We start from the raw sequence: 57671 nt of genomic DNA, 5'->3' as shown, positions 1-57671 counted from the left end.
CAGTTCTCCGCGGTCGGCCAGAGCAGGAACAGGGTGTGCAGCGACCCGGCCCCGGGCGGGGACTGGGCGCAGCCCTCCCAGCGCCCGTACTGCTGGCTGTGGGGCGACCAGGCCATTCCGCCGGCGTCGCCGTTCTCCGAGCCGGTGATGGTGAGCTGCCCGTCGGCGACGCTGATTGCGTCCGGGGTCCGGCGGCCGTTGCCGCCGTGGCCGGGCCCGTCGTAGGCGTTCCAGTCCCCGGAGATCGAGGTGCCCTCGAACTCATCGGCCACCTTCGGCTCGCCCCAGCCGAGCGTCTCCGCTGCGGTGGTCGTGCACATGCTGGTAGCCCCGCCGCCCGATCCGGTCCCGCCGCCGGAGCTGCTCCCCGGGTCGGCGCCGGTGCCGGTGTCACCGGAGCCGTTGCCCGTGCTCGGGGCCGTGCCAGTCCCCCCGGAGTCGTTGCCGGACCCACCCGACCCGCCGGAGCCGGACCCGCTGGAGTTGCCGGTGCCGGGCTCGTAGCACTGGGCCGGGATGAAGCCGGGCTTGTTCGCGCCGACGTCGAGCAAAGCTTGGCGCAGCTTCTCCGCCCGCGCGGAGGTGTCGCCGGTGAGCTCGGCGAGCACGTGCACCGCGGTGATCCGCCACCCGCACTCGACCCTGCCCTCGGGGGCGGCGGCCGGGACGAGACCGGACGCGGTCAAGGTGGTGGTGAGCGCCAGCGCGGCGCCCACGACCAGCTGGGGACTGATCACCGGGGACCACCGGGGTCGGTCGGCGGGGTGCGGAACCCGTGGCTGGCCAGCCCGTGGGTGCGCCGGCCCTGGAAGCCCTCGGCGACAGTCGCGGCGAGCTCGAGCGCCGCGTCACGCGCGGCGGGGGTGAGAGCGTCGAAGTCGATGATCCCGCCGGCCTGCAGGTGCGGGTCCGGAGGAAGCACGATCACCGCGCGGCACCGCTCGGCGAAGAAGTCGCGGATGACGCGGTCGTCGATGTCAGGGCTGTGGCGGTCGTAGGACAGCACCACCACCGCGTCCTCGGTGAGGTGGCGGTAGCCGTTGGCGGCCAGCCAGCGGAACGTGCGCGCCGCGCGGGAGGCCCCGTCGTTGGTCGGGGCACCGACGATGACCAGCGAGTCGGCGTGGCGCAGGCTGCCCTGCATCGCCGAGTGCACGATCCCGGTTCCGGAATCGGTGATGATCGCGTTGTAGTAGCGGGCCAGCAGCCGCAACGCGGCCTCGTAGTCGCCCGCGGAGAACATCTCCGCCAGCTCCGGCTCCTGCTCGGAGGTCAGCACCTGCAGGCGCCCGGCGAGATGGGTGTAGCCGGCCAGGTCGGTGTGGGCGCGGATCTCGTCCAGGGCGTAGAGCAGGTCGCGCACGGTGGTCTTCGCGGCCAGGGTCTCGCCGACGAGGCGGTCGCCCAGGGTGCCGGCGTCGGGGTTGGCGTCCATCGCGATGACCCGGTCCCCGCGGTACTCCGCGAGCGCGAGCCCGAGCAGCGCAGAGACGGTGGTCTTGCCGATCCCGCCCTTGATCGAGCCGACGACGACGCTGTGCGGGCCGGGCAGAGGGGTGCGGATCTTCTGCAGCTGATCGCGCAGCCGGGCCTCGGCCTCGGACAAGCCAGGGTTCCAACGACCGCCGGTCAGCTGGTAGGCGACGTGGCGCCAGCCCTGCTGCGGACGGGCCCGCCGCTCACGGACCACCCCAGACAGCACGCCGGTCTGCTCGTCCCACGCCGGGCGGAACGCCTGCGGATCCTCCGAGGCAACCGGCCCCCGATGAACCGGGGCGGGGGAGGGGCCACTGGGGCCGGAGCCGACGGGGACGGAGCTGACGGGGACGGCGCTGCCGATGACGGCGCCGCCGGATCGCCCGGCTCCGCCGTCGTCAGCGGTGACTCGGTAAGAAAGCGCTCCGGCGCGGGCACAGGGCGAGACGGCGAGCTGCTCGGCCAGTTCGCCGACGCGCTCTCCTGAGCGGCCGGGGGCTCGGGCTCGGTTGTGGGGACCTGGGCCCCGTCGTGCCCGGCGTTCGGGGCGGCCCATCCGGCGCCCGCGTCCAGCCAGGACGGGGCGGCGGGGGTCTTGTTGTGGCCGTTGGACGAGGACATCAGCAGCTACCTCTTGGTGGGGGTCAGGAGGAATCGGTGGGACGCAGGTGCGGATCGACGACCAAATGGCCGTCGTCGTCACGGGTGATCGGGACCGTCATCCGGACCCAGTTCGCCTCGACCGCCGTCCACGCCGGGTCCGCCTCGGGCGGAGCGCACGACGGGCCAAGCAGCCCGGACAGCTCCACCTCGGCGGACCCGGCACGGCGCGGGGCCTCGGGCGGCGGGCAGGCGCGCGCGTACGTGGTGACCCGCACGATCACCTCGACGAACACCACCGTGTCGCTGGGCCGGTAGAGCCGGCCCGGCAGTGGTGAGTCGGCGCGCTGCCTGCCCGCGCCCGACCACCCCCAGGTGCAGGCCTGGGGGTCAGCGAGCAGAGGTCGCAGTACCTCAGCCCGCCGGCTCGGGTCGTCCTCATCGAAGGACTGAAAATCGGCGGCGAACCGCCCCGCGAAGCTCGCCGCCTCCAGATCCGAGATCGGCTCCAGCGACCGCACCGAACGGGAGAAGGAATCCTGGCCAGCGGTGTAGCGGGTCACGGAGGTGTCGGTCGCAGCGGCGCGAGCACGGCGAGGTGGGACACGCTCGCGGGGGAGGTCGGCGTCGAGTCGCACCTGGGGGTGCGCGAGCGCACCGGTGGACTCAGGACCGGCGGCGGCGTCAACGTCGGCGGGCTGCTCTGACGCCGCCGGCGGCGGCTCTGCCTCCTGCTCTCGCGCCGGCGCGACCTCGCGGGCGGCAGGCGGAGTGGGATCGCTGCCGGAGAGCTCGCGCTCGCGAGCGAGGTGATGCGGCGGTCGGAACAAGCTAGGAGCGGGCGTGTCGGCCGCGCCGTGGCTGCGGCGGTCGTCCGACCCGTTCCTGCCGTCGTCGACGACAGCGATGCCTGAGGTCCTGGCGGCTGGTGTAGCGGCTCCGTCGGAGCTCAACCCAGGCGCGGTCCGCCACGGCGCGCTGGCAGCCGGTGCCGGACGGGAACGGATCGGCATCACACCCACCCCCCTGCGCGGCCTCGCTGCGAACTAGGTGCCATGCCGGCTGCCTTTCGTTAAACAGGATCGACGGCCGTTCCGAATCTGGAATACAAGACGACAGCAGGTCACTATCCACGTAGCGCGACAGCCGGTCAACCGATCGTGTGCGAATTCCGGGCGCTAACCCGCGGGTGCGCGCCCCGGTTGGGTCCTGGGACTGGGCGCAGCTAGCGTCACAGCGCCCCGTGCCACGCCCGCGGGAGCGGCGTGGTCGTGCGGAGGTGACTGGTGGCAGACAGGACTCGTGTCGGCGACGCTCCGCGGACTCTGGCCGAGAAGTTGAACGACCTCGCCCGCCCGCCCGGTAGCACCCGCGCGCTCTACCTCGACGAGATCGTCGAGGGGATCGAGGCCTTGGGTGGACAGGTGTCGCGCACCACGCTGAACACGATGATGCGAGGACGCAACACCAACCCCCGCCGGAAGACCATCGAAGCCCTCGCCATGTACTTCCGCGTCTCGGTCTCCTACCTGCTCGACGACCCGCATCCCGTCGTCACCGACCGTGAGCAGGAGCTGCTCGCGAAGCTGCGTGACCCCGACCTCGCCGCACTGGTCATCGGCATCAGCGAGCTGCGTCCCGAGACCCGTCGGTCCCTCGCCCGGATCGTCGACGACCTGCGGCAGATGCAGAACAGCGAGGAGTCTCACCGCTCCTCCTGAGTGGCCGCGGTGCGTGCTTGGAGCGCCTGATGGGTCGTGAGCGCCGACTCGAGTGCCTCCGCGGCGAGACTCAGCCATCGTTTGGTGCCCTCGTCCCTTGGCCCGGCGCCGCTCGTCCCGGTCGCATCGAACGTCTGCCGAATCGAGGTCAGCGCGTGGATGGCCGCGCTGGACAGCGACGTGAGCTCCCGCTCCAGCCTGCAGATCAGGACTGCCGGCCGGGCGTCATGCTGGGACGTCGTCTCCCCCCGAGGGGCGGGGGGACCAGGGCAATCCGGATAGTCACGAACCACAGCACCTGGCTGGTACATAGCCTCTCCGTCCTGCTCCTGTTTCCGTGCCGGTCGGGTTGCGACCGCGGCGTCGGTCCGAGAGGAGACTCGCGTCGTGGGATGAAAGTTCCCGCGCCGCAAGACTCTTCGAGCCGAGGCGACGCTGCGAGGTGCTCTGCCCATCCAGTGCTGCCCTGCGGGCCAGCCGTCGATGACGCTGTCCCGAGCTCGCCGACCTGACGAGGTCTGCCTCAGCTCTTCGGAGCGCGCCTGGAAGGGGCGGTTCGAGAGGAGACCCGCGCGGCGGTGTCAAAGTTCCCGGCAGAGCAAACTCTCTCCGGAGGTGTCCACGGAGGGAGGGGCACGAACCCGCGAAGGCCTCGCTGGGGTGCCCGTGAGCACGCAGCGCCAGCGGTAGCGTGCGTCCAGTCCGCTGCTGTCACCCCGGGGCGAGCACATCCAGGTGCTGCGCGCCCGAGCGAGAAGATGTACCCCGCGACGACGAGAAGGGCGCCCTGTGGACTGGCCGGACGATGACCGCCTCCCCGAGATGCACACATTTGTCTACTCCGGGATCCGCTTCGATCCGGAGACTGGAATCGCGGAGTTCGATTTCGTCCACGAGGGTAGTTCCCGGCGGTTGTGCTTCACCGAGGGTGTCAAGTTCCCGCTACCCGAGGGCCGTGTCGGCGACACTGAGTTGACGGCGTTTCGTCGGGTTTTGGAACTACTCTATATAGCTGTCGGCACTTTCTACTACAAAGTATCGGCACCGCCGCAAGTGTCGATCACTGCGATGCCGCTTGCCCCGGCGGCCGCAGCCTGGGCTCGGCAGCTTTACCGCGAAGGCCTCGCGGAATACGCACACCGTCACGAGTTGGAGCACGTGCTGGATCTACCGGTGCGCTCCCAGTACCGGGACCCGGTCAACCGGTTGCACGATCTCGGGGCCAGCGGTCGCACACCTCTGGTCGGGTTCAGCGGTGGAAAGGACTCGGTCGTGGCGCTCGAGGTCCTCAAGTCCGGCGGTCTCAACCCGGCCGCATTTACGACCGACCGTCGAGTCAAACCACAGCTCGAACCCTTGATGAGAAGAGCGCAGGTCAGGCTGTTGCGGGTCCGGCCGCGCCCGGACCCACAACTGAAACAGCTGATGCGGCACACGGCGCTCCTTCGGGGGCACGCGCCGCTGACCGCGATGACGTCGCTGGTCGGAACCGCAGTTGCAGCACTGCATGGACTCGGGCCCGCGGTGCTGGCCAACGAACGTTCGGCCGACGAGCCGAACCTGGTCTGGCGCGGCCGCGAGGTGAACCACCAGTGGGCGAAATCCGCCGTAGCAGAACAGGCACTCGACCGTGCTCTTCGCGAGCACACGGGAGTCGCCTCGGGCTGCTTCTCGCTCCTGCGTGGGATGGGCGAGCTAGAAATTTGCCGGATGTTCGCGGCGCTCGACGGTTACGACGAGCTGTTCAGCAGCTGCAACGTCGTGGTCCGGTCCACGGATCCGCACAGGACCGAGCGTTGGTGCCTGGATTGTGCGAAATGCCGGTGGGTCTTCTTGGCGTTGGCGGCGGTCATGCCCCGATCGCGGCTCGTTCATATCTTTCAGCGGGATCTCCTGGACGACCGAGCACAGATCGCCGGATATCGAGAACTGCTCGGGCTGGACGGACACAAACCGCTCGAGTGTGTAGGTGAGATCGCGGAGGCCCGCATCGCGCTACGCCAGCTGGCCGAGGACCAGCAGTGGCGGGACACGGCCGTGCTGAACGAGCTCGCGGCTCAGATCCCACCAGTGCCTTCCGACCAGATGGAAAGAGCGTGGCGTGTCGACCGGGTCGGAACAGTGCCGGAGGCCTACCAGGCCGCGCTCGACCGCTGGTCGTCGCCGACCATGTCGGGGTCCGCGCACGGGGGTTCGTAGGACTCGTCCGGAGAGACGTAGGCATCCCAGGCCTGCGAGGTCAAAGTATCGGGGGTGGCGGCGCAGACCCGACGGATCGCCTCATGAACGTCGAGGTTGAACAACAGCACGGTCTGGTCGCGTGCGCCGCTAGCAAGAATCGACGGAGTGGCCGGCGAGAAAGCGGCGGAATAGACGTTGTCGGTGTGCCCACCCAATGGATTTCCGATCGCGGTGGGCCGGACGGGGTCGGCGACGTTCCACAAGGCCACGGTGCTGTCATGGCTGGCCGCCGCCAGGGTGCTGCCATCACGGCTCCACGACACCTCCCCGAGAACGTTGCGCTGCGCGGTCAGCGGCGGGCCCTGCGCTCGTGCTGACGCCGGGTCGGTGGTGTCCCAGAGCCGGACGGTGTGGTCGAAACCGGCGCTGGCCAGCCGCGTGCCGTCAGGACTGAAGACCAGCCCGTAGATGTTGTCGGTATGCCCAACCAGCGGGGCACCGACAGCACGGGCCCGGGCGGGGTCGCTGGTATCCCAGAGCCGGACCTGACCGTCGTGTCCCGCCGTGGCCAGGGTGCGCCCGTCCGGACTGAAATCAAGGGAGGCGACGATCTCGCCGCGAGTGCCGGCCAACGAGACATTCAGCGGCATGGGCCGCGTCGGGTCGGTGAGATCGAACAGCCGGGTGACACCATCCGCCCCGCCTACGGCGAGGGTGCGCCCGTCGGTGCTGGTCGCCTGGCCGCCGACCTCCACGGGTAGAACGAGGTCCGGCCCCAGCTGGGTGGGCTGACGTGGGTTTCGCATGCTCCACGCTCGGATGGTGCGCCCGCCGCTGCTGACAAGCACGTCGTCGTCACGTCCGGCGAACTCGACGTTGAACCCGCGGGCGCGAAGAGCACCACCCTGCGACAGGGGAGGACCCACTTGGGTCGGCGAGCTCGGATCGGTGGTGTCCCACAGATAGATCGAGTTGTTGTCCAGGTTCCCGACCGCCAACATCCCGCCGTCGTCGCGGAACGCCAGATCCACCGCGGTGCCCGAGCTGGCGGTCAGCCGGGTCTGCGGCAGCGACCACACCCGGATAATCCCGTCACCGCTACCGGCGATCAGCTTGTTCCCGTCCGGGCTGAACTGGACCGAACCGATGCCGCGGCCGCTGTCGGTACGCAGGGGCTGCCCGAGCGGGATCGGCCCAGTGGGGTCAGCGATGTTCCATAACGTCACGCTGCTGTCCGACGAGGCCGCCGCCAGAGTGGTGCCGTCCGAGCTGATAGCGGCCGCGAGAATGGATGAAGCTCGGTCGACGGGCGGCTGTGCGATCAGCCGGGGTCCGGCCGGATCCGAGGTGTCCCACAGCCGGAGGGCACCGGCGACGCCACCGGCGGCGAGGATGTCCCCGCCGGGGCTGACCGCAACGGCCTGGGTCCGGGGCGTGCCGCCGTCCAGTGCCGGCAGCGCGATCGGACGGGCGGGGTCGGTGATGTTCCACCGGGCGACCGTGCCCTCGTCCCCCGCGGCCGTCAGAGTGGTGCCGTCCGGGCTGACCACCAACCCGCTTCCGTAGACCTTCGTGCTCGCTCCGGGAAGCCGTACACCGAGGTCGACCGGCCGGGCGGGGTCGGCGATGTTCCAGAGTCCGAGGACACCATCCTCATCCATTGCGATCAGCAGCTTGCCGTCCGGGCTGACCGCCAGGGCGCTGATCCCCGCTGGGCCGGTCGGCAACTCCGGGGTCAGCGCTGCTGGGAGGTGCGGGTCGGCGACGCTCCATACCTGCAGCACGCTCTGATCCGACCTTGCGTTGCCCACGCTGCTGATAACGACCGGGCGACCGGGAACTACCGCGAGCCCGGTCACCGGTCCGGACACCGGGAGTGTGCTCGTGGGCTGGTGTGTCCCCGCCTCATCCGCGGCCCACATCCGGATGGAGCCGTCATCGCTGCCGCTGACCACCGTAGAGCCCGCGATCACCGCGCGCGCCACACCACGATGACCGCGCAGCGGGTGCGCCAGCGGCTGGTTCTGGGTGTCGAGCAGCGTGGTGTAGAGCGCTGGGTCGGGTTGCCGCTGGTAGGCCGCGAGATAAAGCTGTGCGGCCATTGATGGGTCGGCCGGTTGCAAGGCCCTCGCGTGGGCTTTGACCTCGGCAAGGATGGCGCGCTGCTGAGACTGGTACCTAGTCACGGCCTGATGGCCGGCGAGGACGGCCAACGCGGCGATGACTGCGACGACAGCGGTCACCGCCCCGCGCACTCGATGGCGGCGCCGTGCGAATCGGCGCTCCTGCTCATCAGCAGCCGCGAGGAACTCACGCGTGATGCCGGTGACGCTCACCGCGCCGGAGGCTGAGCGGGTGGTGACCCGGTGGGCGTCGCTGAGCAGGGTGCCCCGATACAACTGCTCGTCAGGCCTGCCCGCCTCGTCCCAGATCCGCGCCGACCGATCGATCGCTTGTCGCCGCACGTGGTCGGTGCGCTCGGAATCGATCGCATCCCGTAGCAGCGGCCACGCCCGCCACAACGCTTCATGCGTGATCTGCACCGTGTCCTCACCGACGGTGATCAGTCGCGCTGCCGCCAGAACATCCAGCGCCTGGGCGGTGGGGCCCTCAGGTGGGACGACGTCGTGCCGATCCAGCCTCTGGTGGGTGTCCTGGCCGTGATGGTCTCCGACCCGCACCATCCGCACGAGCAGCGCCAGGGCGGTGTCGCCGACCCCAGCGGCCTGAAGGCGTTCCCACGCCTGGGTGGCGGTGTGCGCGACCGCGCCGTCGAGGCCGCCGACCCGTTCGTAGGCGCGGACGGTCATCGGCCCGGACTGGTTCATCAAGGCCAGGACGTGGGAGATCAGCGGCAGCTGCCCGTCGACGGTGCCGCCGCTGATCACCCCCGCGTCGGCAAGGAGCCGAGTGACCAGGTCGTTTCCGATCGTGATCCCGGCACGCCGGGCAGGTTCCTTGATCGCCTCACTCAGCTCGTCGCTGGTAAGCGGATCGAGGTTGAACGGGGCGTCGAGGGCAGGCTTCAACGGCGCGAGCCGCCGCAGGTCCGGATAGAAGTCGTTCCGGCAGGCGATGACGACCACGGCGGCCGGTCCGGCCGACGCCGCTGGGGTGACCGAGTCGGTGCGCGGTGTGGCCGCGTCGACGAGTGCGGTCACGAACCGCCGCCGAAGATCCTCGTCGACTGTGAAAACCTCCTCGAACTGGTCGACCACCAGGAACATCGGACGACCAGCGGCCGCGGCCTCGGTATCCACCGGCGTGGAGGAGTGGCCAGCCTGTTCAAGTGCCTCGGCGAGGGCAGCGAGCGGGTCCGGGCCGGGTGTGATCACGGCAGCCGGCCAGGCCGCGGCCTCGGGAACGGAGTCCAACCCGTGCCGTTCCAGAGCGGGGAGCAACCCGGCGGCGAGCAGGCTGCTCTTCCCGATCCCGGACGGGCCGAGTACGACGAGCACCCCGGGGGCGCGCGAGCGGACCAGGGCATCGATGCGGCCGCGCAGCGACTCGATGGCCGGCCCACGCCCGAAGAAGCGCTTAGCATCGTGGCGGCCGTACGGTGCCAGGCCCTGATACACGATCTGCGGTTGCTGACCGTTGGTGGCCTCTACTCGGCCGGACTCCGCGAGGGCTCGCTCGTAGGCGCTTCGCCACCATCCCGCCCGCAGCAACGTCTCCCGCACCTGGCGCGGCGGGTTCCTACTGTGCTCCCGCACTCCCGCAACCATCAGTTCCAACTGACGGAACCCGGTCGGCAGCGTGGTGCCACTCAGCCAGCGGCTGATAGTAGGCCTCGAGGGCGCCTCGGCATCACCGATCTGGGCCGCCCAGTCCGCCAAGGTACGCGCCGACGCAGGCCGGGATCCTGGCACTCGTCGCAGCTCGTTGAGGTGCGCAACGAACCATTCCGGTGCCGCCATCAGTCCCTCTCAGTGAGCGCCTAGATCGTCTCAGTGAACATCCAGATCACCCGTGCTGACCAGGTCGTTCGCCCGCTGAACCAGATGAGAGGGGCCATCTAGGTCACCGAGTTGCGACGCTCGGACCACGTCCGGGGGATCATCGTATAGGCCGAGGTGTCAGCTGATGTTCGACTGCACGAGCCCGACCGCGTCGGCTCAGAGCACTGATCTCCCCAATGGATCGATCCCGTTCGCTCGACACAGACTCGCACTGGCAGCGCCCCGGACGGTGGGGAACACGTCCACCGCCGACGCTGCCGGACCGAGCCGTACCCCCGGCGCACGGGTCGACGCTCTCGATCCGCTCTCGGATGCCGGTCTGCTGCGCGCCCACTTGGACGGCGACCCGCAGTCGTTCAACGAGCTGATCCGGCGCCACCGCACCCTGCTCCGCATCGTCGCCCTCCGGGTCCTGGAGAACCATCACGACGCCGATGACGCCGTGCAGGACGGTCTACTACGCGCTTTCCGCAGCGCGGACACCTACGCCGGGCGCAGTTCGGTCGGAGCTTGGCTTCGCACGATCATCGAGAACACCGCCCGCACCGCCGCTCGCACCCGGCAACGCGACCAACGCCGCGTCACCGACATCTCCACCAGCCGCCTTGCCGACACCGAACAGGTCGGTGCCGACCCCGCAGACGTGGTCACAGACCGGGCCCTTATCGCCATGGCGTTGGCCCAGATCCCCACCCCCTGGCGCCGGACCTTCGAGCTGATCAAGGTCAACGGACTGTCCTACGCAGAAACTGCCGAGGTCCTCGGCGTGCCCATCGGGACCGTCCGCAGCCGCATCAACCGGGCCAACGCCGCCCGAGCACAACTCCGGGCGAAGGAACGCGAAGCTCGCGGGAACCATTTAGAGGTCGTTGCAGAAGTCCGGGAGCGGGTGCAGGGGGTGCGAGGAGCGGTGGGAGCATCGCAGCATGGCGAGGCCTCGGGTGACGACGAAGACGAAGATCTTCCGGATCGAGATCGTGTTGGTCGATGTCGAGCCGACCGTGCGACGGGTGGTCGAGGTTCCGGGTGAGGCCAGCCTCGCGGTCCTGCACGAGGTCGTGCAGGACGCGATGGGCTGGACCAACTCCCACCTGCACGAATTCGAGATCGACGGTGTCCGCTACGGGCTGCCTGATCCGGATTGGGACACCGGCACGCTCGACGAGGCCAAGACGAAGTTGTTCCGGGTGCTGGCTGCCGGTGATGACGCCGGCTACGTCTACGACTTCGGCGACAACTGGCACCACGTTTTGGTCGTCGACGCGGTCACCATCCCAGAGCCTGGGGTGCGGTACCCACGCTGTGTCGAGGGTCAGGGTGCGTGTCCGCCCGAGGATGTGGGCGGGGTGTTCGGCTACTCGGAGTTCGTCGACGCACTCGCCGATCCCGATCATGCTGAGCACGCCGAGCGGGTCGAGTGGTGGGGCTCGGACCGGTTCGACCCACACCACTTCGACCTCGTCGCCACCGACCGAGCGCTGGAGCGTTTGGCCGGGGCGAGCGCGACGGCGCGGTCCTGATCCACCGCGAGGGGTCGTTCAGGGCAGACGGCGCAAACAGATCAACGCGCACGCCAGTTTCAGCAAGGCCTCGATGCTGGTGCGGGAGCGTTCGTAGCGCAGCCCGAGCCGCCGGAACGACAGCAGCCAGGCCATCGTGCGCTCCACGACCCACCGGACCCGGCCGAGCCGGGAGGAGTCTTCGACTCCGCGGCGAGCGATCCGCACCCCGATCCCGCGCCCGGTCAGGTAGCGGCGACACCGTGGATAGTCGTAGCCCTTGTCGGCGTGCAGCTTGCCGGGACGCCGCCGCGGGCGTCCGGCCTGGCCGCGCCGTTCGCGGACGCCGGGGTTGGTGTCGAGCAGCTCGGCCAGTATCCGGCTGTCGTGGGTGTTCGCGCCGGTCACGACCGCGTGCAGCGGCAGGCCGTTGCGGTCGCACAACACGTGGTACTTCGACCCGGCCTTCCCACGATCGGTCGGCGAGGGCCCCGTCTGTTCGCCGCGGCGCTTGGCGCGCACGCTGACCGAGTCCACCGCAGCTCGCGACCAGTCCAGAACCCCGGCCTGGCCGAGCCGATCGAGCACTACTCGGTGCAGCTCATCCCAGACCCCCGCCCGCTGCCAGTCGCGTAGCCGTCGCCAGCAGGTGGTCCCTGATCCACAGCCCAACTCGGGCGGCAGGTCGTTCCAGCCGATCCCCGTGGTCAGCACGAACACGATCCCCGCCAGCGCGGCCCGGTCCGGTACTGGTGGCCGGCCGGTCCGCGCGCCTCGCCGACGTGGCCGAGGACGGGGAAGCAGCGGCTCAATCAGCTCCCACAGCTCGTCGGTGACCAGTCGTTCGACCGTCGATGCCCTTGCCATCAACTCTGAGCATCACCCGACCAGGTCCATCTACATAGGACCAACACGCCCCGACTTCTGCAACGACCTCTTAGACTCCTCCGCGAGTCTCCTCTACTGACCAGCGCATCGGAGCGGCTGTGACCACACCGCCCGAAGACCGCAACTCCCCGGCACCGTTCAGCTGGGAGGACCTGGCGGATCTGCGCGCCGGGACACTTACCGCTGGACAAGAGGAACGGCTACGCATCGTGATGGACCGCAACCCTGACCTCGCTCACCACATGCTGGCCGACCTCGCCGCAGTCGAGACCGAGTTTCCAGACCCGCCCAACGCGCACGACCCTCTCCACGTGCCGCCCCAGGTGGCCGTCCGATGGCAATCCGCAATCGCGCGCGAGGCCGAACGCCGAGCCCACGGGTACCGCGCCGACCTGAAGGACTCGAACGACGCGGCGGACCGTGTGGGTATGACCGAACCGGCGCCTGAAGACCACTACCGCAAGGAGCCCGGGGACGAGCAGGGTTGAGCGCTCGCCTCAACCAGTTCGCTCGGCAGGGGCCCACGTGTCGCCTTCCAGGTCCAGGAGTATCGACGCCCCTTCATCCGGCCGTGGGGCTCGCGGCCTGCCGCCCCGGGGCGCGGTAGTCCGGTCGCCGTTCCGGGCTCGGTGAACTCGCGGCTCCCACCTCGAAGTAGTCGTTGGCCAGGTCAGAGCGCCGGACCGGTGGAACCGGGCTCGATGAGCTCCATGACCAGTAGCGCTGACTGCGGTCCGACGTTGGTCCTCGCCCCGTCGGACGTCGCAGTGTTGAGACGACTTCTGCTCAGCCCGTCGTCGGCCGGGCGACCAGCCGGTCCGCCCGCCCTGGCGCGGAGCGCAGCTCAGGAGGGGAGTCGGGTGCTGTCGTCATCCCGATGTAGGCGCTGACCAGCGATGGGGCTGCTGATGCCGTGGGCACTCGGTCGGTGCCGGTGCGGCCGTCGAGGATGACGGGTCCGGCGTCGGTGTAGCCGTAGACCATCCCGTGCCAGGCCGCGGTGACCGTCGGGATGGCCCGTCCGGAGTCGCGGGTGATCCGCCACAGCTCGGTGCCGTCGTCGTCGAAGGCGAGGACGGCGTCGGTGCCGGTGTAGGGGGCCAGCGAGCAGATCGTCAGGTCCTGCTCGTCGGAGCGGCACGACCAGCCCGGTTGCCCGTTGAGCGGGCTGTCGACCGGGCGGCCGGTGGCGGTGTCGATGACCTGGCTGCCGCCCCAGGCATTCTCCACCGTGCGCAGGTTCACCAGCGCCTGCGACGCCCCGACCGGCCAGACGGTGCTGCCGTCGACCCCGGCCCAGCGAGGGCGCCCATCGGCCAGGGACAGGCCGCGTAGTTCGCTCCTCGCGAGGTCACGGAGGCTGACTACGACGGTGTCATCGGTGAGCAGCTGCGCGGCGACGTCGGGCACCGACCACATCAGCCTGTCCGAGGCCAGGTCGACCGCCGCGGTGAGCGCGGTGTCGGCGGCCGCGGCGCTGACGATCGCGGTCGTGCCGACCACGCCGGCGACGTAGACGGTGAACCCGGTGAGCGAGGCCTCGAGCCAGGTGTCGGGAAGCGGCACGGTGGCCGTGGTGAGGGTCTGGGCGGTCTGCGGGTCGGCCGAGACCAGCTCGATGCCCCGCCGGGCCGGGGTGGTGCCCTGGCCGGGTTGTTCGACCGGCCACGCGGCGAGCACGCGTCGCCCGGCGGGCAGATCGGCGAGCACCGGGGCGCGCAGGACGTCCGGGGCGCCGATCGCGGTCGGACGGGACACATCGAGCCCCGCGAACAAGGGCGACCGGGGGGGGACCACCGGTGATCATGTCGCCCGTGCTGAGGTCGGTGCGGGTCAGGCCGCCCTCGGCCAGCGACCAGCCGTGGATGCCGTCGAGGACCTGCGGGACGGGGATGGCGGTGTCGCGGCCGAGGGTGAGCTCGGGCGGCCCGAACGCAGTCGGCGGGTCGAACGCCTGCCTGATGAGAGGAGGGGGAGGGGGAGGGCCGGGATCGGCGGGGGGCGTTGCGGTGCAACCCGCCAGCACGGCCGCGACCACGAAAGCCCCGGCCGCAACACCCCGGCCCCGCCGCGGTGGTCTAGCGGGTGAACAGATCGCTGCCGAGGTAGATGTCCCAGTCGGCGTCTTCAAGGCCGTGCCCCCCGGATCGCAGGTGATAGCTCATGCCCGGCCCGCGGAAGCCCTCGCCGGCGGCCGGTGGCCAGCTGGTCGAGGACAGTCCGGTGTCACCGAGCCCGTAGAGCTCGTAGACCGGGGCGGCACCGAGATAGGACAGGAACTCGCCCTGGGGGTCGGCGTTGCCGTCCTCTGCGGCCGAGGCGACCACGACCCGGCCGGGCGCGATCAGCGCGAGCAGCTCGTTCTGGTCCACCGGCAGAGCGTCGGCGTTGCCGTCGTAGCGCTTGTAGGTCTCAGGGAACCAGTGCGGGAACTGGGAGTTGATCGCCGAGATCGACTCCCCTGCCGAGTCGCGGCGGGCGAGCTTCGCCCCGGTGGAGCCGGAGTTGTTCGAGATGACCACCGGGAACCGCGGGTCCTGGGCGCCGGCCCACAGCGCGGCCTTCCCACCCCGGGAGTGCCCGATCACCGCGACCTTGCTCGGGTCGATGTCCGGATCGGTCTGCAGGTAGTCCATCGCCCGGCTCGCGCCCCACGCCCACGCGCTGATCGTGCGCCCGGCGTCGGCGGGCAGGTCCTGGCCGGCCGGGTAGAAGGCGTCGATGACGCCGTTGCGGTAGGAACCCGCGTCGTCGGGGGCGATCTCCTCGGCGTTGACCGCGGCCAGGGCGTACCCGGCGCCGGTGATCGTCGCCGCGGGGGCGTAGCCGCCCGAGCCGGGATCGTCCCCGACCGAGCCGCGGTGGTCGATCAGCAGGAACGTGCCCTTCGGCGTGCCCGACGAGGGGGTGAACAGCCGCAGCGTAAAGCTCGCATCGCCCTCCGGGCCGGTCACCGTGATGGTGATCTTCTTCGCCGAGCCGCCCCCTCCGCCGGCCTCGGAGAACGTCGTCTTCGTCGGCGCGGGCAGCGACGTGCCGTAGACGTTCTCCTCGAACGCCGCGAGCAGCTCCGGGCGCTGCTGCTCCCAGGCCCGCGCACTGGTGATCCGCTCACCGGAGTCCGAGGTCAGCGGATCCGGGACACCCAGGTCATCGAGCGGACCCGCCACCCGGGCCACAGCCGCCGCGGACACCGGGCGACTCTCGCCATTGACCCCCGCGGTGCAGGTCACCATCGAGCCGGACGTCTCTGCGGGCAGCGCGGCCGCGACGACCGCGAGAGCCCCCACCAGAACACCGATCGACGACAGTCGGCGCCGCCGCCCGTAAGCAGGCCTCATCTGCATCCATTCTTCAGTACAGATGAGGCTAGTAGATCCAGTAATGAGGATCTACTCTTCAAGGGCATGAGCCTCGACGAGACGGCGCAGCGGAGGACCGATCCTGTGGTAGGTCCACGGTCCGCGACATGAGCTACGCCCCCGAGGAACAGGACGCGCTGGTCGCAGGCAGGGACATCCTCCGGCTATACCTCCGGTGCGACGGCGGTCAGCGACGGTCGTCCCGACCGGGACCTCCGGGGGCCCGCCAGCCAGCCCGGCCCACGAATCCAGGCTAGATGTAAGGGTTGTGAGAGATCTGCCTGTTACAGCAGGCTCGGTCTGGCGGAGTGTGCCTTCAGCCCCAAGGAGGAGCGAGATTCGTGGCTGGACTTAACAAGACACGGCAGGCGCTTCGTCTGAGCCCTGATCGTGAGCCCCATTCTCCTCGCGGAGATCAGTCGGCGAGCGTGCTCTCATTATCTCCTGTGATGAGACCCAGGTTCTTAGAGCAGACGCTCAGGCATGTACTTCTCAGGTTCCGATCTGCTGGATCGAGGTCTCACTCAGCCGATAATCGCCAGCCGAACCGCGGAGGCGACGATGCAGATCGCCAGAAGCATCTTTAGGTAAAACTCAGATATGCGACCGGCTACTACGGTGCCAACAAGACTGCCTATGATGTTCGCAATCGCCAGCACTAGGACCAACTTCCAGTCTGGCGTAGCCACAATCCAGAGCAGCGTCGCTGAAGCAAGATTGAACACTCCCTGAATTGCGCGGGAGTCGGCTAGGCAGTCATGCACAGGCCGGCCCGAGAGTCGCGATAGCGCCGTCTGCAAGAGACTCCCGGTTGCTGGCCCGATGAATCCGTCGTAAAAGCCGATGCTTGCAACCACCGCGGGTGTCGCTGGGCTAAGTACCGGAGCACTAGCCTCAGAACCACCCTCAGTGCTAGCTCCGCCGCGAAACGCCGACCATGTCATATAGACGGCCAGCAGAAGAAGAGCCGCTATAACTATAGGTGTGAACTCTGACACTGAGAACTGGCTCGCGGTAAAGACTCCGAGGCTCAATGCGAGCAATCCGCAGCCGATGTACAGCAGCAAAACTCGCGTTCTCAGGATCGACGGCCGAATCTGGCGATAACGCACGGCTGCGGCGAGATTCCCGAGTATCGCGACGGCTTTGTTGATTGCCAACGGTGCAACCGCCGCCCCTGCAGGAGCTACCCCCAACAGGGCCGGCAGTAGTACGACGCCGCCCGACCCGACAGCAGCATCGAGTATGCCGGCGCCGAAAGCAGCTGCGAGCACAAGCGTGAGCTCGCTGGCCGACAGAGACCAAAGATCCATTGCTGCAGACTCCCGTAAGGAGTCTGTATGGATCAACCCTTACTGCCGTTCGTGCTCTGCGGCACCCAAGCCGCAGATGCGGGTTAGCCTGGGGCTTTCATCGCGGTTCGCCGAGTAGGGCGTGTCAGTGGGCTGGAGGGTGCCACTGACCAGCGAAGATGGGGATTGCTGAAGTCCTTATCGTCGCGCAGGCAGGAGCACCCTCCAGGTGAAGAAGGCTATCGGGTTCTACCCGTGCCCGGACATCGACACGGCTGCGACGACGGTGGTGTCTCACGCCGGGACGCGGCTGCTGACCGAGACCATCGCCAAGGTCGGCCTGGACCGAGCCCTGTCGGTTGGGCTGGAGCCGTGGCGGCCGCGGCTGGCGGTGCACGACCCGGCGAAGGTTCTGCTCGACCTCGCGCTCACCCTCGCCGCGGGCGGGGACTGCCTGTCCGACATCGCCCTGCTGCGTGCCGAGCCCACCCTGTTCGGTCTGGTGGCGTCGGACCCGACGGTCTCACGCACGGTCGACCGCCTCGCCGCCGACGGTGCCGCGGCGTTGGCCGCGATCGACACCGCCCGCGCCGCAGCACGGGCGAAGGCGTGGGCACTGGCCGGGCCCGCAGCCCCCGACCACCAGACGAACGCAGCGAAACCGCTGGTCATCGACGTGGACGCCACCCTGGTCACCGCCCACTCCGACAAGCAGGGCGCCGCACCGACGTTCAAGAAGGGCTTCGGCCACCATCCGTTGTGGGCGTTCTGCGACCACGGCGCGGCCGGAACCGGAGAGCCTCTCGCGGCGCTGCTGCGGCCGGGCAATGCGGGGTCGAACACCGCCGCCGATCACGTCACCGTCATCCGCGCCGCCCTGCGCCAGCTCCCCGACCACAAACCCGGCAACCGTCCCGGGCGGAAGGTACTGATCCGCATCGACGGTGCCGGCGCCTCCCACGAGCTCCTCGACTGGCTGACCGGGCAGCGCCTGTCCTACTCGGTCGGGTTCAGCCTCACCCAGGAACTGGTCGACCAGCTCGCCGCTCTCCCGGCTGCGGACTGGCAGACCGCGCTCGACGCCGACCGTGAGCCCCGCCCGGGCGCGTGGGTCATCGAGGCCACCGGCTTGATGAACCTGGGGACCTGGCCGGACGGGATGCGGGTGATCGTGCGCCGCGAACGCCCACACCCGGGCGCGCAGCTGCGGTTCATCGACCGGGACGGGTTGCGCTACACCGCGTTCGCCACCAACACCCGCCCCGGCGGCCCCGGCCGCCAACTCGCCGACCTCGAGCTGCGACACCGCCGCCGCGCCCGCGCCGAGGACCGCATCCGCGCGGCGAAGGACACCGGGCTCACGAACCTGCCACTGCACGAGCTCGACCAGAACCGGATCTGGCAGGCCGTGGTCGCGCTCGCCTGCGAGGTCACCGCCTGGGCGCAGATGCTCGCCTACACCGGGCACCCGGCACGCCGTTGGGAGCCGAAACGACTCCGGCTGCGGCTGTTCTCGATGCCCGCCCAGCGAGCCCGTCACGCCCGCCGAACCGTGCTGCACCTGCCTGCGCACGCACCCTGGGCCGAACTGCTCTGCGACGGCCTCGCCCGGCTGCGCACGCTCGCTGTTCCCGGCTGAGCACGAACCCTCCGTCGCGACGACCCAGGAAACCGACCGGACCCGTGGACCCGGCGCCCCGAGCGACCTCGGCCGAACTGTCACACCCAACGGGCACAATCAGGCCCCGCCACACCGGCCAGCACCGGTGTCGATCAAGCCAGGACTGCCCGACGAAAGATCCGGGTTAGGGCGTCTAAACGATCGCCGAGCAGCGAGCAAATTGTAGCGCAGCGCTGATGCCTACAGAGAGCGAACGGTGAGATCGAATTGCACAACTTTTTCTTGTTCGGGCCTGCTGATGCCACAGAAGACTTCCGCGTGTACGAACCCCTGCTTCAAGGTTCGACAGTCGCGCGGTTTATATATGAAGAGTTCGCCAATTCTGCTGACATACCCATGGATTGGCTCATAGGCGGCGAAGTCCCGCATCTTCACCCGGTGTTCCTCCGCTGGCTGAGGCAATTGGCCGGAATGCTTGCCGTAGCGCGAGTTCTTGAGGAGGATCACGGTGCGGCCCCCCTTTACGGGGGCATCTCCTTGGGGGAACTCGCAGCGCTGCGCGCGTCAGGCGCTATTACGACCGAATTAGTGGTGAAGTTCCTCTATGAGAGACACCTTCAGGATGTCGACAGAGAGGAGGCCATCGGGTTCGTGTTCGTTCCCGCGTCGGAGGACTGGCGGTACTACGAACAGCCGGACCGCATGACGGTCTCGTGCGACTACGGTCCGGTGCTCGGTGGTGCCGGGCGCATGATCATGGTGTCCGGTCTACGCGTAGCATTGGAATCCGCACGCACCCACGGCCCCGCGGACCTCCAGATCGTGGACCGCGCCCTTGCCCACCAGGCGTACCACTCACCGTTCCGGGAGTCGAGTCGGCTGCGGCTGGAGTCGCTACTGGAGCGAAGCACGCTTGGCCACCCCGTGATGCCCGTGGTCACATCAATCCCCGGCAGGTACACCGTGTCATCCGGAGCGGAGGCAGCGGACGCGCTCGTTGTCAGTGAGACCCAGTGCCTGGATGTTCCGGGCCTGGTGGAGACCGCCCGGCGATATGCGCCCAGCCGAACCTACGTCATCAGTTCCTTTCTGCGTCAGCTGGAGATCGATTTTCACGTTCCGACTGAGTACGTGGACGACGTCTGGCTGGAACGGAGGTTTGGCTCGACCCCCTGAGAGCGTCGGTGCTCTCCCGGGCAGCCTTAGAGATCGTCGCATGTAAGGAACTCTCCGTGCTTAAAACTGGGCAATCAGTGATTCCTACAACCCGGTCCGTAGCCGAGACGGGCTGGCATGTGCTGACAAGGGATGATCCGGATCTCGGAGCGTTGCTGGATGCCGAAGCGCGTTACCAGTCCGGCTGCCTATCGATGGTCGCGTCCGCCAGTTTGGCCCCGCCATCCGTCCTCTGCGCGAACGGCACAGTTCTCTCGAGTGTTACGGCCGAGGGCTATCCCGGAGCCCGCTACCACCCGGGCGCCGTCCACTTTGACGCGATCGAGACACTCGCCGTCGAACGGGCAAAACGGGTCTTTGCAGCCCGGTACGCCAATGTGCAGCCGCATTCCTGCTCCTCGGCCAATCTGGCGGTCCTGGCTGCGCTGCTTCCCCGCGGAGGCCGACTGCTTGCGCTCGATCTCGATGCTGGCGGACACCTGACACACGGCGCCCGCGCCTCTGTCAGCGGCAAATACTACGATGTAGCCCGCTACGGGGTCGGGTCGGACGGCACGCTCGACTACGGGGCGATACGTGACCGGGCCTTGGAACACCGGCCGGATGTCATCATCGCGGGGGCCAGCGCTTACTGAGCCTTTTTCAACCTGACCAGCGAGCTTCTGCGTCAGGAGATCGCGAAGGTTGCAGCGCAACTGCTCTGACCACAGCTGCACAGGTCACCGGCTCGCCAGCTCGGCGTCTGCACCCACACAACCAGGCCCCTGAGCTGCCGGAACGGCAGGTTGAAAAAGGCTCACTGTCGGTACATCGACTTCAGCCGATTCCGGGACATCGCCGACGAGACCGGCGCACTCCTTCTCGCCGACATCTCGCACATCGCGGGCCTGGTGGCCACGGGGCTGCATCCGAGCCCGATCGATCGCGCCCACATCACGACAACCAGCACCTACAAGCAGCTTGCTGGCCCCCGGGGCGGGTTGATCCTGCTCGGTGAGGATTATCTCCGCACCTGCTCCGATGGACGGACCAAGCTGTGGCAGCTCATGCAGCGCGCCGTCTTCCCGGGCTTCCAGGGGACCCCGGACCCGTCCTCGATCGCGGCCAAGGCGCGAGCCCTGGCCATTGCGTCTAGCGGCGATTTCCACGCCACGATGAAACGCGTCGTCGACAACGCGAAGGCCCTGGCGGACGAGCTCCAAGCGCTGGGCTACAAGGTGTTAACCGACGGTACCGACAACCACATGGTCCTAGTCGACGCCCAGGCCGCCGGGCTCACCGGAATCGTGGCGGAGCAGGCGCTGGAGGAGTGCGGAATCCTCGGCAACCGCAACAAGATCCCCGGCGACCTACTGCCACCGACCGTGACAGGTGGTCTGCGATTCGGCACCAACATTCTCGCGCAGCGCGGTATGCAACCCTCCGAGATCCGCATGTGTGCGGGGCTCGTGCACGAAGTGCTGTCGCAGGTGCGAATGCTAACGCCGACGCTCTATGAGTTGGACGCGACGCGACGGGACGCGGTTCGCGAACGCGTGACCGCCCTGTGTCTGCGGTTTCCGGTCCCAGTCGACCGCGTATAGACGGCCCGATCGGAAAGGTTGCTCAGGCCATGACGTTCGTTGACCCCCTGTCCAACACCTTACCCTCAACCGATTCGTTCCCGTTGTCCTCGGCATTGGGGCTACGCCCGCGACCAGGATCTAGACAGCTGGGCGAGCGGCTAACCCGTTCAGTCGACATCACATTCTCTGCAGCTGTCGGTGAGAGCTCTCGCCGGTCGTTCCTGATTGTGGCGACCGCGGTCCTCGTCCACCGCTACACGGGTCTGGACCGAGTCTCCATTGAGGTACTCGACGGCACTGGCAAGGTGTCCGTCGTCGTGTCCGGTGACGAAAGTACTAGTCGTCTGCTCGAGAATCTCACCCTCTCTCCGGCGGCAGGCCCCTCCGCCGGATCTGACGCTTGGAGCCATCGCCGTCTCGTTCACCGGTAACCCGGAGGGGCCTGGCAGCGTTGGCAATTTCGAAGCCGGCTGTGAAATGGTCGTTCATGCAGACGTGGCGGCGTCGAGGGCGGAGATCAGCCTTGACGGTTCCCGTTTCGACAATGCGTTCGCCGACCGTATCTCGGGCCACCTCGAGGTCCTACTGGGCCGTATGGCCAAGGCTCCGTGCGATCCTGTCGGCCGGCTGGACATCCTCACGGACCGGGAAGCCGACACACTCCTACTGGAGTGGAACGGGACAGACCGACGTCTCACAGACGACGTCTGCATTCACCAGGCCTTCGAGGCAAGGGCCGCCGCTACCCCCGAGGCCGTGGCTGCCGTATTCGGCGAAGAGTCGTGGCTGTTTGGCCGGGTAAACAGTCAGGCGAACGAACTGGCCCACCGACTGATTGATCTGGGAGTGGGACCGGACGTTCGGGTGGCCGTCCACCTCGAGCGCACACCGGACCTCCTGGTGACCTTGTTAGCGGTGCTGAAGGCGGGCGGCGCATACGTTCCTCTGGACCCGAGATACCCCCGGGCCCGGCTGGAGAGCATGATCCTCGGTACTGACTGCTCGATCATGATTAGCAGCCGGTCGCTCGCCGAGGCCCTTCCCGTCCGCGTACGCCACCGTCTCCTGATCGACGAGCTGTCGGGCCGGCCAGGGATCCGTCAGGAGAACCCCGTCACCGAGGTCGGCCCGGAGAACCTGTGCTACGTAATCCACACCTCGGGGTCCACCGGGACGCCGAAGCCGATCGCGCTGCGCCACCGCGGGGTGCTCAACAACCTCGTCGACCTTAACACTAGATTCGACATTGGTCCCGACGACGCTGTCCTCGCGCTGTCCTCCCCGGGCTTCGACATGTCGGTATACGAGTTCCTCGGTATCACGCTGGCCGGAGGAACGGTTGTGATCCCGGAGCCCGACGCGGGCCATCACCCAGCTTCCTGGCTGGAGCTCGTGCACCGCCACCGGGTCACCGTCTGGAACTCCGCGCCGCCGCTGATGGACCTGTTTCTCGACTTCGTCGAGGTCGCAGGTGACCGACGACCCCTCCCAGTCGAACTCTCGCTGACAGGCGGCGACTGGGTGGCCGCATCGATGCCTGCCCGCTTCCGGAAGGCAGCCCCCCGGCTGAAGTTCGTTGCGCTCGGAGGTGCCACCGAAGCGTCTATCCATTCGACGGCCTTTGAAGCCGATCCGTCGGCGCCGTGGGACGGAGGACATCTGCCCTACGGCCGGCCACTGAGCCTTTGCCAACCTGGTCAGGTGTTGACGATCATGAGGGTCTGAACTGCGGCGATGAGCTGTCCGGCCCGGTTCGGGCTGGAGCGGATCTTGCGCAGGATCTTCCAGTTCTTCAGCTCGGCGTTGACCCGCTCACCGGGTCCGCGGCGGCGTGAGTGAGCGGCGTTGACCTCGCGCTGGTTGTGCGACAGCGGGCGGAACCGGCCGGTGTCGGGGTCCTTGCGTCGCCGCCGGTGCGGGACCGCGACCGTCGGGCCGGCGCCCTGGTAGGCGGTATCGGCCGCGGCGGGGATGTCATGTTCGGTCAGGGCGTCGATGATGCCGTGCTCGCGGGCGGCGCCCATGTCGTGGCGGGCTCCGGGAAGCGGCGGGGAGATCCACACCAGCCGGCCGGCGGGGTCGGCGATGACCTGGACGTTGAGTCAGTGGCACTTGTGCTTGCCGGAGTAGAACCCGCGGTCATAGCCCGAGGCCATCCCGACGCGGTCGATGCGCAGCAAGGTGCCGTCGAGGATCACGAACGCCTTGCCGATGGCGATCTCGATGGCCTGCTCGAGGGTGGGGGCCATCGTCGCGAGCAGGTCGATCGCCTCGCGCAGGTAGCGGTACACCGTCGAGGTCCCGACCCGGAAACCGCAGGCGAGGTCGGCGTAGGTCTCGCCCTTGCGCAGGTGGGCCATGACGAGCAGGGCCTGACGGCCCGCCGTCAGCTTCCGCCACCGGCTCTGGCGCTGGTTGCGGTGCGCGCGCAACGCGTCGGAGAGTACGTGCAGGGCACGGCTGGACACGGTCATCCCGGACGGGTAGGACAGCACCTTGAAGCTCCTGGTTGGACGGTTTCGATCTCAGCAATCGCCCGTCTACCAGGAGCTTCACCCATTCGAGGTCACGCCACGCCGCACAGGCTCTGACCAGCCCGAACGCCAGGTTGGCAAACGCTCACTGGCCAATCAGCGGACCTTCATTCTCGACGACCGGATGATGCCCGTGCCTGTCGGGGTGGCCGGCGAACTGTGTCTCGGAGGGGCTGGCCTGGGCCGGGGCTACCTAGACCGCCCGGATGAGACAAGGGAGAAGTTCGTCTCGTGGTCCTACCGCGACCGTCCCGAGGAGCGGCTCTATCGCACGGGCGACATGGCGAGATTCTCTTGCGACGGTCTGATCGAGATCCTGGGTAGGAGGGACTTTCAGGTCAAGATCAATGGGATCAGAGTTGAACTGGGCGATGTCGAGTCGGCCCTCGCTGCTCACCCGGGAGTCAAGCGGGCGGTCGTGGTGCCGCGGGCTGCTCCGCACGGTCGGGCGGCTCTGGTGGGGTATGTAACAGCCCAGCACCTCGAAGTGCTGGACGGCGCGTCGATCCTCCAAGAACTCCGGGAGCGGCTTCCGGAGCACATGGTCCCCGCTTCTGTCGAGATCATGGACGCGCTGCCACTGAACGGGAACGGCAAGATCGATCGCCGGGCGCTGGCGTCATTGCGGTCGCCGGGGGCGCCTCCGTCACGGGCGCGGGTGCGGCAATCCGCCCCGCCTGGGTCGTGGCAGCAACTGGTCGTTGAGGCGTGGCGGGACGTCTTGGGAGCCGATCAGCTGGATGACCACGACGACTTTTTCGCAAAGGGTGGAGACTCAATGAAGGCCATCCGGGCCATGGTGCGCATCGACCCCCGCCTCCGAGTCTCGGACATCTACCGGCACCGGACCGCGGTCGCTCTGGCAGACCACCTCACGGAGAGGTACGGGGAGCGGCCCGCGCCCTCGTCCTGAAGACCTCGCCTCGAACCCGCCCTTGAGCCTTCCCGGGAGCAGTTATGGCCGTGTACCTCGTGACCGGAGCCGCCGGATTTATCGGCGCGAACTACGTGCACCGTCTGCTGGAGTGGGAGTCCGCCGACGCCGAAGTGGTGGCCGTGGATTACTTGGGTTTCGCTGGGAATAGAGCGAATCTGAATCCGGTGTCCGATCGCGTGGTCTTTGAACAAGCCGACATTGAGCCTTTTTCAACCTGCCGTTCCGGCAGGTTGAAAAGGGCTCACTGCTCACCGAGGCCGTGCAGTGGCGCGGGTTCGACGACGCCGAGTCCATGGCGAAGGTCCTGCACTGGCGCGTCGGTCAGATCATCGCCGACCGCGAACCGGAGAATGGAACTGCCGAGCCCGAGCACGACTGGACCGCGGTCGCCGACACCCTCGCCCCCGGACCCGTCCGCGACTACCTCCACCAGCTCGGGGACCTGGCCGCTGACCGGCAGAGCGCACTCGGCACCGAGATCGCGCTCGACCCGCCACCGTGGGCGTGCGACCGGCTCCCGGCCGTCCCTGACCAGGACGACTTCGAGGCACGACGCGAATGGGAGCACCGCGCCGGAGTGGTCGCTGCGTACCGGGAGTACCGAGGCATCCCCGATCGCCAGTCCTCCCTCGGCCAGGCACCGCCGACCCAGCAGCCCTTCGCCTACGCCCTGTGGCGCGAAGCCACCGAAGCCCTCGACCCCGACCCGACCGCGCTGGCATGGCAGCACAAGACCGACAGCGAGCTCTACCAGGCCCGCGAAGCCTGGGCGCTCGCGCTGTACCACGCCGACGAGTACGGGCCCCGCGCCGTCGGAGAGGACCTGGCCGCCACCCAGCGGCTGGCCACCGAGATCAACGACGACGCCGTGCTCACCGCAGCCGAAGCAGACGCCACAGCTGACGGTCCCGACCGCGACGAGCTGATCGAGGCCGCCGACCGCTACCGCGCCCTCGCCCAGACCTACACCGCTCAAACGGCGGACATGGCCGAGGAGTACGAGGCCCGGCAGCAGTGGTGGGACGACGTTGCTCCACTGCGCGAGGCCGACCAGGCCGCGGCCGGGGAACTGGAACGACGCCAGCTCCCCACCTGGCGCGACTGCGGTTCCCCGAGATCGTGGAGGGTTCTTATGCCGCGTCTCGGGTGAGGGCGGCGTTCTCGTAGTTGATCGGTGAGAGCCCGGCGGCGGCACTGTGTCGCCGCCGGTGGTTGTAGAAGCCGTAACACCAGTCGATGACCGCCGCCCGCGCCCTACTGATGGTGTCGAAGTCGTTGCGGGACAGCACTTCCCACTCCAGGCTGGAGAAGAACGCCTCCGCCGCGGCATTGTCGAAACACGACCCGACCCGGCCCATCGACTGACGGATGTCGAGCCGCCGACACAGAGCGGTGAACGCGCCCGCGGTGTAGGTCGACCCGCGGTCGGTGTGGAAGATCACCCCGGCGATTCGGTCCGCCCCGCCGCGGGCCGCCACCGCCATCCGGATCGCCGCACACGCCAGCTCGGGGTTCGGGTGCAGCCCCGTGGCCGCGCCGAGCAGCCGCCGCGAGTACAGGTCGATCACCGTGGCCAGATACAACTTCCCGGCCGCGGTGGGGATCTCGGTCATGTCCCCGACCCATCTGCGGTTCGGCTCGGCCGCAGTGAAACCCCGACGAAGCAGGTCCGGGAACTTCGGCGCCGTGCGGTCCTGGCGGGTCAGCCCGTTGTGCCGCTTGATCCGGCGGGCGACCAGGCCCTGGCGGCGCATCGAGTCCGCCACGGTCTTCTCCGACACCCGCCATCCGGCCTCACACAGGTCGGCGTGCAGACGGGGTGAGCCGTGTAGCCGCTGGGCGTCGTCGAACGCCACGGCCACGGCGGCGTCCAACGCGCAGCGGCGCTTCTCGGTCGCGGTGGCACCACCGTCGGAACGCGCGGCGCGGTCGAGCCACTTGTACAGCCAGGAGATCGACACCCCCAACAGGGCGCAGGCCAGCGTGTGCGGCACCCGGTGGAAGGTCCTCTGGTCGGCGATGAAACGGGCCACGCTCACTTCGTCGCCTCCTTGACCCACAGGACCACGGATCGCTTGAGGACATCACGCTCCATCCGCAGCTCGGCGTTCTCCGCGCGCAGCCGCTTGAGCTCCTCGACGCCGCCGCGAGACAGGCCCTCGGTGTCCTCGCGGGCCTCTCGTGCACGGGCCACCCAGTTGCCCAGCGTGCCCTCGTTGACCCCCAGGTCACGGGCGACCTGGGCGATCGGCTTGCCCGTCTCCTCCACGACCCGGACCGCTCCGTCACGGAACTCCCGGTCGTAGCGCTTCCGTACCTCTGGCATCGCTACCCCTTATAGCTGATGCCTCCCCGATCATGGGGGAACCGCAAAGTCCTCGGACTCGGCCAGCACCGCGCGCCACCGCCCCGAGTGCGCCAGCGACCCGACCAGCAGGTGCGCGTGCGCCCCGAGACCCCATGCCGTCGGCGGGTCGGGCAGCTCGACCCAGTCCCACTGGGTCTCCTCGCCCGCCGGGTGGGTGATCACCGCCGCGTCCCGGCCCCGCGAGGCCTGACAGGGCTCGCAGTGCGGCCGCAAGCTGTGGGTGCGGATCGCCGCGGTCAACGACGGATACGACCCGGTGAACCCGAGTCCGACCAGCTCGTCGTGCAGCGTCGACGCCCACAGATGTGGGTCCTCGCCCAGCCGCAGCCGGCAGTACTCCAGGAACGGCTCGGTCAGGGTCGGTTCCCGGCGGACCCGCCGCTCGGGGACCCGTGCGCCGGACAAGTACGCGCGGATGGTCTTGCGGTCATGGCCCAGATGCCGGGCGATCGCTGAGATCGTCCAGCCCTGCTCCCGAAGCGCGTGCGCTTCCACATCAGCCTCCCAGGACAACACCCGGGCCTCCCACCACTCCGCCGGTGCTCACACATCACCGGCAGCTCAGCGGCAAGCCCTGACTCGGTCTCGACACCACGCCGGGACCCGTGCTCAACCTGGGGAAGTTGATCTAGCAGAACTGGGGAGATTCAGTTAGCGCCATCAATCTGCCGACCTGCTGATCGATGCGCTTGCACGGCCGGAGTCCAGATCGGCGTAGGGCTCAGTGTGCAGGACCCCGACGGTGCAGCCACGCCGGATCGCGTCCACCAGGTCACGACGCGGATGTTCTGCGGCCGCTCACCAGTCTTCACCGGCGATAGCAACTATGCGATCGGCGTGCTGGAGCACACCGACGGCCAGCCCGCGAGCAGGTGTTGGAGCTGGCCCTGGGCAACCCGCGGGGCTCGGTACTGCTCTTCCACATTCCCACCACCAGAGACTGTGGTCCGCACTGGCGACAGCGTCTGTTCAGCCGGGATCTGTCCACGTGGGACTGTTTCAAGATCGGTGTTTTCGGCCCGACACGCCGGGCTGAGGTCCGGCGAGATGGGCACGGACAGTGATGACATCGGACCTTGTGGATCCAAGCGAGGGTGACCCGAAGCCTGCTCGGCAGGCGTCGGCGGAGCGGGCCGCTGCGGCGGCGATGGTGGCCGAGGCGAAGGCGCGCGGGCTGGCGTTGACCGGCCCGGACGGCCTGTTGAAGCTCTTTACCAAGAATGTTCTGGAAACGGCGCTGAACGAGGAGATGACCGAGCACCTCGGGCACGACAAGAACCGGGCCGACCCCGGCCGGGAATCCACCAACGTGCGGAACGGGTCCCGCTCGAAGACGGTTCTCTCGGATGCCGCGGGTGACGTGGAGATCGACGTTCCGAGAGACAGGGCCAGCACTTTCGAGCCGCAGATCGTGAAGAAGCGTCAGCGGCGCCTCACAGATGTCGACGAGGTCGTACTGTCGCTGTATGCGAAAGGGATGACGACCGGGGAGGTTTCCGCACATTTCGCTGACATCTATGGGGCGTCAGTATCGAAGGAGACGGTCTCGCGGATCACCGACAAGGTCGTCGCCGAGATGAATGACTGGGTTGGTCGGCCGTTGGATTCGGTGTACGCCGCGGTGTTCATCGACGCTGTCCACGTCAAGGTCCGGGACGGGCAGGTCGCCAACCGGCCGGTCTACGCAGCCATCGGCGTCACCGTGGACGGCTGCAAGGACGTGCTGGGGCTGTGGATGGGCGTCGGCAGTGAGGGCGCGAAGTTCTGGATGAGCGTGCTGGTCGACCTGAAGAACCGCGGCGTGCGTGACGTGCTGTTCCTGGTCTGCGACGGCCTCAAAGGACTCCCGGAGGTCGTGGCCAACGTGTGGCCGCAAACCATTGTCCAAACCTGCGTCGTGCACCTGATCCGAAACACTTTCCGGCTGGTGGGTCGACAGGACTGGGACGCGGTGAAGCGCGACATCAAACCAATCTATGCCGCGCCCAACCCGAATGCAGCACTTATCGCTATGGATGAGCTCGACGAGAAATGGGGCCGTAAGTACGCGGCGATGATCCGGCTATGGCGCAACGCGTGGGAAGAGTTCGTGCCGTTCTTGGACTACGACGTCGAGATTCGAAGGGTGATCTGCTCTACGAATGCGATCGAATCGCTTAACGCCCGCTACCGGCGCGCGGTGCGGGCGCGTGGTCATTTCCCCACTGAGCAGGCTGCGATGAAATGCTTGTATCTTGTGACTCGCAGCCTGGACCCGACCGGGACGGGCCGCACGAGGTGGACGATGCGTTGGAAGCCCGTGATCAACGCGTTCGCCATCACGTTCGGTGACCGCTGGCCGGGAGCCGAGACCTACTGAGCAACGACGCCGAAACACCGATCACGAGACAGGCCCGTCCACGTGTCAACGGCGGGTTGGGAGTGACCCCGTAGCGACGGATTGGAACTGACCCCCGGCGTGGTGTGGTGATGGTCAGTCGTTGCTGGCGCGGTTGTGTTTGGCCAGGAGCTCGCGTCGGGCGCGGGTGCGGTAGGAGTCCCCGGACAGGGTCAGGACTTCGGCGTGGTGGACGAGGCGGTCGATCATGGCTGCGGCGACGACGTCGTCGGAGAAGGTCTCGCCCCAGCGGCCGAAGGGCAGATTGCTGGTGACCATGACGCTGCCTTGTTCATAGCGGGAAGCGATGAGCTGGAAGAACAGGTTCGCTGCGTCCTGGTCGAACGGGATGTAGCCGACCTCGTCGATGATGATCAGTTTGTAGCGGCGGATCTTCTTCAGCTCGGCCTCGAGCCGGCCGCTCTGGTGCGCGGCGGCGAGTCTGGTGATCCAGTTGCTGGCGGTGTCGAACAGGACCGAGTAGCCGGCGTGGGCGGCTTTGACGCCGAGCCCGATCGCGAGGTGGGTCTTCCCGATCCCGGGCGGGCCGAGCAGGATCACGTTCTCGCACTTGGCGACGAACGTGCTCGTGGCCAGGTGGGCCAGGATGTCGCGGCGCAGCGAGGGCAGATGGTCGAGGTTGAAGTCCTCCAAGGTCTTGACCTGGGGGAAGTGCGCGGTGCGGATCCGCATGACCGTGCCCTTGGACTCGCGGTCGGCGACCTGGCGCTGCAGCAGCGCGCCCAGATACTCCTCGTGCGACCAGTTCTCCTCACGGGCCTGGGCTGCAAGCTGTTCCCAGCTGGCCGCGATGGTCGGGGTCTTCAGGACCCGGGTCAGGTAGGCGATCATCGCCGGCAGTCCGTCGGGGACCGCGGCCAGCACCGGACCGGCCGGCCCCGAGCTCCCAGCGGGGTCGGTGGTGATCTTCGGTGGTGTGGTTGTCATGAGCTGCTCGCTTCCTCGGCAGTGGAGACGAAGTCGACACCGAACAGGGCGTCGTAGTCGGGCAGTGCGCGCAGGGTCACCGGGTGGCCGTCGAGGTGACGGCGTGCTGCGGCCTGTCGGGTGTTGCGGTCGTGGGCCAGGGCGCGGCGCATCGCCGCGGCGGTGTGCTGGTGCGCCGGGTCGGTGATCACCGCGTGGCGGGCCCAGCTGCGGTCGTGACGGGCGACGACCTGGCCGGCGCAGTAGACGACGACCTCGCGCGGTGAGGCGGCGACATCGACGAACCGGCCGATCATCTGCGGATCCACGGAGTAGTCGTTGGCATCGACGCGGACGTAGTAGTCCCGTGCCAGCCGGATCCGCTGGGCCAGCCCGATCGGCGGGTCCAGCGGCGGCAGCGGAGTCATCGCCGCGTAGTCGTGGGCGAGCACGTCCACCGGGCGGCCGCCGATCGCTCGGACGGTGCGGGTGTTGGCCCGGGCCAGCCAGTCGTCGATCTGGTGGTTGAAGTCGGCTGGGGAGGCGAAGCGACGTCCGGGCAGGAACGAGGTCTCGAAGTAGCCGTTGTTGCGTTCGACCAGCCCCTTGAACTCCGGATCCCGCGGTGGGGCAAGCCGGATCCGGGTGGCCAGAGTGCCGGCGAACGCAGCGGCCGGTGCCGAGACCCGCCCGGTCCCGCCGATCGCAGACTCCCGGTCCCAGACCAGCGTGCGGGTCACCCGCCCGACGTCGCTGATCAGCTGCCACATCCCGGACAGGATGTCCCCGGCCTGGCGCGAGGGGATCATCGTCGCGGACAAGAACCGCGAGTAGCCCAGCGTCATCACCAGCACCGGTAGGACCCGTTCCTGGCCTGGGCCGACGGGGATCGTGGTCTCGGGGAACCACAGGTCGCACTGGGTGATCTCGCCCGGTGCGTAGGCGACCCGGTCGACCGGGTCGATCCCGACATACTCGGGGCGGATCTGGCGGATCCGGTCCTTGAGCACGGTCAGCGAGTGCTCCCACCCGATCCGCTCTGCGATCACCGTGGCCGGCATGCGTGGGAACTGCGCCAGCAATGCCCGCACCTGCGGCTCGACCGCATCCGCCAGCGATCCCCGCGGGCCCCGTTCCCGCTTCGGCGGGCCCGGCGCCCGCAACGCGGAGCGCACCGTGTTGCGGGCCACCCCCAGCCGGCGGGCGATCTCCTTGATCGGGACACCCTCGGCCCGATGCAGACGACGGATCTCGGCCCAGTCCTCCACCGACAACACCCCCTCAGCGTCGTGCAGAGGGGGTCAATCCCAAGCCGACGCTAGGGGGTCAGTCTGAGCCCGTCGTCGACACCACGCGGTGCCGTCCTCGGTGCGGTACGAGACGAGGAGGGCCATCGCAGCGTGCTGGGCGTGGTCGAGACCATCGCTGATGTCCGCCAGCAGCCGCCGTGCGGTCGGGTCGGCAGCGGTTTCATCGCTGTGTTCGAGTTCAGCGGTGATCGCGGCGAGTTGCGTGAGCAGGGTGAACAACTCGGCGGAGGCCTCGGGGAGTGGCCCTCCGGTGGCCGGCCCGTCGGGTCCGGCCGGTCGGTCGGGGGTGGGCGTCGGTATGCACCGTAGGGAATGCAGCTGACGGAGTGCGCTGTCGAACCGGTCTCCAGAGCTCATGCTGTCCTCGGTGATCCACGCTCCGCTATCCGACATGTGTCCCCTCCCAGGCGTTCTGTGCTCGGGTGGCAGGTCCAGATTCGTGCCGGGGACCTTGCCCCGCTTTCGGAGTCGCGCTCAACGACTGAGCCGTGGCGTACTCGAATGTGTACGCGTTCGGGTACCCTGTGAGGTGTGTGGGTGCCTGAGGTGTTGTCGTTCCGGGAGTTTCGTACGGCGTTGGCGGCGACGTTGAAGCGGGTGCAGGACCCCGAGGCGGAGCCCGTCTTCGTGGGCGCGCATCGCAAGCCCGAGGCGGTGGTGATGTCGGTGGCCCGTTACGAACAGCTCGTCGGAGCGGCGCGGCGACGCGCGGATGTCGACGAGGCGCTCGCCTCGGTGCGCGCGGAGGGTCTCGAGCCCAGTGCGGAGGGCCTGGCGTTGCTCGATGGTGTCGCGGCGGGTTCGCTGAGCACCGACGAGGCTCGTGAGCGTGTCCTGGCCCGTTACCGCCGTTGACCGGACCGGACCCCTACCTCGACCTCGACACCGGTGTCCTGCGGAACCGGCTGGGCATCGCCGACCCGGCCGAGCTCGCCCAGGCCGAGGCCGAGCTCACCGCCCTGCGCCTGATCGAGCTGCGCCAGGCGCCGCTGCCCGGGCGCTACGACCTGGACCACCTACAGGATTTCCACCACTACATCTTCCGCGACCTCTACGACTGGGCCGGGCAGCTGCGCACCGTGTCGATCGGCAAGGGGCAGCTGTTCTGCCTGCCCCAGCACCTCGAATCCTTCGCCGCCGATATCTTCGGTCGCCTGTACGCCCAGCAGGGTCTGCGCGGGCGTGACCTCGACGGTTTCGTCACCGGTCTGGCCGAGCTGCTGGGCGACATCAACGCCCTGCACCCGTTCCGGGAGGGCAACGGGCGCACCCAGCGGGCGTTCCTGGCCCAGCTCGCCCACGACGCGGGCTACGAGCTGCGCTGGACCGCGATGGACCCGGCCGAGAACAACCGCGCGTCCGCGCTCTCGCTGGCCGGTGACAGCTCCGCCCTGCACACCATGCTCGCCCTCCTCGTCAGGCCACTCCGTCAGCCACCCCAGTCGCGGCCGGCCTCCACCGACAGCTGAGCGGCGCCTCCGGCTCGACCTCGGCCTGCTTCTCGAGGGGCCGTGCCGCTTGTGCCGGAGTCGGCAAGGCGTTCCTGGCTGTGTGTCCGCCGCGTCTGGCTGAGTGGGCTGAAGAATTGTCGGTCCCCTGTCGCACACTGAGCCTTTTTCAACCTGACCAGCGATCTCCTGACGCAGAAGCTCGCTGGTCAGGTTGAAAAAGGCTCACTGCATCAGGACGTGCAGCGGGATCGTGACCTTGCCGGCCTGCTCGAGGACGGTGCGGGGGATGAAGCTGCCGGCGAACAGGATGGCGGCCACGATGCGCGGCTCGAGGACCGCCAGCCGGGTGCCGACGGCGATGACCCCGCCCGCGAAGCCCACCGGGCCGCCGATCTCGGGCAGCGCGAGCAGGGCGTCCAGGGTCCGCTGCCATTCGGGGACGGCCTCGTCGACCAACGGCAGGATGAGTCGGTCGATGATGTCGTCATCGACGGGCCGGCCGGCCTGCAGCACCCGGCGGACATCGGCGCGCGCCCCGTCGACGCTGGCGATCGAGGTCCGGCCTCCGCTGCCGGGGAGTTCGATCGTGGCTGCCGCGTATCCCTGCGCGACGCAGTCGCGGGCCCTGGACACCAGGCGGTCGTGCATCCTGTCCAGCCCGCCGGGGTGCCCGAGCAGGACCAGCGGGACCGGCCCTGTCCCGGTCACGCCCGTCCAGAGGATTCCGGGGATCTCCCCGAGGGTGAACTCGCGCTCGACGACGCCGTTGTCCCACTGCTGTTCGGAGGTGAACTCCATGGTCGTGCCTTTCAGGAGCGGTCGTGAACGGCGCTCCCGGACGACCTATCGTCCGACCGTGACCCCTGAGGGGAGCACCCATGTCGAATCGTTCACGGGTACCACCTCCTCGGTCTCCTGCACGGTCAGCGGCACGGTAGCAGTAGTCGAATCGGCACCGCGGGAGAATTCCCGCGCGGGATGTCCGGCAGGTGTCGTAATCGGGTGCCGTGCTCGGCCGTAGGGCCGTGGCGTCGTCGCAAGGGCTCGGCAGGCACGTCCGAGCTTGAGGAGGCGGTCGGCTCGATCTGCACGACAAAGCCGAGCTAACTGTCATAATTCTCATTATCGGCTCGTGACCACCGAGGCTTGCACCAGGTGCGATAGCTTCCGCGCTGGGGCGTTTCGTGGCTACCACAGGCTGGAGTACCTGGAGGCCGAGTTCTATCTGCGCGCCGTGACGGGCAACGGCCTGAAGGACTCCCAGATCGACGGGAAGGGCGAGCTCGGCGGTGTGACCGGGGGCTACAAGGTCTCGTTCGAGACCAAGCTCGGCCGCCAGTACGCCGAGGAGATCGCCCAGGACGAGCGGGCCCACGTCGACTTCCTGCGTGCCGCACTCGGCGACGCGAAGGTCGCCCGGCCCGAGATCGACCTGCAGGAGGCGTTCACCGCCGCGGCGCGGGCGGCCAGCGTCGTGGGCGCGAACGAGACCGTCCTCAGGAGGGGCTTCTCCACCCGGCGCCGTCCTCGGTGCGGTAGGACATCAGGGGGGTCGACGCAGCGTGCTGAGTCTGGTCGAGACCCCCATTGATCTCCGCCAGCATACGCCGGGCGGTCGTCGGCGAGTTCTTAGACGCCGTGCCAGCGGAACGGGTTGCCGGCCGCGGCTCTCGTCACCGAGCTGACCGGCCCGCTCGACAACTTTACATCGGCAAGACTCCGGAGCGACCCCTACCCCGGGCGGGGTCTTACCAGTGAGCCTTTTTCAACCTGACCAGCGAGCTTCTGCGTCAGGAGATCGCGAAGGTTGCAGCGCAACTGCTCTGACCACAGCTGCACAGGTCACCGGCTCGCCAGCTCGGCGTCTGCACCCACACAACCAGGCCCCTGAGCTGCCGGAACGGCAGGTTGAAAAGGGCTCAGTGTCGGCCAAGCGTGGCGACCGGGTCGTGACCCCGGACCGACCGTCGGAAGGGAGGCCCGCTTCGCCACTACTGAGGCCGCGGAGAGGTGGTAGGAGCTATACCTGGTCGCACGACCGGACACCTAGGGAAGCCTGGACGGTGCTGATCGAGCGCCCCACCGCTCCGCAGAACCCGACACGTCCACGCAGACGATGCAGCTGCGGCGCGAGTTGTCACCCGCTTCAGCGGCGCGGCCGCCTTATTGATCTCATGAATCCCTCTCACCCGACGCCGACGGTTCCATTACAGGCGGTCGGGAACACGGTGTACTCCCCTGCCAGTTCTCCCGCTGCGAGATTGTCGTGCAAGTGCTCCGGACGTGACGTGCCGGGGATCGGCAGCATCGTCGGCGACCGCTGCAGCAGCCACGCCAGGGCCACCCGGGCGGTGCTGACCCCGAGCGCGGCGGCGGTACGGCGCAGCGGCGCGCCGCTCGGCCCGTCGAGCCCGGCGAGCGGGAAGAACGGCACGTAGGCGATCCCCTCGGCGGCGCACCGGTCGACGAGGGGGTCTTCGTCGCGGTGGGCGGGGCCGTAGGCGTTCTGCACGCACACGACCGGGGCGATCGTCCGGGCCTCGTCGAGCTGGCCGGCGGTCACGTTGCTGACCCCGAGGTGGCGGACCAGGCCCTGCTGCTGCAGCTCGGCGAGCGCGGTGAACCCGGCAGCCAGCGACCGGCCGGGGCGCACGGCGGTCGCGTCGCCGACCCGCAGGTTCACCAGGTCGAGGGCGTCGACCCTGAGCCGTCGCAGGTTGTCGTGGACGTCGGCGACGAGCTGGTCCGGTCCCGGGGCGGGCTGCCACGACCGGTCCGGGCCGCGCCGGAACCCGACCTTGGTCGCGATCCGCAGGTCGTCGGGGTAGGGGTGCAGGGTGCGGCGCAGCAGCTCGGTGACGACGTGCGGGCCGTAGAAGTCGGCCGTGTCGAGGTGGGTGACACCGGCGTCGACGGCGTCGCGCAGCACCCGGGCCGCGGCGTCGGGGTCGGTGGGCGGCCCCCAGACGCCGGGGCCGGCGAGCTGCATGGTGCCCAGCCCGAGCCGGGACAGCACGAGGTCGGGGGCGAGCGCGAGCTCGCCGCCGGGGCGGGTGGTCATCGGGTACCTCCGTTGCCGGGCACGGGCCACGCCGCGAGCTCGTCGAGCACGGCCGCCCAGTCGACGGCGTGCCCGCGGGCGTCGAGCGCGACGAGCGCGGTGAGCAGGGCGGTGACCTCGTCCGGTTCGGGGCCGGTGGCGGCCACGACGGCGGCGGGGTCGAGGTCGGCCGCGGCGAGCCGGCCGAGCACGGCGCCGGGACCGATCTCCAGGTGGGTGGTCACGCCCTCGCGGACCAGCGTCGCCATCACCGACGACCAGCGCACGGTCCGGCGGCAGTGGCGCAGCCAGTGGTCGGGGCCGGCGGGGGCCGCGGCGTCGACGACGGCGCCGTCGGCGTTGCCGACCAGCGGCACCGCGGCCGGCCGAGCGGGCAGGCGGTCGAGCACGGCGCGCAACGGCTCGAGCACCGGTTCGACGGCGGCGGAGTGGTAGGCGCCGCCGACGGCCAGCTCCGTGGTCGGCACGCCGCGGGCGGCGAGCCCGGCGGCGACGGCCCGGGTGGCGGCGGTCGGCCCGGCGAGCACGACCGCGGTGGGGGCGTGCACCGCGGACAGCTCGACGCCGGTCCCGGCGAGCAGCGGGGCGGCCTCGTCCTCCCCGATCCCGACGGCGATCATCGTGCCCTCCCGGGGCAGTCCCTCGATCAGCCGGCCGCGCTCGACCGCGACGGTGGTGGCGCCGGCCCGGTCCCACACCCCGGCGCACGCGGCCGCGGCGATCTCGCCGAAGGAGTGCCCGCAGACCAGGTCCGGGGCGACGCCGACGGCGGCGAGCAGGTCGGTGAGGCCGAGCGCGAGGGCGAGCAGCGCGGGCTGGGTGTGCCCGGTGCGGTCGATGGCGCGCAGCCCGTCCGGGCCGGGGGCGCCCGGATCGGCGACGACCTCGTCGAGCGGCGGGACCAGCCGGGACCCGGCGTGCCGGGCGACGGCGGTGAGCGCGTCGGCCACCCGGGGCGAGGCCGCGGCGAGCTGCAGTCCCTGCCGGGGGCGCTGGCTGCTCTGCCCGGAGTAGAGGAAGGCGAGCCGGCCGAGCTCGGGCACCGGGACCGGGTGCGGCCCGGGCGCGGTGAGGTCCGCCGCCGACCCGGCCAGCACCACGCGCCGGAACCGGTGGCGGGGGTCGGCGCCGGCGGCGAGCTCGCGGGCCAGGCCGGGCAGGGTCGTGGTGCCCCCGGCCCGCGCGGCGGCCCCGGCGGCGGCACGGGCCAGGCCGTCCGCGGTGGGCGCGGTCAGGACCAGCGGCACCGGTGGGGTCGGGGTCATGGGGTCGCTCCTGCCCGGGCGCGGGGCCCGAGGGGTACGAGGGCGAGTGCGGCGAGGGACAGCCCCCCGGCGACGGTCCAGAGCAGCCCGGCCCCCGGACCGGCGACGACCGCTGCTCCGGCGAGCGCGCCGACCCCGGTCCCGAGGTGGATGGCCGAGGAGTTCAGTGACAGTGCGAGCGGGGCCAGGTCCCCGGTGGCACCGACGATCCGGCTCTGCTGGGCCGGGACGGTGGCCCAGCCGGACAGGCCCCACAGCACGGCGTAGCCGAGGCCGAGGGCGAACGAACCGGCGACCACCGACAGCGCCAGGTGGTCGAGCGCGAACACCGCGACGACCACCGCGACCGTGCGGCCGGCGCCCCACCGGTCGGCGGCTCGGCCCCCGGCCCACGTCCCGGCGACGGCGCCGAGCCCGAAGGCGAGCACCAGCGCGGCGACACCGGTGGGGCCGGCGTCGGGGAACAGGACACCGAGGTAGGGGTAGACGGTGAACGCGGCCGCGTTGGCCAGCAGGGTCACCGCGAGCACCGCGAGCACGTCCGGGCGGCGCAGGACCGTCACCCGCGCCGCGAGGCCGGGCACCGGCGGGCGTGCGGACCCGCCCGCGCGGGCGGCGACGCCGGCCGTCGCGACCGCGCCGAGGACGGCGACCAGGACGAAGGCGGCCCGCCAGGAGCTCTCCCGGGCGACCAGCGTGCCGATCGGGGCGCCGGCCACCAGGGCCAGCGACGCGCCCCCGACCACCACGGCGGTGGCCCGGCCGTGGCGCTCCGGCCCGCCGAGCGTCGCGGCGGTGGCGATCGCGCACGGCACGAACACCCCCGCCCCCAGACCGGCCACGACCCGGGCGGCCCCGAGGGCGGCGACGCCGGGCGCGGCGGCCGCGGCGAGGTTGGCGGCCACGAACACGCCGAGGGCCGCGAGCAGCACCCGGCGGACCGGCAGGTGGGCGGTCACCGCCACCAGCATCGGGCCGCCGAGGGCGTAGGCGAGGGCGAACAGCGCGACCGTCACGCCGACGGCGGCGGGGCCGGTGTAGAGGTCGGCGGCCACCTCGGGTAGCACCCCGGCGATGAGGAACGAGTCGGTCCCGGTGGCGAAGGTCCCGGTCGCCAGGACGCCCAGCAGGAACGCCGGGGAATGGGGCGCGGATTGTGCCGGGGATCGTCCGGGCATCGCTCTCCGGGGTCCGAGGGAACAGCGTCGGGCGTTTCACGGTAACCCGGAGATCACCGCTCCTCGACACCCGTGACACGCATTTCGACACGTAACGGCAACTGGTGTTAACTTGAGGGAGTATACGGACATGCAGCACGGAACACCACCACCTGTCGCGGTGATTTTCGTCATCTGAAGCTCTGACCAGCGATGATCGTTCCGAGATCGGGCCGATATCGGCGCGAGGTGCCCGGCGCATTCCGCCGCTTGTTACCTTCGAACACGAAACGCGACCGGCTCGAACCTCCTCCGCAGCACCTCGTCCACGCATTCCTCCTCATTTCGAGGGAAGTCGACGGAGGAGCGGCCGGTCCGGTCACGCCGCCGCGTTCACCCACTGGGACGGATGCCGACGACGGGAGTCACGCCGTGTCCCACCCCGCCCCCGCGCCCACCGCGCCCACCGCGCCCACCGCGACCGGCTGCGCCGTCCCCTCGGCCCCGCGCGAGCCCGCGCTGCCCGCGCTGCCGGCCGCCGCCCGCGTCGTGCTGGTGCTGCCCAGCGGCCCCGAGCTCGCCGCGCTGCTGCTCGAGTGCCTCGGCCGCGGCCTGGTGGCGGTGCCCCTCGGCCCGCGCACCGAACCGGCCCGGGTGCAGGAGATCGTCGACCGGGTCGGCGCCGCCGTCGTCGTCACGCCGGACGGGGTCACCGCCACCGGCCGGCACGCCGACCGCCCGGACGCCGACGGGCTCGCGCTGATCATGTTCACGTCCGGGTCGACCGGCACGCCGAAGGGCGTGATGCTCCCCCGCACCGCGGTGCTGGCCAACGCCCGGCACACCGCCGCCCTGCACGGCCTCACCCCCGACCGGCCGCACGCCACCTGCCTGCCGCTGTTCCACTGCAACGCGCTGGTGATGTCGCTGGTCGGCACCCACCTGACCGGCACCCCCCTGCTGCTCGCGCCGCGGTTCGACCCGGCCACCTGGTTCGCCGACCTCGACCGGAACGCCGTGCGCACGGCCTCGATGGTCCCGGCGCTGCTGCCCGACCTGCTCGACGCGGCCCCGCCGTGGCCCGGGCGGCTCGACTACGTGATCACCGCGGCCGCCCCGCTCACCGGGGACCTGGCCCGCCGCTTCCACGACGTCTACGGCCCGCGCCTGCGGCAGGGCTACGGGCTGACCGAGCTGGTCAACTTCTCCTTCACCTCGCCGCAGCCGGAACCCGCCCACTGGCGCGCGCACTACCTCGACGCGCACCCGCCGGTCGGGGAGGCCCTGCCCGGGACCGAGCTGCGGCTCGTCGACGGCGGGCGGGACGCCGACGCCGGCGAGGTGTGGATCCGCTCCCCCGACCGGATGCGCGGCTACTGGGACGACCCGGACACCACCGCGGCCACGCTCACCGACGACGGCTGGCTGCGCACCGGCGACCTCGGCCGGGTCCGCGACGGGCTACTCGTCCTCGACGGGCGCCGCAGCGAGCGCATCGACCGCGGCGGGGAGAAGGTCTACCCGCTCGACGTCGAGCGGAGCTGGCGCGACGCCGGCCTGCCCGGCACCGCTGCCGCCGTACCGGTCCCCGACGACGTGCTGGGCCACGAGATCGGGATGGTCTGCGCGGGCACCTCCCCCGAGGTCCGCGACGCGGCGCGGCGGATCCTCGCCGCGGGCCCGCAGCGGCCCGGCACGGTCGCGTTCGGCACGTTCGCCGCGACGAGCACCGGCAAGCCGCAGCGCTCCGCGATGGGCCGCGGTCTGGTCGCCGGTCGGGTCGGCGCCGCAGCCGCCGCCGACCCCGGCGGACCGGCCCGGCTCGCCGCCCGCGTCGGCGCCATACTCCCCGACGGGTGCCGGGCCCGGCACGTCGACCTGACCGGCGCCCCGGCCCCCACCGGGGGCGGGACACCGGACCTCCCCGGTGCGCCCGGCCCACCCGTCGTGGTCGCCCACGGGCCCGGGACCTGCCCCTGGGTTCTGCTCGACCGCCTGCTCGACGACGCCGGGCACACCGCCGCGGGGGTGGTCCCGCTGCGCGCCGGGGGCCGCGACCTGGGTGGCGTCGTCTGGGCCCGCTGACCGCCCCACCGCATCCGACCCCTCCCGACCGAAGGGCTGCACCCGTGACCCACGCCTCCACCCGGCCTGACACCGGCACCGACCTCGAGATCGTGACCTGGGCCGACGCGGGCGTCGGCGACCACCGCACCGAGCTGACCGTCGACCACGGGCCGCTGCCCGTCGGGCTGCACGGCACCGCCGACGCGTCGGGCCGCGAGCTGGCGACGATCGGCTCCATCGGCGCCGACCTCATCCGGCTCCCCGCGGGCAGCGGGTTCCAGCCGCACACCCACCCGGGCCACCACGTGCTGACCGTCGTCGCCGGGATCGGGACGATCACCTACGGCGGGCGGGTCCACGAGACCCGCGCCGGGCAGACGTTCCTCGTCGAGGGCGAGGTCCCGCACGCCGTCGGGTCGATCACCGACCACGTCATCCTCGCCGTCGGGTCCCCGCACAAGCAGATCGACGCCGAGGACCGGATGGCGCCGGTCCCGTTCGAGGAGATCCTCGCCCCGGACGGCGACCTGACCTGCATGATCTGCGCGATCGCGGCCGAGATGCCGGCGCGGCTGCACGAGCGCGGCTGCCCGCACTGCCCGTGTGCCACCTGTTCCGGGATGGCCGGGTGAACCCGGCCGCCGGGACACCGGGCACGGCGCCGGCCGCCGTCGTCGGGATCGGCGCCCGCTACGCCGGCGGGGTCGGCTCCGCCGACGACCTGTGGGCGCTGCTCACCGCGGGCCGCACCACAGTCGGCGAGGTCCCCGACGACCGCTGGCGCCCCTACCGCGAGCACTCCCGCGAGCACGCCGCCGCGCTCGACGGCGTGCTCGCCCGCGGCTCGTTCCTCGACGACGACGTGCACGGCTTCGACGCCGCCTTCTTCGGCGTCCCGGGCCGCGAGGCCGAGCAGCTCGACCCGCAGCAGCGGATCGCGCTGGAGGTCGCCTGGGAGGCGCTCGAGGACGCGCGCATCGACCCGTCGTCGCTGGCCGGGACCGACACCGCCGTGCACCTGGGCGTCGGTACCGACGACTACGGCCGCCGCCTCGTCGAGGACCTCCCCCGGGTGCGCGCCTGGACGGGCATCGGTGCCTCGCTGTGCGGGGTGCCGAACCGGATCTCGCACGCCCTGGACCTGCGCGGACCCAGCGTCGCGGTGGACACCGCGTGCTCGTCGTCGCTGGTCGCGATCCACCAGGCCTGCGCCGCGCTGGGCGCCGGGGAGACCCGGCTCGCGCTCGCCGGTGGCGTGATGGTCATGTCCGGTCCCGGGCTGACGGCCGTCCTCGGGCAGGCCGGCGCGCTCGGCCCGGACGGGCGCAGCACCCCGTTCGACGCCGGCGCCGACGGCTACGGCCGCGGCGAGGGCTGCGGCGTCGTCGTCCTCAAACGGCTCGACGACGCCCGCGCCGACGGCGACGAGGTCCTCGCCGTGATCCGCGGCGGCGCGGTCCGCCAGGACGGGCGCACCGAGGGGATCATGGCCCCGAGCGGTGCCTCGCAGGCCGACCTGTTGCGCGTCGCGTACCGGGCGGCCGGGGTCGACCCGGCCACGGTCGGCTACGTCGAGGCGCACGGCACCGGCACCCCCACCGGCGACCCGGTCGAGGCCGGCGCGCTGTGCGCGGTGCTGGGCCGGGGCACCGACCTGCCCGGCTGCCGGGTCGGGTCGGTGAAGGCGAACGTCGGCCACACCGAGGCCGCGGCGGGCGTCGCCGGGCTGATCGCCGCCGTCCAGGTGCTGCGGCACGCCCACGTCCCGGCGCTGCCCGGCCCGGTCGTCCCGCGCGACGACGTCGGCTGGGCCGCCGCCGGGCTCACCCCCGCCACCGCGCCGGCCGACTGGCCCGCACCCTCCGGGCACCCGCGCCGCGCCGGGGTCGCCAGCTACGGCTACGGCGGCACCATCGCCCACCTCGTCCTCGAGGAGGCCCCCGCGCAGGCCCCCGGGGCACCCGGCGCCCCGCCCGCCGGGGTCGCCGTCGACACCGCGTTCCCGCTGTCCGCGGCCTCGCCCGAGGCGCTGGCCGAGCAGGCCCGGCGGCTCGCGGTCGCCGTCGCCGCGACGCCCGGACCGGACCTCGGCGACGTCGCCCGCACCCTGCACCACGGCCGCGCCGCCCTGCGCCACCGGGCCGTCGTCACCGCGGGCGACCGCGACGGCCTGCTGACCGGGCTGCGCGCGCTCGCCGGCGGCACCGCCGACCCGTCCCTGGCCACCAGCGTCGCCGGGCCCCGCCCCGACGCGGTATGGGTGTTCTCCGGGCACGGCCAGCAGTGGGCCGGGATGGGCCGCGGGCTGCTCGACACCGACCCGGACTTCACCACCGTCGTCGACCGGCTCGCGCCCGTCTACCGCGACGAGCTGGGCGTGACCCCGCGCGAGGTGATCGAGGCCGACGACCTCGGCGGCGTCGACCGCATCCAGGCGACGCTGTGCGCGGTCCAGCTCGGGCTGGCCGCGTCGTGGCGCGCCCGCGGGCTGCGCCCGGCCGCCGTCCTCGGGCACTCCGTCGGCGAGATCGCCGCCGCGGCCACCGCCGGGGTGCTGACCGAGCCCGAGGCGGCACGGCTGGTGTGCCGCCGCTCCGCGCTGCTCACCCGGGCCGCCGGGCACGGCGCGATGGTGCTGGTCGACCTGGCCTTCGACGACTGCGCCGCCGACCTGGCCGCCCACCCCGGCGCCGAGGCCGCGATCGCCGCCTCGCCCGCCTCCACCGTCATCGCGGGGGACCCCGGCGCCGTCGCCGCGGCCGCCGCCCGCTGGGAGGGGGCCGGGCGCACCGTGCGCCGCGTCGACTCCGACGTCGCCTTCCACACCGCGCAGATGGCCCCCCTGGCCGCCGAGCTCGCCGGGGCCGTCGCCGACCTCGCACCGCGCGCCCCCGCCGTCACCCGCTACACCACCGCGCTGGACGACCCGCGCGGCGACCACCCCCAGGACGCCGCCTACTGGGCCGAGAACCTGCGCAACCCGGTCCGGTTCGCCGACGCCGTCACCGCCGCCGCCGAGGACGGGCACCGGGTGTTCCTGGAGGTCTCCGCGCACCCGGTCGTCGCGCACTCGGCCGCCGAGACCCTCGCCGCGGCCGGGGTCGAGGACGGCACCGTCGTCGCGAGCTTGCGCCGCCACCGGCCCGAGGTCGCGGCGCTGGCCGCCGCCGCGGCGACCCTGTGGTGCCGCGGTGTCCGCACCGGCCCACGGGTCCCCGACGGGCGGCGGGCCCGGCTGCCCGGTGTCGCGTGGCGGCACCGCCCGTACCGGGTCGAGCACCCGCCCGTCGCGCCGCCGGCCCCGGCGCATACGCTGCTCGGCGCGCCCGTCGAGGTGCCCGGCACCGGCGTCACCGTGCACGCCACCACCCTCGACGAGCGCACCCGCCCCTACCCGGGCCGCCACCCCGTGCTCGGGGTGGAGATCGTCCCGGCCGCGGTGACCCTGCTCAGCCACCTGCACGCCGCCGGCACCGCCGCGCTGACCGGGGTCGCGCTGCACTGGCCCGTCGTCGTGCCGGCGGAGGACGGGCCGCGGCGCGCGCTGCAGGTCGTCCGCGACGGCGACGCGCTGCGGCTGCTGTCCCGCGAACCCGGGGGCCGCTGGTCGCTGCACTCGGAGTCGCGCGCGGACCGCGGGCCCGCGACGCCCGCGCGGCTCGACGCCGACGCCGCGGCCGAGCCCGCTGACCCGGGCGCGGTCGTCGAGCGGCTCGCCGAGCTGGGCGTGGCCGCCATGGGCTTCCCGTGGCGGGTGGAGAAGCTGCGCCGCGGCGACGGCGTGCTGGTCGCCGACGTCGCCGCCGACCCCGACGGCGTCCTGCGCCGCCGCGGCCCGGCCGCGCTGCTCGACGCCGCCCTGTCCGCCGCGTCGGTGGTGTTCGACGGGCCCGCGGCGCTGCGCATGCCCGCCGCGCTGGACCGGGTGGAGCTCGACGTCGACGCCGCGACCCGCGCCGACCGGGCCCGGGTCGTGGCCGCCCTCGACCCGGACCGCCCGCTGACCGTCGACGTGGAGCTGCGCGGCGACGGCGACGCCCTGCTCGGGCGCCTGGACGGGATCCGCTACGCCGAGCCGCGGGGAGCCGGCCGCCCGGAGCTCGCCGAGACCGCGTTCGGCGTGCGCTGGACCGACCTGGAGCCGGCCGACACCCCGACCCCCGGCGGTCCCCCGACCCCCGGCGGTGCCGCCGGCGGCGGTCGTGCGGCGGGTGCGCCCGCGTCCGGGCCGCGCGTCGCCGTCGCCGACGGGCCCGGCGCCGCGGAGCTCGCCGCGCTGCTCGGCCTGGAGGTCGACGGGAGCGCGCCGCAGCTGCTGGTCGCGGCCCCGGACGACCCCGCGGCCGCGGTCACCACCGTGCGCGACGTGCTCCACCGCGCGGTCCGCAGCGGCGGCCCCACCGGCGCCGACGGGGGCGTCGCGGTCACCCTGCACCTCGTCACCCGGGGCCTGCACGACGCGCCCGGGCCGAGCACGGCGGCGGCCGCCGGGGTCGCCCGCGTCCTCGCGACCGAGCACCCCGACGTCGTCGGCGGACTGCTAGACCTCCCGGCCGACGACGACGGGGCCCGCGCCGCCGCCCCCGCGCTGCGCCACCTGCTCACCACCCGCCACGACGCCGCCGCCGGAGCCGACGGCGGCCACGCCGGCGAGCCCGTGCTCGCGGTCACCCCCGGCGGCCTGCGCGCCCCGCGCGCCGTCCCGGCCCCGCGCGCCGACGACCCGGCACCGGCACTGCGCCCGGACGGGACCTACCTGGTCACCGGCGGCACCGGCGCGGTCGGGGCCGTGGTCGCTGAGCACCTCGCCGAACGCGGCGCGCGCCGGATCGTGCTGCTCGGCCGGACCGCGCTGCCCCCGCGCGAGGCCTGGGACCCGGCCGATCCGCGGGTCCGCGCCGTCCTGGACGTCGAGGCCGCCGGGGCCGCGGTGTTCCCGGTCGCCGCCGACGTCACCGATGACACCGCCGTGCGCGACGCGCTCGACGCGCTCGCCCTGCCCCCGGTCCGCGGCGTCGTGCACGCCGCGGGCGCCGTGCGCAGCGCCCCGGCCCTGGACCTCACCGACGACGACGTGCGCACCACCGTGCACGCCAAGGTCGCCGGGGCCGCGGCGCTGGACGCGCTGTTCCCGCCCGGGGAGCTGGACTTCCTGGTGCTGTTCTCCTCGGCCGGCCCGCTGCTCGGGCTGCCCGGCCAGGCCGCCTACGCCGCCGCGAACGGGGCGCTCGACGGGCTGGCCGCCCGCCGCCGCGGCGCCGGGGACCGGGGCTGCGCCAGCATCGCGTGGACGTCGTGGCGGGGGCTCGGCATGGCCCGCTCGGCGGCCGCCACCGACGTCGAGCTCGACGCGCGGGGCTCCGCCGACCTCACGCCGGAGCGGGCGCTGGCCGTCCTCGACCGGGTCCTCGACGACCGCGCCGCCCTCGGCCCCGGGCCGGTGCTCGCGCTGCCGGTGCGCACCGACCACACCGGACCGCGGCCGTCGCTGCTCGACGGGCTCGCCCCGCCACCCGACGACGACGCCGGCGGCGACGCCGACTGGGCCGCGCTGAGCGGCCCGGAGCTGCGGCGGGCCCTGCGCGACACCGTCCGCGACACAGCCGCGGCCGTACTGGGCGCCGACGCGGTGCCCGGCGACGCCGCCCTCGGCGAGCTCGGCGTCGACTCGCTCATGGGCTCGATGCTGCGGCTGCGCCTGGAACGCGCCACCGGGCTCGCGCTCGCGCCGACGCTGCTGTGGAACCACCCGACGGCCGACGCGGTCGCCGCCCACCTCGCCGGGCGGCTCGCCGTCGACAGCACCGCCGACGGCACTCCCGCCGACACCGACGAGGCCGCGACCGCCACGGCCGAAGCCGGAGGACCCGCATGACCGCCACGACACCCACCGGGACGGCACCGACCGGGACCGCACCGGCCCCCACCTCGGCGCGCCGGTTCGCCGACCACCCGCTCGACTGGGCCGGCGGCGACTACACCGCGCTGCACCGGTTCGACCCGGGCGAGCTGGCCGACCTGCAGCTCGCCGCGCTGCGGGAGCGGTTCGCCGCCCTGCACGGCCGCCTCGACGTGCTCACCGCGATGGTCGAGGAGACCGGCGTCGACGACCTGCCCGACCTCGACGCCGCGGTCCCGCTGCTGTTCTCCCCGGAGGTCTATAAGTCCTACCCGGCCGCGCTGCTGCACCGGAAGCGCTTCGACCACCTCACCCGCTGGCTGGGCCGGCTCACGACCGTCGACCTCGCCGGCGCCGACCCGGCCGTCGCCGGGAACGTGGACGATTGGCTCTCCGACCTCGACGACCGCACCGACCTGCGGGTCCAGCACTCGTCGGTGACCTCGGGGACGATGTCGTTCGTCCCGCACACCCACGCCGAGGTCGACGCGATGTTCGCCGTCGTCGGCGCCCGGGTCCGCCGCGCCGACGGCCACGACGGCGCCCCGGTCCCCGTGGTGTGGCCCATGGTCCGCCACGGCCGCAGCGGCATCATGCGCTGCGTCGACGCCCTCGCCGACCACGTCGCCGGCGGCGAGGACGGCGTGTACGCGATGCACCCGGGCCGGATGAGCGCCGACGTCATGCTGCTCGCCGGCCGCCTCGCCGCCGCCCGCGCCCGCGGCGAGACCCCCGACGACGCGCTCACCGACCCGGACCTGCTCGCCCGCCGCGACGAGTTCGAGCAGCTGCGCCGCGAGTCCGACGCCGCGCTGCCCGGGTTCACCGCCCGCCTCGCCGACGAGCTGCGCGGCCGCCGCGTCTACCTCATGAACACCTGGAACACCCTGCACGGGCTGGCTACGGCCGGCCTCGACCGGGGCCTGACCGGGGTGTTCGCGCCCGACTCCGCCGTCGAGCCCGGCGGCGGGACCAAGGGTGCGCACATGCCCGACGACTGGCAGGACCACGTCCGCCGCTTCACCGGCGCCGACCGCCTGCGCCACATCTACGCAATGACCGAGACCACCGCGCTGCACCCGATGTGCGCCGAGGGCCGCTACCACCTCGAACCGTGGACGGTCGCCTACGTCCTCGACCCGGTCACCGACGAGCCCGCCCCGCGGCGCGGCACCCACACCGGGCGCGGCGCGTTCGTCGACCTGCTAGCCCGCACCCACTGGGGCGGGTTCCGCTCCGAGGACCGGGTCACCGTCACCTACGACCGGTGCGCCTGCGGGCGCGGCACCCCGCAGGTGCACGACGGCATCGTCCGGCTCACCGAGGCCGGTGACCCCGACAAGATCAACTGCGCGGCGACCGACCGGGCCCACCGCGGCGCGCTGGAACACCTCACCGCGCGGGGTGGGGACCGGTGAGCGCGCTGCGGCTCCCGGCCGTGGTGGGCGGCGAGGTCGTCGAGGGGCCCTGGGTGACCGCCGACGGCCGCGCCGGTACCGGATTCGCCACCACCGACCCGTACGCGGTGCTGCCCGACCTGGCCCGCCGCGACGCCCGCCTGTCCGCCGACCTCGACGCGCTGGACCTCGACGACGTCGTCGAGCACCTCGTCGCGTTCGGACGGCGGCTGGACCCGGACGACAACCCGCTGCTGCGCGACGTCGTCCGGCACTCCGCGGGGCTCGCCGACGTGCCGCCCGAGCTGGTGCGGTCCAACCTGCGGCTGCTACCCGCGCTGTTCACCCGCGAGGCCCTCACCGAGGTCGTCGACGCCGTCGGGCGCGAGCACCTCACCGGCTGGCCGGAGACCCGCTGCGCCGACGGCCGGGTCGGGGCCGTGCACGCCTTCGGCGTCCGGGCCGTCCACGTGATCGCCGGCAACAGCCCGCTGATCGCCGCGATGACCGTCGCCCGCACCGGGCTGACCCGCGGCGAGGCCGTGGTCAAGACCCCGTCGAACGACCCGCTGACCATGGTCGCGCTGGCCCGCACGATGATCGAGCTCGACCCGGACCACCCGCTGGCCCGCGCGGTGTCGGTCGCCTACTGGAAGGGCGGCGACGCCGGGGTGGAGGCCCGGCTGTACGACCCGGCCGTCGCCGACCGGATCGTCGCCTGGGGCGGCACCGGCTCGGTGCGCCACGCGCTGGGCTACCTCGGGCCGGGGCTGGAGCTGGTCACCTTCGACCCGAAGAACAGCGCGACCGTGCTAGGGCCGGAGTCGTTCGACCCGGCCGTCGTCGACGACGTCGCGCACCGCCTCGCCCTCGACGTCGGCGCGTTCAACCAGGTCGGCTGCGTCAACGCCCGGGTCGTCTACGCCGCCTGCGGCACCGGCCCCGACGGCGTCGCCGCCGCCGAGGACCTCGGCCGCCGCGTGCACGCCGCCCTGCAGACCCTGCCCCCGCAGGTCTCCACCGCCGCCGCGCGGCCCGACCCGCAGCTGCGCGCCCGGCTGCGGGCGCTGCGCACCGGCGGCGGCTTCCACACCGTGATCGGCGACGGCGACGGGACCGGCGCGGTGATCGTCTCCCACCTCGACGAACCGGTGGAGTTCGCCGACACCCTCACCGGCCGCGTCGCGAACATCGTCCCGGTCGACTCCCCCGCCGACGCCGTCCGGTTCCTCGACGCCGGTACCCAGACCGTCGGCGTCCACCCGCCGTCGCTGCGCCGCGCGCTGCGCGCGGTGCTGCCCCGCGCCGGGGTGCAGCGCACCGTCGACCTCGGCGCCGCCGTCAGCGTCCACCCGGCCCTGCCCCAGGACGGGTTCGAACCCGTCCGCCGGCTCGTCCGCTGGGCCGTCGACGAGCACCTCCCCGACGGCACCGACCCCCTCGACCTGGTCTTCCCGCCGCACCGCACCGACCGCCCCACCGACCGGCAGGAGGCCCCGGCATGATCGCCGTCCGCGCGGTCGGCACCTGGCTGCCCGACACCCGCGAGACCCTCGCCGACGCGCTGGCCGACGGCCGGATCGGCGAGGCCGAGGCGCAGCGCTCCGGTTACGTCTCGGTCCCCGTCGCCGGACCCGAGCTGCCCGGCCCGGTCCTGGCTGCGCACGCCGCCCGCCGGGTCCTCGACGCGGCCGGGGCCGACCCGGCCCGGATCGGGACGCTGCTGCACGCCTGGACCACCTACCAGGGCCACGACCTCTGGTCGCCGCCGCACTTCGTCGCCGACCGGGTCGGCACCCGGGCCGCGCTGCCGGTCGGCGTCCGGCAGCTGTCCAACGGCGGTGCGGCCGCGCTGGAGCTGGCCGCGGGCCGGCTCGCGCTCGACCCCGGCTCGACGGTGCTCGTCACCACCGGCGACCGGTTCTGCCCGCCCGGGTTCGACCGGTGGCGGTCGGACCGCGGGCTCGTCCACGCCGACGCCGGCACCGCGATGCTCCTCGCCGCGGACCCGGCTCCGGGCGACCCGTGGCTGGTCCGCGGCGTCGCGAGCGCCTCGGCCCCCGAGCTGGAGGGCATGCACCGCGGCGACGACCCGTTCGGCACCGCCCGCCAGGAGCAGGGCCCGACGATCGACCTCGCCCGCACCAAAAAGGCGTTCTTCGCCCGGCACTCCCGCGAGGCGTTCACCGCGACCGCCTCCGACCGGGCGCGCGAGGTCGTCACCACCGCGCTGCGCCGCGCCGGCGTCGACCCCGCACGGGTGCGGTACCTCGCACTGCCCCGGGTCGGCCAGCTCGCGTTCGAGATCTACCAGCCCGTCTTCGCCGGAATCACCCCCGCCGAGGTCGTCGACCTGGGCGGCCGCACCGGCCACCTCGGTGCCGGGGACCTGCTCGCGAACCTCGCCGACCTGCACCCGATGCTCGCCCCCGGCGAGGTCGCCGCGGTCTTCAACGGCGGCGGCGGGTACTCCTGGACCGCCGTCGTCGCGGAGCGGACCGCATGAGCGCGGGGAGCACCGCGACCGGCACGACCGGCACCGACGACGACGGCGTCGTCGCCCGCCTCACCGACCGGTTCGACCACCACGACCCCGCGTTCACCCCGGACGTCGCCCGCGCGGTGCACGACCGGCTGCGCGCCGCCGGTGGGCCGGTCCGCACCGCGGCCCACGGCGGCATGTGGGTGCTGGCCCGCTACCCGCACGTCCTCGACGCGCTGCGCGACCACGAGACGTTCTCCTCCGCCCACGGCGTGTTCTTCCCCCGGGCCACCGACCAGCCGCGGTTCGCGCCGCTGGAGTACGACCCGCCCGAGCACACCGCGTTCCGCGCGCTCATGCGCCCGGCGCTCGCGGCCTCCGCGGTCCGCGCCGTCGCACCGCGGATCGCCGGGCTCGCGGCGGACACGGTCCGGCCGCTGGTCGCCCGCGGTGGCGCCGACCTCGTCGCGGAGCTGACCACGACCCTGCCGCTGGCGGTGCTGGCCGAGACCATCGGGTTCTCCGCCCGGGCCCGCGCCGACATCCTGCAGCTCACCCGCACCACCTGGGCGACGATGGCCCGCGGCGGCGGGTTCTGGCCCGCGTTCGCCGCCCTGCTCGACGGCGAGATCGCCCGCGCACGCCGCGACGACGACGGCAGCTACCTCGCCGCCCTGGTCCGCGAGCGCGTCGACGGCCACCCCCTGCCCGACGAGGACCTCCGGGTCATGCTGGTCGCGTTCGCCATCGCCGGGCACGAGACGACGATGAACACCGCCGGGCACCTGCTGCTGCGCCTGGCCCGCGACCACGACCTGCACGCCCGGCTCGCCGCGGACCCGGCGCTGCGCGGGGCCGCCGTCGACGAGACGCTGCGCCTGGACACCCCGGTCGACCACGGCAGCCGGGTCACCACCCGCGCCGTCGACGTGGCCGGGGTCGAGCTGCCCGCCGGGGCGCGGGTGGTGCTCGCCGTCGGCGCCGCCAACCGCGACCCCGACCGGTTCATCGAGCCCGACCGGTTCCGGCTCGACCGCGGCGCGGCGGCGCACCTGTCGCTCGGCCAGGGCATCCACTACTGCCTGGGCGCCCAGCTGGGCCGCCGCCAGCTCGTCGCCGTCCTCGACGAGATCGTCGCGGCCCCGCCGATGACGCTCACCGGGCCGGTCGACCGGTTCTACGCCAACGGCCGCCACCTCAACCTGGGCGCGCTGCCCGTCCGCTTCGGGGCGGCGTGAGCGCGCGGCGCGCCGGGCCCGGGTGGACGCTCGCGCTCGGCACCACCGGTCTGGTGTTCGACGGCTACGACCTCGTCGTCTACGGCGCGCTCGTGCCGGTGCTCCTACGCTCCGGTGAGCTGGGCCCGCTCGACCCGGCCGGCGCGGGTGCCGTCGCCGCGTGGTCGCTGACCGGGGTGCTCGTCGGGGCGCTCGCCGCCGGCGCGGCGGCCGACCGCTGGGGACGGCGCCCGGTGCTGCTCGCCGGGTACGCCTGGTTCTCCATCGGGATGGCGGTGACGGCGACGACATCGACGGTGGCCTCGTTCGGGACCTGGCGGCTCGTCACCGGGATCGGGATCGGCATCGTCGTCGCCGTCACCGGGGCGCTGGTCGCGGAGACCGCGCCACCCGGGCGCCGCCAGCTGCACACGACGCTGGCCTACTGCGGCATCCCGCTGGGCAGCGTCGCCGGCACCCTCGCGACGCTCGTGCTGCTGGAGCACCTCGGCTGGCGCGGCCTGTTCGCGATCGGGGCGCTGCCGCTGGTCACTCTGCTGCCGCTGGCCGTGGCCCGGCTGCCCGAGTCCCCGGTGTGGCGGGCGGCCCGCGACGGAGGGTCCCCACCCGGTGCCGACGCCGCGGACGGGGACGGCACCCCGGCCGGGGGGACGGGGTTCACCGGGCTGTTCGGCGGGGGCGCCGCCGCGGCGGCCGTGCTGCTCGGCCTGGTCAGCGCGACCGGCCTGCTGCTGATCTTCGCGCTGGGGACGTGGCTGCCCGCGCTGCTGGGCCGGGCCGGGTTCGACGACCGGGCCGCGCTGCTGTCGCTGCTGCTGCTCAACGGCGGCGCGATCGCGGGTGCGCTCGGCGCCGCGCCGCTGGCGGAACGGTACGGCCCGCGCCGCGTCGTCGCGGCCGGCTTCGCGGTGGGGGCACTCGCGCTGGCCGTCGTGGGGCTGCAGCCCGACGCCCCGGTGCTGCTGCCCCTGGTCGCGGTGGTCGGGCTCGGGACCACCGGCACCCAGATCCTGGTGATCGGGCTGGCGGCGGCGACGTTCCCGGCCCGGGTGCGCAGCGCGGGCATCGCCTGGTGCACCGGCGTCGGGCGCGTCGGTACCATCGCCGGGCCGGCCGCCGTCGGGCTGCTCGTGGCCGCCGGTCTCGGGACCGCGACGCTGTTCGGGGTACTCGCCGCGGCGGCCGTCGCCGGGGCCGCCCTCGCCCTCGCCATCCGCCCCGCCGGTGCGGGGGCCCCGAGCCTGCCCGGACCGAGGGCCCGGGAGCGTCCCGCTAGGTGTGATGCCCAGCCAGGTTGTTCAACCTGGTGATGGGTGTGGCCTTTCCGATTGCCAAGTGGGGCCTGTGGTGGTTGTAGTCGTGGACCCATGCTGGCAGAGCCGCGAGTCGGGCTGACTCGGAGTTGTAGAACTTCTTGAAGGCCCAGCCCTCGGCCAGGGTCCTGTGGAAGCGCTCGATCTTCCCGTTCGTCTGCGGCCGGTAGGGCCGTGTCTTTTTCGGGGTGATGCCCAGCTCGGCACACGTGTCGCGCCAGAGATGAGACTTGTAGCAGCCGCAGTTGTCGCTGAGCACGCGTTTGACCGTGACACCGCGGCAGGCGAACCAGGCGACCGCATGATCCCGCTAAGCATTGCATTTGTTTCGTTTCGTTTCGTTGAGCGTTCGGACAACCGTCGGAACCCCATTTCTGACTGATAGTCGCTTGCCTTGTCAGTGTGGCGTAGTTCAGTCAGCTATCATGCGGCCATGACAGGACAGGCTGGTGGGTCGGACCGGGTTGAGGTTGTCGTCAATCGGGACGGCCGGGTCCTGATCCCTGCACAGGTCCGTCGGGATCTGGGTCTGGCTGCCGGATCCACGTTGCTACTGTCAGTCGAGGACGGCCGGGTGGTGATGGAGTCCCGCGCCCAACTGGTCTCGCGGATGCGTCGGGAGATTGCCGAGTCCTGGCAGGGCGACCCGACGGAGTCGGTGACCGATGAGCTGCTCGCCGAGCGGCGCGCCGAGGCGGCCACCGAGGACGCGCGATGAGCGCGGGCGTTGCTGCTGGTCGCTCCGGCCCCGCTGTCCTGGACGCCTCCGCGGTTCTGGCCTGGCTCCGCACCGAGCCCGGTGCCGAGGTCGTCGACGAGTATCTCGACACCGCAGTGCTGTCCGCGGTCAACCTCGCCGAGGTTCATCAGAAGCTCGGCCAGCACGGCGTCGACGCCGACCGTGCAGTGACTCGGCTGCGCACCCTGGGGATCCGGATCGAGCCGCTCGACGCGGCCGACGCGATCATCGCGGCCAAGCTATGGCCGGCCACCCGCACGGCCGGACTGTCCCTGGGTGACCGCTGCTGCCTGGCCCTGGCCGCCCGCCTGTCGGGCCCCGCGATCACCGCTGACATCGCGTGGACCGGACTGGATCTGGGCGTGACCGTCGTACCCATCCGGTAGACACAGATTCCCCAGCGCGGAGCGGACAGACCAGTTGCCCCCGACCCCGTCCGTCGCGGCGGTCGACTCGATCAGCTGGCGTCGGCACAGCGATGGGAGAGCTCTGACCATGACAACGACACCGGACCCGCCGGAAGGGCCCGACCGGGGCCGTCAGCCTTGCTGCCCTCGACCTCGGAGCCTGGTCGGCCGATGACGGGCTGGCATTCGAGGCGGCCGAGTGGAGCCTCGGCGCCATGATCGCCAGGACGACTGCAGCCGACGCCGCCGAGCGCGCCACGCCGGTTGACCAGCACGTCCCCGCCGTCGAAGTACGGCCGCCATTCCGGGGGGAACAGGCCGGTCAGCTCCGGTACGACGAGCGCGTCGATCACCAGGTGGACCAGGTGACGCGTGCCCCGGTTGCGGAACCGGTGCAGGCGGCCGAAGTCCCCGAACCAGAGCTCGCCCGGCTGCCACGAGTGTGGGATGCCATCGAGGTCGAGCACCGCGCCCGGATCGGTCGCGATCGGCATGTGCATCCGGGCGATCCCGGAACGCGGGCCGCGCGCTGTCTCCCGGCACTCGACCCCGGAGCTCCCCGGCGACACGGTCAGGATCCGCACGTCGTGCACCGGCGCGGGAATCGCGTCCAGCACGGCTCCCAGACGGGGGTTCCGTGAGCCTTGCGGCACGACGCCGAGCTGGTCCATGACAAGCCCGTCCATGACACCGTCGACGGCGAACCCACCCAGCAAACGCGCGGCCTCGGCCGGCATCGGCACCGCAGCTCGTTCCGCAGCTCCGGGCATCGTGGTCCCCTCGGTTCGTGGCCGCTTGGCGAGGATCAGGAGCGCGGTGCGGCCAGGTCGTCCAGCCGTCGCACCACCTCGTCCAGGGCGGTGGACGTGTCGATCTCGACAGTGGCGCTCCGGCGCAACAGTGAACCCTTTCCAACCTGACAGTCACGAGGTCGGCGGGGTCGCGGCGTGGCGGCCCGGAAACTAGAAGAGCTCCTGGTAGACGAGTGATTGTCTAGATCAACTCGTTGCCCACCAGGAGCTCCGGTGCTTTCCTACCCGTCCGCGCTGTCGGTGTCCACTCGCGCGCTGATCACCTTGACCAACGCCCTTCAGCGCAGCCGCAACCAGCGCGGTACTCGCTGGCGGCGCCTCCCGATCGGTCGTCACGCCCTGCTCGCCCTGGCGCACCTGCGCAAGGGCGAGACCTACCCCGACCTCGCCGCTGGTTTCGGGGTCGGCACCACCACGGCGTTCCGCTACATCCGCGAAGCGATCGACGTCCTCGCCGCCGCGGCACCGAACCTGACCGAGGCGATCGCGGTCGCGCGGCGGAAGGCGTTCGTGATCCTCGACGGCACCTTGCTGCGGATCGACCGGGTCGCCATGGCCTCGGGGCGCGACCGCCCGTACTACTCGGGGAAGTGGAAGTGCCACGGTATGAACGTGCAGGTCATCAGCGACCCGGCCGGTCGTCTGGTCTGGGCGTCGCCGGCGTTTGCCCGGTGTCAAGTCCCGGGTTCGATAGAGGCTCGGTTCTCACGCTCCGGCGGGTTGCCGGGCGGGTTCTGTGACGGCGTGCAGGGCCTCGTGCTCAACGGGCGGGATCAGGCCGAGCTCGCCGTGTAGGCGGCGGTGGTTGTACCAGTCGATGTACTCGGCGACGGCCAGCTCGAGGTCGTCGGTGCCTCGCCACGGGCCCCGGTTGCGGACGAGTTCAGCCTTGAACAGCGAGTTGAACGCCTCCGCCATCGCATTATCGTAGGAATCGCCGACCGACCCGACTGAAGCCACAGCGTCGACTTCGGCGAGTCGCTCGCCGTACCGCACGGCGACATATTGGACTCCGCGATCCGAATGGTGTATCAACTCGGAGAGGTCCGCGCCCGCCCGTTGCCGGGTCCAGATCCCCATGTTGAGCGCGTCCAGCGCGAGATCGGTGTACAGGTTACGAGAGAGCTGCCAGCCCACGATCCGTCGGGAGAACACGTCCATCACGAAAGCCGCGTACACCCATCCAGAGAACGTGCGGATGTAGGTGATGTCAGCGACCCACAGGCGGTCCTGGGCGGGTGCGGTGAAGTCCCGTTCGACCAGGTCCGGGCGCCTGTCCGCGCCCTTGGCTCGGACCGTGGTGCGCGGCACACGCAGCCGGGACACTCCACGGAGCCCGTTGCGGCGCATCAGTCGTTCCACGGTGCAGCGAGCGACCCGGCGGCCGCCTACTCCGCCTTCCCGACATAACGCCGCCCACACCTTCCGGCTGCCGTAGACGCTGAAGTTGTCGCGATGCACCCGTTCGATCTCTTTCAAAGTCTCGGCGTCGGTGAGTGCCCGCGCCGAGGGCGGTCGCTTCTTCGACGCATGGAAAGTGGACGGGGCGATCGGAACACCGGCGTCCTTCAACACCGCGCAGATCGGCTCGACCCCGAACTGTGTCTTGTTCTCCTCGATATAGTCGAGGACTACCTGCTGGGGCGGTCGAGCTCCGCCGCGAAGAAAGCCGAAGCCGACTTGAGAATGGCGTTCGCCCGGCGCAACTCCCGAACCTCACGTTCGAGCTCTGCGAGCCGGGTCGCGTCGTCGGTGGTCGTGCCCGGCCTGGTGCCGTTGTCGATCTCGACCTGCTTGACCCAGCCCCGCAGCGTCTCCGGGTTGATCCCCAGCTGCTCGCCGATGCGCTTGAAGATGTTCCCGCCCGCGGACGCCGGGTCGGCCTTGGCGTCCAACACGAGCCGGATCGCTCGCTCCCGCAGCTCGTCGGGGTACTTCCTCGGGGCGGCCATCGGTCGATCATCCTCCAGGCTTGATGGTCTCCATCAAACCCGGGACGAGACACGGTGCGCGGCATGACATGGGTGCCGCCCGCGAACACGGGATCATCGACGCCCTCACCGTCGCCGGGGTGCAGGTGGTCGCCGACAGCGGATACCGCGGTGCCGGTGCGATGTTCCACCTCCCACAGCGACGCCGACCCGCCGATCGCGACACCGGCGAGCGCCGACGGCTCTCACCGAGTCAGCGGGAGGTCAACGCCGCCCACGCAGCGCAACGCGGCCCCGGTGAACGCGCGAACGCGATGTTCAAGAGCTGGAAGATTCTGCGGAAGATCCGGTGCTGCCCGCAGCGGACCACCGCGCTGGTCAACGCGATCCAGACCCTCATCCTCGCTGGCTGACGCCAAGTGGAAAGAGTTCAATGACTGCCTCGTCGAATCCCCCACCCGGCCGGGGGGACGCTCGGGCGCGATCTGTGGGACGAAGGTCCCCGTCCTGTCCCGCGGGACCTCCAGCTCGACCGGCCCGACCTCGATGCGCACCGTCTTCGGCGAACTCCCATCGCGGTGGTTGTCGACGAGCGAAACCGAACGATCTCCGTGCTCGCAGCCCAAGTGCTCGGTCATCTCGGTGTCCAGCGCGGT

General features: G+C 71.4%; 44 protein-coding genes, 9 pseudogenes and 1 other annotated feature (1 of these 54 cut by a window edge). Of the genes and pseudogenes, 30 read left to right on the top strand and 23 right to left on the bottom strand.

Features of this window, described 5'->3' with window-relative positions:
• The 3 genes from XF36_RS29350 to XF36_RS29340 all read right to left on the bottom strand — a co-directional run.
• Nucleotides 1–737, bottom strand: the 5' portion of a protein-coding gene (locus XF36_RS29350; RefSeq protein ID WP_060715177.1) for a glycoside hydrolase family 16 protein. It extends 529 nt beyond the left edge of the window; 737 of the gene's 1266 nt are visible here — the first part of the coding sequence; it begins with the start codon at nucleotides 735–737; its stop codon lies beyond the left edge, outside the window.
• On the bottom strand, nucleotides 734–1702 hold the full coding sequence (locus XF36_RS29345) for a MinD/ParA family ATP-binding protein (protein WP_238589395.1): 969 nt from the start codon (nucleotides 1700–1702) through the stop codon (nucleotides 734–736). Before XF36_RS29345 ends, XF36_RS29350 begins: the two co-directional genes overlap by 4 nt.
• A gap of 418 nt (nucleotides 1703–2120) precedes the next feature.
• Complete coding sequence (locus XF36_RS29340; RefSeq protein ID WP_060715175.1) at nucleotides 2121–2639, bottom strand: hypothetical protein; 519 nt, start codon at nucleotides 2637–2639, stop codon at nucleotides 2121–2123.
• A 723-nt stretch (nucleotides 2640–3362) separates the two neighbouring features.
• On the opposite strand from XF36_RS29340, the gene XF36_RS29335 reads away from it, so the two are divergent.
• Entirely contained in the window at nucleotides 3363–3797 is a 435-nt protein-coding gene (locus XF36_RS29335; protein ID WP_145981708.1) for a hypothetical protein, read from the top strand.
• A gap of 789 nt (nucleotides 3798–4586) precedes the next feature.
• On the top strand, nucleotides 4587–5996 hold the full coding sequence (locus tag XF36_RS29325; RefSeq protein ID WP_060715172.1) for a hypothetical protein: 1410 nt from the start codon (nucleotides 4587–4589) through the stop codon (nucleotides 5994–5996).
• Here the strand turns inward: XF36_RS29325 and XF36_RS29320 are convergent.
• Nucleotides 5930–9898 (bottom strand): hypothetical protein, encoded by a 3969-nt coding sequence (locus tag XF36_RS29320; protein WP_082375971.1) that lies wholly within the window; start codon nucleotides 9896–9898, stop codon nucleotides 5930–5932. The two genes, XF36_RS29325 and XF36_RS29320, sit on opposite strands and share 67 nt — an antisense overlap.
• Before the next feature lie 271 nt (nucleotides 9899–10169).
• Here XF36_RS29320 and XF36_RS31090 point away from each other — a divergent pair, with 271 nt between their 5' ends.
• A complete protein-coding gene (locus XF36_RS31090; protein ID WP_168169629.1) occupies nucleotides 10170–10970 on the top strand; it encodes an RNA polymerase sigma factor in 801 nt (266 codons plus the stop codon).
• Nucleotides 10951–11460, top strand: coding sequence for a plasmid pRiA4b ORF-3 family protein (locus tag XF36_RS29315; protein ID WP_238589394.1), 510 nt, complete (start codon nucleotides 10951–10953; stop codon nucleotides 11458–11460). Before XF36_RS31090 ends, XF36_RS29315 begins: the two co-directional genes overlap by 20 nt.
• A gap of 18 nt (nucleotides 11461–11478) precedes the next feature.
• Here XF36_RS29315 and XF36_RS29310 read toward each other — a convergent pair whose 3' ends face one another.
• Complete coding sequence (locus XF36_RS29310; RefSeq protein ID WP_060713947.1) at nucleotides 11479–12306, bottom strand: IS5 family transposase; 828 nt, start codon at nucleotides 12304–12306, stop codon at nucleotides 11479–11481.
• Nucleotides 12307–12425: 119 nt separating this feature from the next.
• On the opposite strand from XF36_RS29310, the gene XF36_RS29305 reads away from it, so the two are divergent.
• Complete coding sequence (locus XF36_RS29305) at nucleotides 12426–12815, top strand: hypothetical protein (protein ID WP_145981707.1); 390 nt, start codon at nucleotides 12426–12428, stop codon at nucleotides 12813–12815.
• A 298-nt stretch (nucleotides 12816–13113) separates the two neighbouring features.
• Here the strand turns inward: XF36_RS29305 and XF36_RS29300 are convergent, their stop codons facing one another.
• From XF36_RS29300 to XF36_RS31085, 3 genes are all read right to left on the bottom strand, one after another.
• Nucleotides 13114–14085, bottom strand: coding sequence for a hypothetical protein (locus tag XF36_RS29300; protein WP_060715169.1), 972 nt, complete (start codon nucleotides 14083–14085; stop codon nucleotides 13114–13116).
• Nucleotides 14086–14405: 320 nt separating this feature from the next.
• Nucleotides 14406–15617 (bottom strand): dienelactone hydrolase family protein, encoded by a 1212-nt coding sequence (locus XF36_RS29295; protein WP_060715168.1) that lies wholly within the window; start codon nucleotides 15615–15617, stop codon nucleotides 14406–14408.
• A 596-nt stretch (nucleotides 15618–16213) separates the two neighbouring features.
• Nucleotides 16214–17002 carry a sulfite exporter TauE/SafE family protein gene (locus XF36_RS31085; protein WP_082375969.1) on the bottom strand — a complete coding sequence of 263 codons (789 nt, stop codon included), beginning with the start codon at nucleotides 17000–17002 and terminating at the stop codon, nucleotides 16214–16216.
• Nucleotides 17003–17210: 208 nt separating this feature from the next.
• Between XF36_RS31085 and XF36_RS29285 the strand changes: the two genes are divergently transcribed.
• From XF36_RS29285 to XF36_RS29270, 5 genes are all read left to right on the top strand, one after another.
• A complete protein-coding gene (locus tag XF36_RS29285) occupies nucleotides 17211–18620 on the top strand; it encodes an IS1380 family transposase (protein WP_060711311.1) in 1410 nt (469 codons plus the stop codon).
• Between the two features lie 300 nt (nucleotides 18621–18920).
• Nucleotides 18921–19778 (top strand): hypothetical protein, encoded by an 858-nt coding sequence (locus tag XF36_RS29280; protein WP_145981706.1) that lies wholly within the window; start codon nucleotides 18921–18923, stop codon nucleotides 19776–19778.
• A gap of 152 nt (nucleotides 19779–19930) precedes the next feature.
• Nucleotides 19931–20413, top strand: coding sequence for a hypothetical protein (locus tag XF36_RS31080; protein WP_238589393.1), 483 nt, complete (start codon nucleotides 19931–19933; stop codon nucleotides 20411–20413).
• A gap of 150 nt (nucleotides 20414–20563) precedes the next feature.
• Nucleotides 20564–21361, top strand: coding sequence for a hypothetical protein (locus tag XF36_RS29735; protein ID WP_064485720.1), 798 nt, complete (start codon nucleotides 20564–20566; stop codon nucleotides 21359–21361).
• A gap of 306 nt (nucleotides 21362–21667) precedes the next feature.
• Nucleotides 21668–23068, top strand: coding sequence for an AMP-binding protein (locus XF36_RS29270; RefSeq protein WP_145981705.1), 1401 nt, complete (start codon nucleotides 21668–21670; stop codon nucleotides 23066–23068).
• On the opposite strand, the pseudogene XF36_RS29265 reads toward XF36_RS29270, so the two are convergent.
• Nucleotides 23041–23838 (bottom strand): annotated as a pseudogene (locus XF36_RS29265) (transposase family protein). The gene XF36_RS29270 and the pseudogene XF36_RS29265 overlap by 28 nt on opposite strands.
• A 1-nt stretch (nucleotide 23839) precedes the next feature.
• On the opposite strand from XF36_RS29265, the gene XF36_RS29260 reads away from it, so the two are divergent.
• The 3 genes and pseudogenes from XF36_RS29260 (at nucleotide 23840) to XF36_RS29255 (ending at nucleotide 25964) form a co-directional block, all read left to right on the top strand.
• Nucleotides 23840–24790 (top strand): non-ribosomal peptide synthetase, encoded by a 951-nt coding sequence (locus XF36_RS29260; protein WP_082375966.1) that lies wholly within the window; start codon nucleotides 23840–23842, stop codon nucleotides 24788–24790.
• Between the two features lie 44 nt (nucleotides 24791–24834).
• A pseudogene (locus XF36_RS35910) lies at nucleotides 24835–24954 on the top strand (NAD-dependent epimerase/dehydratase family protein); the annotation flags it as partial.
• A 119-nt stretch (nucleotides 24955–25073) separates the two neighbouring features.
• On the top strand, nucleotides 25074–25964 hold the full coding sequence (locus XF36_RS29255; protein WP_060715163.1) for a hypothetical protein: 891 nt from the start codon (nucleotides 25074–25076) through the stop codon (nucleotides 25962–25964).
• On the opposite strand, the gene XF36_RS29250 is transcribed toward XF36_RS29255, so the two are convergent.
• The 3 genes and pseudogenes from XF36_RS29250 to XF36_RS29240 form a co-directional block, all read right to left on the bottom strand.
• The gene (locus XF36_RS29250; protein ID WP_060711044.1) at nucleotides 25945–26853 is read right to left on the bottom strand and encodes an IS3 family transposase; all 909 of its coding nucleotides are present in this window, start codon (nucleotides 26851–26853) and stop codon (nucleotides 25945–25947) included. The two genes, XF36_RS29255 and XF36_RS29250, sit on opposite strands and share 20 nt — an antisense overlap.
• Nucleotides 26850–27140, bottom strand: coding sequence for a transposase (locus tag XF36_RS29245; RefSeq protein WP_060710840.1), 291 nt, complete (start codon nucleotides 27138–27140; stop codon nucleotides 26850–26852). The genes XF36_RS29250 and XF36_RS29245 overlap by 4 nt, the downstream gene beginning before the upstream one ends.
• 48 nt (nucleotides 27141–27188) lie before the next feature.
• Nucleotides 27189–27698 (bottom strand): annotated as a pseudogene (locus XF36_RS29240) (IS21 family transposase); the annotation flags it as partial.
• 631 nt (nucleotides 27699–28329) lie between these two features.
• On the opposite strand from XF36_RS29240, the gene XF36_RS29235 reads away from it, so the two are divergent.
• On the top strand, nucleotides 28330–29541 hold the full coding sequence (locus XF36_RS29235; protein ID WP_238589343.1) for an IS256 family transposase: 1212 nt from the start codon (nucleotides 28330–28332) through the stop codon (nucleotides 29539–29541).
• A 114-nt stretch (nucleotides 29542–29655) separates the two neighbouring features.
• Here XF36_RS29235 and istB read toward each other — a convergent pair whose 3' ends face one another.
• From istB to XF36_RS32065, 3 genes are all read right to left on the bottom strand, one after another.
• Nucleotides 29656–30411 (bottom strand): IS21-like element helper ATPase IstB, encoded by a 756-nt coding sequence (istB, locus tag XF36_RS29230; RefSeq protein ID WP_060714314.1) that lies wholly within the window; start codon nucleotides 30409–30411, stop codon nucleotides 29656–29658.
• A gap of 92 nt (nucleotides 30412–30503) precedes the next feature.
• Complete coding sequence (istA, locus tag XF36_RS29225; protein ID WP_145981219.1) at nucleotides 30504–31763, bottom strand: IS21 family transposase; 1260 nt, start codon at nucleotides 31761–31763, stop codon at nucleotides 30504–30506.
• Nucleotides 31764–31787: 24 nt separating this feature from the next.
• Nucleotides 31788–32015, bottom strand: coding sequence for a hypothetical protein (locus tag XF36_RS32065; RefSeq protein WP_145981704.1), 228 nt, complete (start codon nucleotides 32013–32015; stop codon nucleotides 31788–31790).
• 318 nt (nucleotides 32016–32333) lie between these two features.
• Between XF36_RS32065 and XF36_RS34735 the strand changes: the two genes are divergently transcribed.
• Nucleotides 32334–32651 carry a type II toxin-antitoxin system Phd/YefM family antitoxin gene (locus XF36_RS34735; protein ID WP_238589392.1) on the top strand — a complete coding sequence of 106 codons (318 nt, stop codon included), beginning with the start codon at nucleotides 32334–32336 and terminating at the stop codon, nucleotides 32649–32651.
• A complete protein-coding gene (locus XF36_RS29210) occupies nucleotides 32648–33265 on the top strand; it encodes a Fic/DOC family protein (protein WP_060715161.1) in 618 nt (205 codons plus the stop codon). The genes XF36_RS34735 and XF36_RS29210 overlap by 4 nt, the downstream gene beginning before the upstream one ends.
• A gap of 207 nt (nucleotides 33266–33472) precedes the next feature.
• Here the strand turns inward: XF36_RS29210 and XF36_RS29205 are convergent.
• Nucleotides 33473–34045, bottom strand: a pseudogene (locus XF36_RS29205) (alpha/beta hydrolase); the annotation flags it as partial.
• 400 nt (nucleotides 34046–34445) lie between these two features.
• Between XF36_RS29205 and XF36_RS29200 the strand changes: the two are divergent.
• Nucleotides 34446–34739 (top strand): annotated as a pseudogene (locus XF36_RS29200) (ferritin-like domain-containing protein); the annotation flags it as partial.
• A gap of 693 nt (nucleotides 34740–35432) precedes the next feature.
• Here the strand turns inward: XF36_RS29200 and XF36_RS29195 are convergent.
• The 3 genes from XF36_RS29195 to XF36_RS29185 are packed head-to-tail and all read right to left on the bottom strand — an operon-like array spanning nucleotide 35433 to nucleotide 38751.
• Nucleotides 35433–36308, bottom strand: coding sequence for an oxidoreductase (locus XF36_RS29195; RefSeq protein ID WP_060715159.1), 876 nt, complete (start codon nucleotides 36306–36308; stop codon nucleotides 35433–35435).
• Complete coding sequence (locus tag XF36_RS29190; RefSeq protein ID WP_060715158.1) at nucleotides 36305–37573, bottom strand: acyltransferase domain-containing protein; 1269 nt, start codon at nucleotides 37571–37573, stop codon at nucleotides 36305–36307. The genes XF36_RS29195 and XF36_RS29190 overlap by 4 nt, the downstream gene beginning before the upstream one ends.
• Complete coding sequence (locus XF36_RS29185; protein ID WP_060715157.1) at nucleotides 37570–38751, bottom strand: MFS transporter; 1182 nt, start codon at nucleotides 38749–38751, stop codon at nucleotides 37570–37572. Before XF36_RS29185 ends, XF36_RS29190 begins: the two co-directional genes overlap by 4 nt.
• A 411-nt stretch (nucleotides 38752–39162) precedes the next feature.
• Here XF36_RS29185 and XF36_RS29180 point away from each other — a divergent pair, with 411 nt between their 5' ends.
• From XF36_RS29180 to XF36_RS29145, 8 genes are read left to right on the top strand one after another with little or no spacing between them, the layout of a single operon-like run.
• Nucleotides 39163–40815 (top strand): class I adenylate-forming enzyme family protein, encoded by a 1653-nt coding sequence (locus tag XF36_RS29180; protein ID WP_060715156.1) that lies wholly within the window; start codon nucleotides 39163–39165, stop codon nucleotides 40813–40815.
• A 44-nt stretch (nucleotides 40816–40859) separates the two neighbouring features.
• On the top strand, nucleotides 40860–41429 hold the full coding sequence (locus tag XF36_RS29175) for a cupin domain-containing protein (RefSeq protein WP_060715155.1): 570 nt from the start codon (nucleotides 40860–40862) through the stop codon (nucleotides 41427–41429).
• Nucleotides 41426–46672: a type I polyketide synthase gene (locus XF36_RS29170; RefSeq protein WP_238589391.1), complete on the top strand. Its 5247-nt coding sequence runs from the start codon at nucleotides 41426–41428 to the stop codon at nucleotides 46670–46672. The genes XF36_RS29175 and XF36_RS29170 overlap by 4 nt, the downstream gene beginning before the upstream one ends.
• Nucleotides 46669–48114 (top strand): hypothetical protein, encoded by a 1446-nt coding sequence (locus tag XF36_RS29165; protein ID WP_060715154.1) that lies wholly within the window; start codon nucleotides 46669–46671, stop codon nucleotides 48112–48114. The genes XF36_RS29170 and XF36_RS29165 overlap by 4 nt, the downstream gene beginning before the upstream one ends.
• On the top strand, nucleotides 48111–49598 hold the full coding sequence (locus XF36_RS29160; RefSeq protein ID WP_064485719.1) for an acyl-CoA reductase: 1488 nt from the start codon (nucleotides 48111–48113) through the stop codon (nucleotides 49596–49598). Before XF36_RS29165 ends, XF36_RS29160 begins: the two co-directional genes overlap by 4 nt.
• Nucleotides 49595–50599, top strand: a complete 1005-nt coding sequence (locus XF36_RS29155) for a hypothetical protein (protein WP_060715153.1) — start codon at nucleotides 49595–49597, stop codon at nucleotides 50597–50599. Before XF36_RS29160 ends, XF36_RS29155 begins: the two co-directional genes overlap by 4 nt.
• Nucleotides 50596–51813: a cytochrome P450 gene (locus XF36_RS29150; RefSeq protein ID WP_060715152.1), complete on the top strand. Its 1218-nt coding sequence runs from the start codon at nucleotides 50596–50598 to the stop codon at nucleotides 51811–51813. The genes XF36_RS29155 and XF36_RS29150 overlap by 4 nt, the downstream gene beginning before the upstream one ends.
• The gene (locus XF36_RS29145; RefSeq protein WP_060715151.1) at nucleotides 51810–53123 is read left to right on the top strand and encodes an MFS transporter; all 1314 of its coding nucleotides are present in this window, start codon (nucleotides 51810–51812) and stop codon (nucleotides 53121–53123) included. The genes XF36_RS29150 and XF36_RS29145 overlap by 4 nt, the downstream gene beginning before the upstream one ends.
• On the opposite strand, the pseudogene XF36_RS31065 reads toward XF36_RS29145, so the two are convergent.
• Nucleotides 53086–53427: pseudogene (locus tag XF36_RS31065) on the bottom strand (integrase core domain-containing protein); the annotation flags it as partial. The gene XF36_RS29145 and the pseudogene XF36_RS31065 sit on opposite strands and share 38 nt — an antisense overlap.
• Before the next feature lie 132 nt (nucleotides 53428–53559).
• Between XF36_RS31065 and XF36_RS34730 the strand changes: the two are divergent.
• The 3 genes and pseudogenes from XF36_RS34730 to XF36_RS29135 all read left to right on the top strand — a co-directional run.
• A pseudogene (locus XF36_RS34730) lies at nucleotides 53560–53658 on the top strand (hypothetical protein); the annotation flags it as partial.
• A gap of 15 nt (nucleotides 53659–53673) precedes the next feature.
• A complete protein-coding gene (locus XF36_RS34725) occupies nucleotides 53674–53844 on the top strand; it encodes a hypothetical protein (RefSeq protein WP_238589382.1) in 171 nt (56 codons plus the stop codon).
• Entirely contained in the window at nucleotides 53841–54251 is a 411-nt protein-coding gene (locus XF36_RS29135; RefSeq protein WP_060713903.1) for a type II toxin-antitoxin system VapC family toxin, read from the top strand. The genes XF36_RS34725 and XF36_RS29135 overlap by 4 nt, the downstream gene beginning before the upstream one ends.
• Nucleotides 54252–54322: 71 nt before the next feature.
• Here XF36_RS29135 and XF36_RS29130 read toward each other — a convergent pair whose 3' ends face one another.
• Complete coding sequence (locus tag XF36_RS29130) at nucleotides 54323–55009, bottom strand: aspartyl/asparaginyl beta-hydroxylase domain-containing protein (protein ID WP_238589369.1); 687 nt, start codon at nucleotides 55007–55009, stop codon at nucleotides 54323–54325.
• 288 nt (nucleotides 55010–55297) lie between these two features.
• Between XF36_RS29130 and XF36_RS29125 the strand changes: the two are divergent.
• Nucleotides 55298–55777: pseudogene (locus tag XF36_RS29125) on the top strand (transposase family protein); the annotation flags it as partial.
• 12 nt (nucleotides 55778–55789) lie between these two features.
• Here XF36_RS29125 and XF36_RS29120 read toward each other — a convergent pair.
• Nucleotides 55790–57036, bottom strand: a protein-coding gene (locus tag XF36_RS29120; RefSeq protein ID WP_238588955.1) for an IS3 family transposase whose coding sequence is annotated in 2 segments (ribosomal slippage) — nucleotides 55790–56754 and nucleotides 56754–57036 — 1248 coding nt in all. Because the reading frame shifts where the segments join, the coding sequence is not laid out codon by codon here.
• Nucleotides 56627–56755, bottom strand: a sequence feature (AL1L pseudoknot). Its footprint overlaps the gene before it by 129 nt.
• A gap of 68 nt (nucleotides 57037–57104) precedes the next feature.
• On the opposite strand from XF36_RS29120, the gene XF36_RS29110 reads away from it, so the two are divergent.
• Entirely contained in the window at nucleotides 57105–57428 is a 324-nt protein-coding gene (locus tag XF36_RS29110) for a transposase family protein (protein WP_238589390.1), read from the top strand.
• A gap of 117 nt (nucleotides 57429–57545) precedes the next feature.
• Here the strand turns inward: XF36_RS29110 and XF36_RS35905 are convergent.
• Nucleotides 57546–57653: pseudogene (locus XF36_RS35905) on the bottom strand (hypothetical protein); the annotation flags it as partial.
• Between the last annotated feature and the right edge of the window lie 18 nt (nucleotides 57654–57671).

Source organism: Pseudonocardia sp. HH130629-09, assembly GCF_001294645.1.
GTDB lineage: Bacteria > Actinomycetota > Actinomycetes > Mycobacteriales > Pseudonocardiaceae > Pseudonocardia.
Note: the sequence above shows the minus strand (reverse complement) of the source record. Positions and strands in the feature narration are given on the sequence as shown.

Excerpts from the sequence above, each read along its gene's own strand:
- XF36_RS29235 (WP_238589343.1), top strand. The coding sequence starts at position 28,330 with ATGGTGGCCGAGGCGAAGGCGCGCGGGCTGGCGTTGACCGGCCCGGAC.
- XF36_RS29165 (WP_060715154.1), top strand. The coding sequence starts at position 46,669 with ATGACCGCCACGACACCCACCGGGACGGCACCGACCGGGACCGCACCG.
- XF36_RS31085 (WP_082375969.1), bottom strand. The coding sequence starts at position 17,002 with ATGGATCTTTGGTCTCTGTCGGCCAGCGAGCTCACGCTTGTGCTCGCA.
- XF36_RS29320 (WP_082375971.1), bottom strand. The coding sequence starts at position 9,898 with ATGGCGGCACCGGAATGGTTCGTTGCGCACCTCAACGAGCTGCGACGA.
- XF36_RS29130 (WP_238589369.1), bottom strand. The coding sequence starts at position 55,009 with ATGCCGGCCGAGGCCGCGCGTTTGCTGGGTGGGTTCGCCGTCGACGGT.
- XF36_RS29185 (WP_060715157.1), bottom strand. The coding sequence starts at position 38,751 with ATGCCCGGACGATCCCCGGCACAATCCGCGCCCCATTCCCCGGCGTTC.
- XF36_RS29155 (WP_060715153.1), top strand. The coding sequence starts at position 49,595 with ATGATCGCCGTCCGCGCGGTCGGCACCTGGCTGCCCGACACCCGCGAG.
- istB (WP_060714314.1), bottom strand. The coding sequence starts at position 30,411 with ATGATCGCCTACCTGACCCGGGTCCTGAAGACCCCGACCATCGCGGCC.
- XF36_RS29110 (WP_238589390.1), top strand. The coding sequence starts at position 57,105 with ATGGGTGCCGCCCGCGAACACGGGATCATCGACGCCCTCACCGTCGCC.
- XF36_RS29190 (WP_060715158.1), bottom strand. The coding sequence starts at position 37,573 with ATGACCCCGACCCCACCGGTGCCGCTGGTCCTGACCGCGCCCACCGCG.
- XF36_RS29135 (WP_060713903.1), top strand. The coding sequence starts at position 53,841 with ATGAGCGCGGGCGTTGCTGCTGGTCGCTCCGGCCCCGCTGTCCTGGAC.
- XF36_RS29195 (WP_060715159.1), bottom strand. The coding sequence starts at position 36,308 with ATGACCACCCGCCCCGGCGGCGAGCTCGCGCTCGCCCCCGACCTCGTG.
- XF36_RS29150 (WP_060715152.1), top strand. The coding sequence starts at position 50,596 with ATGAGCGCGGGGAGCACCGCGACCGGCACGACCGGCACCGACGACGAC.
- XF36_RS29310 (WP_060713947.1), bottom strand. The coding sequence starts at position 12,306 with ATGGCAAGGGCATCGACGGTCGAACGACTGGTCACCGACGAGCTGTGG.
- XF36_RS29245 (WP_060710840.1), bottom strand. The coding sequence starts at position 27,140 with ATGCCAGAGGTACGGAAGCGCTACGACCGGGAGTTCCGTGACGGAGCG.